The organism is Actinospica durhamensis, from assembly GCF_018139695.1.
GTDB lineage: Bacteria > Actinomycetota > Actinomycetes > Streptomycetales > Catenulisporaceae > Actinospica > Actinospica durhamensis.
In genome coordinates this window covers 1-56,521 of sequence record NZ_JAGSOG010000015.1, presented here as the reverse complement: position 1 = coordinate 56,521, position 56,521 = coordinate 1, and the positions used below count along the sequence as shown (strand labels likewise).

Annotated in this window: 50 protein-coding genes (1 of these 50 cut by a window edge); 20 read left to right on the top strand and 30 right to left on the bottom strand. The window is 72.6% G+C overall.

What is annotated here, in order from left to right:
* From asnB to KDL01_RS05610, 6 genes are all read right to left on the bottom strand, one after another.
* A protein-coding gene (gene asnB / locus KDL01_RS05635; protein ID WP_212527255.1) for an asparagine synthase (glutamine-hydrolyzing) crosses the window boundary here: on the bottom strand, positions 1-809 show its start. It extends 1,057 nt beyond the left edge of the window; the window shows 809 of its 1,866 coding nt (coding positions 1-809); its start codon is at positions 807-809; its stop codon lies off the left edge, out of view.
* Between the two features lie 25 nt (positions 810-834).
* Positions 835-1,494 carry a phosphoribosyltransferase family protein gene (locus tag KDL01_RS05630; protein ID WP_212527254.1) on the bottom strand — a complete coding sequence of 220 codons (660 nt, stop codon included), beginning with the start codon at positions 1,492-1,494 and terminating at the stop codon, positions 835-837.
* Between the two features lie 28 nt (positions 1,495-1,522).
* On the bottom strand, positions 1,523-2,050 hold the full coding sequence (locus tag KDL01_RS05625; RefSeq protein WP_212527253.1) for an NUDIX domain-containing protein: 528 nt from the start codon (positions 2,048-2,050) through the stop codon (positions 1,523-1,525).
* Between the two features lie 47 nt (positions 2,051-2,097).
* On the bottom strand, positions 2,098-3,018 hold the full coding sequence (locus KDL01_RS05620; protein WP_212527252.1) for a phosphatase PAP2 family protein: 921 nt from the start codon (positions 3,016-3,018) through the stop codon (positions 2,098-2,100).
* A 56-nt stretch (positions 3,019-3,074) separates the two neighbouring features.
* Positions 3,075-5,321, bottom strand: coding sequence for a sensor domain-containing protein (locus tag KDL01_RS05615; RefSeq protein ID WP_212527251.1), 2,247 nt, complete (start codon positions 5,319-5,321; stop codon positions 3,075-3,077).
* 87 nt (positions 5,322-5,408) lie between these two features.
* Complete coding sequence (locus KDL01_RS05610) at positions 5,409-7,019, bottom strand: FAD-dependent monooxygenase (protein ID WP_212527250.1); 1,611 nt, start codon at positions 7,017-7,019, stop codon at positions 5,409-5,411.
* Between the two features lie 175 nt (positions 7,020-7,194).
* Here KDL01_RS05610 and KDL01_RS05605 point away from each other — a divergent pair, with 175 nt between their 5' ends.
* Both KDL01_RS05605 and KDL01_RS05600 read left to right on the top strand, forming a co-directional pair.
* On the top strand, positions 7,195-7,743 hold the full coding sequence (locus tag KDL01_RS05605) for a hypothetical protein (RefSeq protein WP_212527249.1): 549 nt from the start codon (positions 7,195-7,197) through the stop codon (positions 7,741-7,743).
* A gap of 69 nt (positions 7,744-7,812) precedes the next feature.
* Positions 7,813-8,361, top strand: coding sequence for a hypothetical protein (locus tag KDL01_RS05600; protein ID WP_212527248.1), 549 nt, complete (start codon positions 7,813-7,815; stop codon positions 8,359-8,361).
* A 10-nt stretch (positions 8,362-8,371) separates the two neighbouring features.
* Here the strand turns inward: KDL01_RS05600 and KDL01_RS05595 are convergent, their stop codons facing one another.
* Entirely contained in the window at positions 8,372-9,700 is a 1,329-nt protein-coding gene (locus KDL01_RS05595) for an MFS transporter (protein WP_212527247.1), read from the bottom strand.
* A gap of 198 nt (positions 9,701-9,898) precedes the next feature.
* Positions 9,899-10,423 (bottom strand): TetR/AcrR family transcriptional regulator, encoded by a 525-nt coding sequence (locus tag KDL01_RS05590; protein WP_212527246.1) that lies wholly within the window; start codon positions 10,421-10,423, stop codon positions 9,899-9,901.
* Between the two features lie 91 nt (positions 10,424-10,514).
* Between KDL01_RS05590 and KDL01_RS05585 the strand changes: the two genes are divergently transcribed.
* Entirely contained in the window at positions 10,515-11,456 is a 942-nt protein-coding gene (locus tag KDL01_RS05585) for an LLM class flavin-dependent oxidoreductase (protein WP_212527245.1), read from the top strand.
* 37 nt (positions 11,457-11,493) lie between these two features.
* Positions 11,494-11,964 (top strand): nitroreductase/quinone reductase family protein, encoded by a 471-nt coding sequence (locus tag KDL01_RS05580; RefSeq protein ID WP_212527244.1) that lies wholly within the window; start codon positions 11,494-11,496, stop codon positions 11,962-11,964.
* Between the two features lie 25 nt (positions 11,965-11,989).
* On the opposite strand, the gene KDL01_RS05575 is transcribed toward KDL01_RS05580, so the two are convergent.
* The 5 genes from KDL01_RS05575 to KDL01_RS05555 all read right to left on the bottom strand — a co-directional run bounded on the left by KDL01_RS05575 (position 11,990) and on the right by KDL01_RS05555 (position 16,670).
* A complete protein-coding gene (locus KDL01_RS05575) occupies positions 11,990-12,502 on the bottom strand; it encodes an SRPBCC family protein (protein WP_212527243.1) in 513 nt (170 codons plus the stop codon).
* Positions 12,489-12,881 (bottom strand): ArsR/SmtB family transcription factor, encoded by a 393-nt coding sequence (locus KDL01_RS05570; RefSeq protein WP_212527242.1) that lies wholly within the window; start codon positions 12,879-12,881, stop codon positions 12,489-12,491. The genes KDL01_RS05575 and KDL01_RS05570 overlap by 14 nt, the downstream gene beginning before the upstream one ends.
* Before the next feature lie 88 nt (positions 12,882-12,969).
* Positions 12,970-14,373, bottom strand: a complete 1,404-nt coding sequence (locus KDL01_RS05565; RefSeq protein ID WP_212527241.1) for a class I adenylate-forming enzyme family protein — start codon at positions 14,371-14,373, stop codon at positions 12,970-12,972.
* A gap of 60 nt (positions 14,374-14,433) precedes the next feature.
* Positions 14,434-15,645, bottom strand: a complete 1,212-nt coding sequence (locus KDL01_RS05560; RefSeq protein WP_212527240.1) for an acyl-CoA dehydrogenase family protein — start codon at positions 15,643-15,645, stop codon at positions 14,434-14,436.
* 5 nt (positions 15,646-15,650) lie between these two features.
* A complete protein-coding gene (locus tag KDL01_RS05555) occupies positions 15,651-16,670 on the bottom strand; it encodes a phosphotransferase family protein (protein WP_212527239.1) in 1,020 nt (339 codons plus the stop codon).
* A 104-nt stretch (positions 16,671-16,774) separates the two neighbouring features.
* On the opposite strand from KDL01_RS05555, the gene KDL01_RS05550 reads away from it, so the two are divergent.
* On the top strand, positions 16,775-17,452 hold the full coding sequence (locus tag KDL01_RS05550) for a TetR/AcrR family transcriptional regulator (protein WP_212527238.1): 678 nt from the start codon (positions 16,775-16,777) through the stop codon (positions 17,450-17,452).
* Here the strand turns inward: KDL01_RS05550 and KDL01_RS05545 are convergent, their stop codons facing one another.
* On the bottom strand, positions 17,453-18,205 hold the full coding sequence (locus tag KDL01_RS05545) for an SDR family oxidoreductase (RefSeq protein WP_212527237.1): 753 nt from the start codon (positions 18,203-18,205) through the stop codon (positions 17,453-17,455).
* Between the two features lie 237 nt (positions 18,206-18,442).
* Between KDL01_RS05545 and KDL01_RS05540 the strand changes: the two genes are divergently transcribed.
* Positions 18,443-19,204 carry an SDR family oxidoreductase gene (locus KDL01_RS05540; RefSeq protein WP_212527236.1) on the top strand — a complete coding sequence of 254 codons (762 nt, stop codon included), beginning with the start codon at positions 18,443-18,445 and terminating at the stop codon, positions 19,202-19,204.
* A 21-nt stretch (positions 19,205-19,225) separates the two neighbouring features.
* Positions 19,226-19,678 (top strand): GNAT family N-acetyltransferase, encoded by a 453-nt coding sequence (locus KDL01_RS05535; RefSeq protein WP_212527235.1) that lies wholly within the window; start codon positions 19,226-19,228, stop codon positions 19,676-19,678.
* Here KDL01_RS05535 and KDL01_RS05530 read toward each other — a convergent pair.
* The 8 genes from KDL01_RS05530 to KDL01_RS05495 are packed head-to-tail and all read right to left on the bottom strand — an operon-like array spanning position 19,662 to position 27,388.
* Complete coding sequence (locus tag KDL01_RS05530; RefSeq protein ID WP_212527234.1) at positions 19,662-20,807, bottom strand: DUF2207 domain-containing protein; 1,146 nt, start codon at positions 20,805-20,807, stop codon at positions 19,662-19,664. The genes KDL01_RS05535 and KDL01_RS05530 overlap by 17 nt on opposite strands.
* A gap of 41 nt (positions 20,808-20,848) precedes the next feature.
* Positions 20,849-22,060 (bottom strand): 4-hydroxybenzoate 3-monooxygenase, encoded by a 1,212-nt coding sequence (locus tag KDL01_RS05525; protein ID WP_212527233.1) that lies wholly within the window; start codon positions 22,058-22,060, stop codon positions 20,849-20,851.
* Positions 22,057-23,277 (bottom strand): bifunctional 3-oxoadipate enol-lactonase/4-carboxymuconolactone decarboxylase PcaDC, encoded by a 1,221-nt coding sequence (gene pcaDC, locus KDL01_RS05520; RefSeq protein WP_212527232.1) that lies wholly within the window; start codon positions 23,275-23,277, stop codon positions 22,057-22,059. The genes KDL01_RS05525 and pcaDC overlap by 4 nt, the downstream gene beginning before the upstream one ends.
* Positions 23,270-24,676 (bottom strand): 3-carboxy-cis,cis-muconate cycloisomerase, encoded by a 1,407-nt coding sequence (pcaB, locus tag KDL01_RS05515; RefSeq protein ID WP_212527231.1) that lies wholly within the window; start codon positions 24,674-24,676, stop codon positions 23,270-23,272. The genes pcaDC and pcaB overlap by 8 nt, the downstream gene beginning before the upstream one ends.
* Entirely contained in the window at positions 24,663-25,232 is a 570-nt protein-coding gene (gene pcaG / locus KDL01_RS05510; protein WP_307846114.1) for a protocatechuate 3,4-dioxygenase subunit alpha, read from the bottom strand. Before pcaG ends, pcaB begins: the two co-directional genes overlap by 14 nt.
* Entirely contained in the window at positions 25,229-25,969 is a 741-nt protein-coding gene (pcaH, locus tag KDL01_RS05505; RefSeq protein ID WP_212527230.1) for a protocatechuate 3,4-dioxygenase subunit beta, read from the bottom strand. The genes pcaG and pcaH overlap by 4 nt, the downstream gene beginning before the upstream one ends.
* A gap of 10 nt (positions 25,970-25,979) precedes the next feature.
* Positions 25,980-26,609, bottom strand: a complete 630-nt coding sequence (locus KDL01_RS05500; protein WP_212527229.1) for a CoA transferase subunit B — start codon at positions 26,607-26,609, stop codon at positions 25,980-25,982.
* On the bottom strand, positions 26,609-27,388 hold the full coding sequence (locus KDL01_RS05495) for a CoA transferase subunit A (RefSeq protein ID WP_212527228.1): 780 nt from the start codon (positions 27,386-27,388) through the stop codon (positions 26,609-26,611). The genes KDL01_RS05500 and KDL01_RS05495 overlap by 1 nt, the downstream gene beginning before the upstream one ends.
* Positions 27,389-27,564: 176 nt before the next feature.
* On the opposite strand from KDL01_RS05495, the gene KDL01_RS05490 reads away from it, so the two are divergent.
* The gene (locus KDL01_RS05490) at positions 27,565-29,313 is read left to right on the top strand and encodes an IclR family transcriptional regulator domain-containing protein (protein WP_246576000.1); all 1,749 of its coding nucleotides are present in this window, start codon (positions 27,565-27,567) and stop codon (positions 29,311-29,313) included.
* Positions 29,314-29,319: 6 nt separating this feature from the next.
* Here KDL01_RS05490 and KDL01_RS05485 read toward each other — a convergent pair whose 3' ends face one another.
* A complete protein-coding gene (locus KDL01_RS05485; RefSeq protein ID WP_212527227.1) occupies positions 29,320-31,302 on the bottom strand; it encodes a discoidin domain-containing protein in 1,983 nt (660 codons plus the stop codon).
* 20 nt (positions 31,303-31,322) lie between these two features.
* Positions 31,323-33,719 (bottom strand): RICIN domain-containing protein, encoded by a 2,397-nt coding sequence (locus KDL01_RS05480; RefSeq protein ID WP_212527226.1) that lies wholly within the window; start codon positions 33,717-33,719, stop codon positions 31,323-31,325.
* Positions 33,720-33,902: 183 nt separating this feature from the next.
* On the opposite strand from KDL01_RS05480, the gene KDL01_RS05475 reads away from it, so the two are divergent.
* Positions 33,903-35,135, top strand: coding sequence for an ROK family transcriptional regulator (locus tag KDL01_RS05475; protein ID WP_212527225.1), 1,233 nt, complete (start codon positions 33,903-33,905; stop codon positions 35,133-35,135).
* Here the strand turns inward: KDL01_RS05475 and KDL01_RS05470 are convergent.
* A complete protein-coding gene (locus KDL01_RS05470; protein ID WP_212527224.1) occupies positions 35,098-36,525 on the bottom strand; it encodes a glycoside hydrolase family 30 protein in 1,428 nt (475 codons plus the stop codon). The two genes, KDL01_RS05475 and KDL01_RS05470, sit on opposite strands and share 38 nt — an antisense overlap.
* A 469-nt stretch (positions 36,526-36,994) precedes the next feature.
* Between KDL01_RS05470 and KDL01_RS05465 the strand changes: the two genes are divergently transcribed.
* The 7 genes from KDL01_RS05465 to KDL01_RS05435 all read left to right on the top strand — a co-directional run bounded on the left by KDL01_RS05465 (position 36,995) and on the right by KDL01_RS05435 (position 47,146).
* Entirely contained in the window at positions 36,995-38,128 is a 1,134-nt protein-coding gene (locus tag KDL01_RS05465; RefSeq protein WP_212527223.1) for a LacI family DNA-binding transcriptional regulator, read from the top strand.
* Positions 38,129-38,135: 7 nt separating this feature from the next.
* The gene (locus tag KDL01_RS05460) at positions 38,136-39,128 is read left to right on the top strand and encodes an ABC transporter permease (RefSeq protein ID WP_212527222.1); all 993 of its coding nucleotides are present in this window, start codon (positions 38,136-38,138) and stop codon (positions 39,126-39,128) included.
* A gap of 5 nt (positions 39,129-39,133) precedes the next feature.
* Positions 39,134-40,138 (top strand): ABC transporter permease, encoded by a 1,005-nt coding sequence (locus tag KDL01_RS05455; protein ID WP_212527221.1) that lies wholly within the window; start codon positions 39,134-39,136, stop codon positions 40,136-40,138.
* 20 nt (positions 40,139-40,158) lie between these two features.
* The gene (locus KDL01_RS05450; protein WP_212527263.1) at positions 40,159-41,301 is read left to right on the top strand and encodes an ABC transporter ATP-binding protein; all 1,143 of its coding nucleotides are present in this window, start codon (positions 40,159-40,161) and stop codon (positions 41,299-41,301) included.
* Positions 41,298-42,353 (top strand): ABC transporter ATP-binding protein, encoded by a 1,056-nt coding sequence (locus KDL01_RS05445; protein WP_212527220.1) that lies wholly within the window; start codon positions 41,298-41,300, stop codon positions 42,351-42,353. Before KDL01_RS05450 ends, KDL01_RS05445 begins: the two co-directional genes overlap by 4 nt.
* 357 nt (positions 42,354-42,710) lie before the next feature.
* Positions 42,711-44,429 carry an ABC transporter substrate-binding protein gene (locus KDL01_RS05440; RefSeq protein ID WP_212527219.1) on the top strand — a complete coding sequence of 573 codons (1,719 nt, stop codon included), beginning with the start codon at positions 42,711-42,713 and terminating at the stop codon, positions 44,427-44,429.
* A 134-nt stretch (positions 44,430-44,563) separates the two neighbouring features.
* Positions 44,564-47,146: a beta-glucosidase family protein gene (locus KDL01_RS05435; protein ID WP_212527218.1), complete on the top strand. Its 2,583-nt coding sequence runs from the start codon at positions 44,564-44,566 to the stop codon at positions 47,144-47,146.
* A gap of 121 nt (positions 47,147-47,267) precedes the next feature.
* Here the strand turns inward: KDL01_RS05435 and KDL01_RS05430 are convergent, their stop codons facing one another.
* Positions 47,268-48,065 (bottom strand): retropepsin-like aspartic protease, encoded by a 798-nt coding sequence (locus KDL01_RS05430; protein ID WP_212527217.1) that lies wholly within the window; start codon positions 48,063-48,065, stop codon positions 47,268-47,270.
* A gap of 66 nt (positions 48,066-48,131) precedes the next feature.
* Complete coding sequence (locus KDL01_RS05425) at positions 48,132-48,956, bottom strand: aminoglycoside phosphotransferase/kinase family protein (protein ID WP_212527216.1); 825 nt, start codon at positions 48,954-48,956, stop codon at positions 48,132-48,134.
* 76 nt (positions 48,957-49,032) lie between these two features.
* On the opposite strand from KDL01_RS05425, the gene KDL01_RS05420 reads away from it, so the two are divergent.
* The 4 genes from KDL01_RS05420 to fxlM all read left to right on the top strand — a co-directional run bounded on the left by KDL01_RS05420 (position 49,033) and on the right by fxlM (position 53,235).
* Positions 49,033-49,776 (top strand): alpha/beta fold hydrolase, encoded by a 744-nt coding sequence (locus KDL01_RS05420; protein ID WP_212527215.1) that lies wholly within the window; start codon positions 49,033-49,035, stop codon positions 49,774-49,776.
* Positions 49,777-49,852: 76 nt separating this feature from the next.
* Positions 49,853-50,902: an alpha/beta fold hydrolase gene (locus tag KDL01_RS05415; protein ID WP_212527214.1), complete on the top strand. Its 1,050-nt coding sequence runs from the start codon at positions 49,853-49,855 to the stop codon at positions 50,900-50,902.
* Positions 50,903-50,964: 62 nt separating this feature from the next.
* On the top strand, positions 50,965-51,828 hold the full coding sequence (locus tag KDL01_RS05410; protein WP_212527213.1) for a siderophore-interacting protein: 864 nt from the start codon (positions 50,965-50,967) through the stop codon (positions 51,826-51,828).
* Between the two features lie 84 nt (positions 51,829-51,912).
* Positions 51,913-53,235, top strand: a complete 1,323-nt coding sequence (fxlM, locus tag KDL01_RS05405) for a methyltransferase, FxLD system (RefSeq protein WP_212527212.1) — start codon at positions 51,913-51,915, stop codon at positions 53,233-53,235.
* 8 nt (positions 53,236-53,243) lie between these two features.
* Here fxlM and KDL01_RS05400 read toward each other — a convergent pair whose 3' ends face one another.
* From KDL01_RS05400 to KDL01_RS05390, 3 genes are read right to left on the bottom strand one after another with little or no spacing between them, the layout of a single operon-like run.
* On the bottom strand, positions 53,244-53,717 hold the full coding sequence (locus tag KDL01_RS05400; protein WP_212527211.1) for an AAA family ATPase: 474 nt from the start codon (positions 53,715-53,717) through the stop codon (positions 53,244-53,246).
* 23 nt (positions 53,718-53,740) lie between these two features.
* Positions 53,741-55,144 carry an MFS transporter gene (locus tag KDL01_RS05395; RefSeq protein ID WP_212527210.1) on the bottom strand — a complete coding sequence of 468 codons (1,404 nt, stop codon included), beginning with the start codon at positions 55,142-55,144 and terminating at the stop codon, positions 53,741-53,743.
* Positions 55,144-56,514 (bottom strand): GH1 family beta-glucosidase, encoded by a 1,371-nt coding sequence (locus KDL01_RS05390; protein ID WP_246575994.1) that lies wholly within the window; start codon positions 56,512-56,514, stop codon positions 55,144-55,146. The genes KDL01_RS05395 and KDL01_RS05390 overlap by 1 nt, the downstream gene beginning before the upstream one ends.
* Positions 56,515-56,521: the final 7 nt, after the last annotated feature.

The window sequence follows — 56,521 nt, the reverse complement described above, 5'->3', positions numbered from 1 at the left end:
TCGAGGCCGCCGGAGAGCAGCGTGCACAGCGGCACGTCGGCGATGAGCTGCCGCTCCACGATGTCCTCGAGCAGTTCCCGGACGTGCGCGACGGTGGCGGGCAGCTCGTCCCGGTGCTTGCGCGCCTCCAGCGTCCAGTACCGGCGCGTCACCGGGTGCTGATCCTCCCGCACCACCAGCGTGTGCCCGGGACGCAGCTCGTGCACGCCCCGGTAGCAGGTGCGGCCCGGCGTCCTGACGAAGGAGAGCAGTTCGGCCAGCCCCTCGGCGTCCACGGCGGCCTCGACCTCCGGGTAGGCCAGCAGGGCCTTGATCTCCGACCCGAACACCAGGCCGTCGATCGTCCGCGCGTAATACAGCGGCTTGACACCGAGCCGGTCCCGGGCGAGCAGGAGCAGCTCGCGCGAGCCGTCCCAGAGCGCGAGCGCGAACATGCCGCCGAGCCGCTCCACGAAGTCCTCGCCCCAGGCCAGATACGCCTGGAGCACGACCTCGGTGTCGCTTTCAGTGACGAAGACGCGGCCCTTGGCCTTCAGCTCGGTCCGCAGCTCGCGGTAGTTGTAGACCTCGCCGCTGTAGACGAGCACCACCTCGTCCACGGCGTTGTCGCAGCGGGCCCGCATGGGCTGGCGGCCGCCCTCGGGGTCGATCACGGCCAGCCGCCGGTGCCCGAGCGCCGCGTTGAGCCCCAGCCAGATCCCGGAGGCGTCCGGGCCGCGGCAGGCCAGGGTCTCGGACATCGCCTTGAGCAGGTCGGGGCGCTGCCTCGGCTCCGGAGGGAACCTGACCCAGCCGGTGATTCCGCACATGCGGACAATTCTGGACCTTGCGGGCCTAGGAGCCGGGGACGCTCGCCGGGACGGGCTCAGCCGACGGCGTAACGGACGACCCGTCAGCCGGGGCCTGCGCGGCGGGCAGTTCGCGCAGCGGCGCGGGCGCCGGCACGGCGAGCTGATCCTCCGGCAGTTCGGCGGCCTTGAGCACGGCGTGCACCGGCCCTATGGCCGCGCGCCGTTCCTCCGTGAGCTGATCCACCAGGACGCTGCACCCGGCCCAGATCGCGCCGCACTGCTCGACGATGTCGCGGACGGTGGCCGCCTGCGCGCCCGTCTGGAGCCAGTCGTCCACCAGCAGCACCCGGTCGCCCGCGCCGAGCATCTCGCGCTGGAGCCGGAGCGTGTGGCGCAGGCCCCGGTAGTCCGGCGTGGTCTGGCCGAAGGCCTTGTCTCCCGGCAGCATGCCGATGCCCTTGCGCACCGGCACGAACCCGACCCCGAGTTCCACCGCGACGGCCGCGCCGAGCAGGAACCCGCGCGACTCGATCCCGCACACGGCCGTGACGCCCTCGGCGCGGACGGGTTCGGCCAGCCCGGCCACGAGCGCGCGCAACGCCTGGGCGTCCCGGAACACGGCCCAGACGTCGGCGTGGCCGCCGACCCAACGGAAGTGCCGGAGCACGAGCTGCGCGGCGTGGGAGGCTGAGGACGCTGACATGGAGGCAGTGTGCCCGTCGGCCTGGGCCTCAGTCCAGTGGGTGACGCGGGTCCACGCCGTCCGGCGCCGCGGCGCGCGCGGCACCTGGGAGGTAACCGTTCTCCAGGTCGATCGGTCCTTCGCCCGAGGTCAGCCCCCGGTGTGCGAGACGCATCCGGCGCAGCAGCCGCCCGGTCAGATGCCGATCGAGTTGAGCTAATCCGACGTAGTGATACTCCGAGAGTTCCTCCGTCTGGAGCACAAGCGCCGCGTGCTGCGCCGCCGTCAGCCGCCCGCAGTCGAACACGTACATGATCGACGGACGCGGCCGCTCGGGCCGGGCCGGCATGAAGTCCACCACCAGCAGCCGACCGGGTTCGATCGCCAGCCCGAGCTCCTCGGCGAGTTCGCGCCGCAGCGTCTCGCGCGGATACTCCCCCGCGTCCATGGCGCCGCCCGGGATCTCCCAGCCGGGCTTGTAGGTCGGCTTGACCAGCAGCACGCGTCCGTCCTCGTCGGTGATCAGTGCGCCGGAACCGACGTAGGCCGCGGGGAGGGTGGAGAGGAAGTCGTTCATGCCCGCAAGCCTAGGAAGACCACGGGTTGTCGGGTGGGGGCCTGTATCTAGTCGCGGGACTCGGGCACGGTCAGGTCGAGCCGGGCCAGCAGCCAGAGCAGCGCGAGGGTGGCCAGACCGCTGCCGGCGAGGGCGATCAGGCAGCCGGTGTAGAACGCGGACTGGGAGGTCTCGTAGCCGGGCGCGTAGTGCACGCGGTGGTAGTAGGTCAGCGCGGCGTAGAGCATGGCGCCGCACACCGCGGTGGCCGTGCCGAGGGCGATCGGGCCGAGCGTGAGCAGGCCGCGCGGCGGGCGGCCCTCGAGCGGGCGCGCCGCGATGGGCCGGATGCGTCCGAAGGCGGCCAGCACGAGCACGGCGAGGCCGGCGTAGAACAGCACCACGAGGTCGGCGCCGAGGGTGTCGCTGGGGCGGTGCCAGCGTGCGACGATCGTCAGCGCGCCGATCTCGGTGGCGGTCGCGGCCGTGCAGAACGCGATCAGGCCCCTGAATCGGTACGGCGCCACCAGGATCAGCGCGAACATCACCGACATGGCCACGGTGGTGTGCCCGCTGGGGAAGCTGTTGCCCGCGCTGTCGGTCCAGCCGGGCACCAGGTTCGGCCTGATCAGCGTGCTCTTGAGGAACTCGGTGGTGGCCATCGAGGCGCCGACCACCGCCGCGCCGGCCAGGGCGAGCGCGACCTGACGGCGCAACAGGCCGATCCCGACCACCACGAGGACGGCCGCGATCACGCTCCAGGTGCCGATCAGGTCGAGGGCGCCGACCGCCTGGGCCGGGCGCTGCATCGCGGTCTGCCCGGAGCCGACCCACACCGCGTTCTCGAACCGCTGCCCCACCCCGCTGCGCACCGCGACCAGGTACACCACCCCCAGCAGTACGGCGCTCGCGGCCGCGACCGCGGCGGCCCTGCGCACGGTGACGGCGGTGGTGGCGACGGGAGCCGCGGTGGCGGTGGAGGTGGCCATCGGTGAGTTCCGACTTTCAGGTGGTGGAGCGGGGGGACGCCGGACGGCCGCGGGGGTCAGCGCACGGACGGCTCCGCCGGCAGCTCGATCCGGCCGCGCACCAGGTCCTCGAACTGTGCGACCCGCAGCGGCCGGGCGAACAGGTGGCCCTGCACGTAGTCGCAGCCGAGCTCGCGCAGCCGGTCGCGCTGCTGCCAGGACTCCACGCCCTCGGCCACGACGTGCATCCCGAGGGCGTGGGCCAGGGTGATGACCGCGACCACGATCGCGTCGTCGCCGCGGTGCCGGGTGAGCCCCTCGATGAACACACGGTCGATCTTAAGCGCGTTGACCGGGATCTCGCGCAGGTGGCCGAGCGAGGAGTAGCCGGTGCCGTAGTCGTCCAGCGCGATCTGCACCCCGATCCGGGAGAGCTCGGCCAGGGCCCAGCGGACCTCGCCCGAGGCCTCGTGCACGGCGGTCTCGGTGACCTCAAGGCAGATCTGCTCGGCGGCCACCCCGTGCTTCGCGATCGCCCCGGTGACCTCCGCGACCAGGGCCGGATCGTGCGCGAGCTGCCGGTTGGAGACGTTCACCGAGAGCATCAGCGGCCGGCCCCCGTCCAGTCCGGGCTGGGCGTTCCACTCCGCGAGCTGGCGGCAGGCCTCCTCGATCACCCAGCGCCCGATCGGGATGATCAGGTGGGTCTCCTCGGCCACGCCGATGAACTCGGACGGCGCCAGCAGCCCGCGCACCGGGTGGTGCCAGCGGATCAGCGCCTCGGCGCCCACGATCCGGCCGCCGGAGAGGCTGAGCACCGGCTGGTAGACGAGTTCGAACTCGCCCCGCTCCACGGCCAGGCGCAGATCGTGCTCGAGGTCGATCCGCGCCACCGCCAGCTCGTGCGCGGCCGGCTCGAAGAAGCGGTACCCGCCGGTCACCCCGCCGGCCGCCTTGACCTGGTACATCGCCGCGTCGGCGTCCCGCAGCAGGGCGTCCACGTCGGCCTCGTCGTCCTCGGCCATGGCGATGCCGATGCTCGAGCGCACGTGGATCGCCTTGCCCGCGCAGCTGAACGGGCGCACCAGGCAGCGGTTGATCCGCTCGGCGATCTCGGCCGCCTCGTGCCGCTCCACGTCCTCGCACAGGATCACGAACTCGTCCCCGCCGAACCGGGCCACCAGATCGCCCCGGCGCACCGCCTCGCGCAGCCGGTCGGCCACCGCGGCGAGCAGCTCGTCCCCGGCCGCGTGGCCGAGGCTGTCGTTGATCAGCTTGAACCGGTCGAGGTCGAGGAAGAGCACGGCGAGCCCGGCCCGCCGCGCGGTGCCGAGCTCGATCGCCTGCCGGATCCGGCTGACCAGCAGGGTGCGGTTGGCCAGGCCGGTCAGCGGGTCGCGCACCGCCTGCTCGGCCAGCGCCTCCTCGATCCGGCGCCGTTCGGTCAGGTCCCGGCTGACCGCGAGCACGCTCAGCACCTCGCCGTCGTCGTCGATCTCCGGGACGAACCGGGTGTGCAGGAAGCGGTAGGTGCCCGCGAGCATCACCCCGAACTCCCGCTCGGCGCTCTCGCCGGTGGCCAGCACGTGCCGCAGCGTGTCGTCCCAGCCCTGGACGAACTCCTCCGGCTCCTGGCCCATCTCCTCCAGGGTGCGTCCGAGCAGCTCCCGCCGCGCCATGCCGCTGATCTTGAGCGCGGCCGGGTTCGCGTAGGTGCAGCGCAGGTTCCGGTCGAACCGGGACATCGGGTCGGGGCTGGTGTCGATCAGCGTGCGCAGCTCCCGGCCGACCCGGTCGAGCTCCGCGGTGCGGGCGATCAGCTCGCGCTCGGCCATCTTGCGCGCGGTGATGTCGCGGCTTATCCCGAAGGTGCCGATGATCCGGCCGTCGAAGTCGCGCAGCGGCTGCTTGCTGGCGCTGAGCGTCTCCTCGTCGCCGGTGTGCGGCCGCAGGTGCGGCTCCTCGACGTCGTTGACCGCCACGCCGGTGCGCATGATCTGCTGCTCGGTCTCGAAGGCCGCGGAGACGTGCTCCGGGGTGAAGTAGTCGCGCACCGACTTGCCGAGCATGTCCTCCGGGCTGGCCGCCCCGGTGAACTCGGCGGCGCTGCGGCTGGCCTTGATGAACCGGGAGTCGCGGTCCTTGAAGTAGATCATGTCCGCGCAGGTGGACAGCAGGTTGTAGAGGCAGATCCGGTCGAGTTCGGCCGGGTCGAGGGCTCGCGCCCCACCTGGCGCCTGCTGCGGCGCCGCCTGGTCCGGCTCGCCGACCTCGGCGGGCGGGCCGTTGCCCGCGTCCGCCCCGTGCTCCGACGTACTCGTCATCGACGAACCTGCTCCCTTGCGTCCGGCTGGTGCGCTGCCGGGCGGCGGCACGGCCTCGCCCAGCGACTCCGGAGTGCGATCTCCATCTTATCCGAGCGTGATCTCCGGGCTCTCGCCCCCGTCGGCGCCCTCGCCGACACCTGTGTTCTCACCGGGTGTGATCCGAACCACATGTCCGTCCGGACGGATCAGCACCGCCTCGGCCCGGCCGCCCCAGCCGCCGCGCAGCGCCCAGTCCGGCCCGAGCACGCCGCGCGCCGCGAAGACCGCCGGCGCCTCGTCCTTCGCCTGCTCCACGGCGACGTCGGCGGCGTCGTCCGCCTCGTCCGACGCGCCGCCGAGCCGCAGCGACGCGAAGCGCCCGGCTCCGGCCTCGGCCAGCAGCTCGTAGAGCCGCTTGGGCTCACTCGGGCCGACCCCGTCCGCCACGTCCAGCAGCAGGTCGGGCACGCGCGTGCCGAGCCGCGGATCCTCGCCTTGCGCCGAGTAGCGCACCTCGAGGCCGGCCAGCCGCCGCGCGTACTGCAGGTTGACCTCGGGGTGCTCACCGAGCAGCGCCTCGAACCGGGCCCGCAGCGCCGAGCCGTCCGCGCCGGTCGCCGCGACCAGCGCCATCTGCGCCCGCACGTCCTCGAGCACATGCTCGCCGGCCGGGCGGCGCTCCGCCTCGTAGCCGTCGAGCAGGGCGTCGCCCGCGTCGGGCCGCTCGCGCTGCGCCCGGACCACGGCGGTCAGCCGCCAGGCCAGATTGTGTGCGTCCTGGATGCCCAGGTTCATGCCCTGGCCGCCCATCGGGAAGTGCACGTGCGCGGCGTCCCCGGCGAGCAGCACGCGGCCCTCGCGGTAGCGCTCGGCCTGCTTGGCCGAGTTGCCGAGCGTGGCCACCCGCTCGGTCGCGCGCATGCCGTAGTCGGTGCCGGTGATGCGGCGCACCGAGTCGCGCACCGCCTCGGCCGTCCACACCATGCCGACGTCGTTCATCACGGCGTGGTCGATCGTGGAGACGACGAAGCGGCCGTCGGGCAGCGCGATGACGAAGAAGGTGCCCTGCTCGTGGGTCTGGATGTAGTCCTGCGGCTTCGGCGGGTCGGCGAACTCGACCAGCGCGGACGGGGAGAGCATCGTGTCCGGGTTCCCGTGGAAGCCGATGCCCGCTACCTGCCGCACCGTGCTGCGGGCGCCGTCACAGCCCACGACGAAGCGCGCGGTCAGCTCGGACTCGCCCTCGCCGTCGCGCACCCGCACGCTGACCCGGTCCTGACCCTGCGTCAGCCCGACGGCCCGCCAGCCGCGCCGCACGGAACCGCCGCAGCGCTCGAGGTGCGCTTCGAGCAGCTCCTCGGTGCGCGCCTGCGGCTGGAGCACCAGGAACGGGAAGGCGGAGGGCAGCCGGGTGAAGTCCAGCCGCCGCGTACCCATCGCGTAGTGCCAGGTGGACAGCTGCCTGCCGGAGCCGAGCAGTGCAGTCACGGCGCCGCGCGAGTCGAGGATCTCGAGCGTCCGCGGATGCACGACGAACCCGCGCGACCAGGAAGCCCGCTCCTGCCGCGCCTCGAGCACGCACACCCGCACCCCGGCGGCGCACAGCTCGGCGGCCAGCCAGAGCCCGACCGGACCGGCGCCGACCACCAGGACCTCGGTGTCGAGGTCCGGCGCACCGCCGTCCGGCGGGGCCGACGCGTTCGGTTCAGCTGGCACGGCCATCCGGCTCCTTCGCTCGCCTTCCCTCGACACCTGCGAGTACGAACGATGATAGCGGGCGGGGCAAGTGAGCTCCCTGGGCCGGATGAGCCGTGACCTTCAAGCAAGGACCCGAGTATCGTCATCCGGTATTCGATCCGGGTTGTCGTTCCGTAAGAAGAGTGGGGACAGAGTGAGCGTGCGCTTGCGCGCCGTGGCCTTGGCCGCCACTGCCGTGCTGGGCAGCAGCCTGATATCCGGCTGCGGAGCCGGCCAGACCACTCCGGTGCTCCTGCGGAGCGGAACCACGCTCGGGCTGGCCTGGTACCTGTGGGCCTGGGAACAGAAGGGGAGCCTTTGCATGTCGACGGGCACCGCGGCCGGCCCCGACGGCGGCGACATCACGCCGCCCCCGAACGCGGTGGAGGGCGGGCAGTGCGAGTACACCGACAAATACCCCGCCGCCACGTACTACATGAGTGCCGAAGGCGGAACGGACGGGAAGGACGATTTCACCGTCTCGCTCGTCTTCGGACCGCTCCCCTCGGACGCCACCCATATCAAAGTGGCGACCCACCTGACCCTCACCACCCAGCCCTTCCCCAGTGGAAAGGGCCTGCCGACCGGCCGCTACTGGGTCTGGGTCGACACCTACGTGCCGCCGGCCTCGGTGGGCACCGTGCTCGACGTCCCACAACCGCTCGACAATCAAGGCAAGCCGGTGGCGTTCCAGATCTTCTGAGACGCACGGGTCACGCCGAGACCGTACTGCTCGTCCGCATCGTCGTTCCGTAAGAGAAGTGAGGGCAGATTGAGCATGCGCTTGCGCGCCGTGGCCATGGCCGCCGCAGCCGTGTTGGGCAGCGGCCTGATATCCGGCTGCGGCGATGGCGAGACCACTCCGGTGCTTCTGCGGAGCGGAACCACGCTCGGGGTGGCCTGGTACCTGTGGGCCTGGGAGCAGAAGGGCAGCCTGTGCATGTGGACGGGCACCCCGGCCGGCCCCGACGGCGGCGACATCACACCGCCCCCGAACGCGGTGACGGGCGGGCAGTGCGACTACACCGACACGTACCCGGCCGCCACGTACTACATGGGTGCCGAAGGCGGAACGGACGGGAAAGACGATTTCACCGTCTCGCTCGTCTTCGGACCGCTGCCCTCTGACGCCACCCATATCAAGGTGGCGACTCAACTGACCCTCACCACCCAGCCCTTCCCCAGCGGTAAGGGTCTGCCGACCGGTCGGTACTGGGTGTGGGTCGACTCGTACGTGCCACCGGCTTCGGTGGGCAGCGTGCTCGACGTCCCGCAACCGCTCGACGATCAGGGCAAGCCGGTGGCGTTCCAGATCTTCTGAGGCGTACGGGTCACGCCGAGGACCCGCGCGCCAGGCACGGCTCGTGCGCGCGGCGGGTCGGCGGGGCTGCGGTCGCGGCGGGCTGCGCGGCCGGCTCGACCGGACGGATGTGCTGGCCGCGCGGGACGAAGCGGCCGCCGAGCGCGATGGCCAGGCAGACCACGCCCGCGGTCAGCGCGTAGCCGAGGTGCATGGACGAGGCGGTGCTGACGAAGCCGATCGCCACCGGGCCGAGCAGCAGGCCGCTGTAGCCCATCGTGCTCGCCGCGGCGATGGCGCGCTCGGTCTGCGCACCTCCGGCCGCGCCCGCGAGGGACATGACCAGCGGCGTCACCGTGCAGACCGCCAGGCCCACGGCCGCGAAGCCGACCAGCCCGACCATCGGCACCGGGGCTGCGGCGACCAGGGCGAACGCGGCGGCGGAGGCCAGTCCGGCGGTGATGATCAGCCTTCGCGCGCCGAAGCGCAGGGTGAGCCGGTCGGCCCGCATCCGCCCGACGAACATGCAGGCCTCGAACATCGGGTAGCCGAGCGCCGCCACGACCTCGGTCGCGCCCAGCGTGTCGTGCAGGTAGACGCCGCTCCAGTCGGCCACGGCGCCCTCGGCCAGGTAGCTGCAGAACACCAGCGCGCCGAAGAGGAAGACGAGCATGGGCAGGCGAGGCTTCGGCGCGGCGCGGCGCGCGGCCTGGTGCCGGGCCGAGCCGGCCGGGTCGGCTGCGTCGGACGCGCCGTGTGAATCAGTAGGCGGATCAGCGGACGGACCAGTGGACGGATCGGCGCCGAGATACGTCGGCCCGACGGCCAGCACCGCGGGCAGCAGCAGCACCGCCACCACGCACAGCGCGGCGGTGAAGCCGAGTCCGATCCAGGCCGTGACCGCGCCGAGCAGACCGCCGGCGACGGCGCCGAGCGACCAGCCCGCGTGCATCCGGCCCATCAGCGGACGTCCGTAACGCCGCTCGACCGTGGACGCCTGGGTGTTCATCGCCACGTCGACCAGGCCGAAGCAGAGACCGAAGACGAGCCCGGCGGCGATGAGCAGCGCGTAGTTCGGGGCCAGCCCGACCAGCGCGAGGCTCACCGCGGTCGCGGGCAGCGCCGCGCGCAGCACCCGGCGGCTGCCGTGGCGGCCGAGGATCCGGCCGGCCAGCAGCATCGTGATCAGCGCGCCCACGCCCCAGCCCAGGACCTCAAGGCCCAGCTGTGCGTCGGACAGGCCGAGTTTGCTCTGCAGCGCGGGCATGCGCACGGTCCAGACCGCGCACAGCGCGCCGGCCAGCGCGAAGGTGGCGCGGGCGCCGAAGCTGGCTCGGGAGAGTCGGCGTTCGGGAGACACGGTTACCAAGCTCCTTGGGTGCGGCGCCGGGCGCCGCGGAAGTACAGCAGTGGATTGCCGGAGAAGTCGATTGCGGGGGAGACGAAGGCGGCGGCCGCGCACGGCGGACGCGGCCCGAGCGAGACGGAGGCCGAGGTCAGGACCCTGGGAAAACCGGGTCCGTGGAGACGAGAGCCGGGAGTCGAGAGCGAGGAGACGCTAGGAGACGAGCGCCAGCAGGCGTCGTCGCAGTGCCTCGAGCCGCTCGGGCCCGAGCAGAGCCTGGTCGAGTTCGGCCGCCTCCCAGACGCCGTCGGCGGCGAGCCGGGCGAGCTGCGCGAGCTCGGGATCGGGCTCCTCGTCGAGGCCCTGGGTCATCCAGCGCCGCTGCGCCGCGGTGAGCGGAACGCGCAGCGCCGGGTCGGTGGCCGAGGCCGAGAGCGCGGCCCAGCGGCGTCGCGCCAGTTCCGCGTCCTGGCCCGCAAGCACGGCGAAGGTGGCCTCGATGTACGCGCGGGTGTACCACCCGGGACGCTCGAGCCGGAAGGACTCGACCAGCTCGTCGAAGCCCGCGATCAGGCGTTCGATCATGGCCGTGATCAGGGCGTCCTTGCTGGCGTAGTGATAGAGCAGGCCGCCCTTGCTCACTCCCGCGCGCTGCGCCACGGCGGCCAGGGTCAGCCCCTGGGTGCCGCGCTCGCCGAGCACGGCCTCGGCGGAGTCGAGCAGGCGATCGCGGACCATGCTTCTACTGTACCGGCTGGACGGTACAGTCCGCCACCGGATATCCCGCGCCTGCGCCTGCCACCGTGCCCACCGCCCTAAGATGCGACCCATGAAGACCGGTATCGGCGCGCCCGTGTCCGGCGCGTGGGCCGGGCCGGAGTCGCTGTCGCACGTCTCCGGTCTGGCCGAGGAGCTCGGCTACCACGCGCTGTGGACCTTCAGCCGCCTGCTCATGCCCGCCGACCAGGGCGGCGAACGGGTCGGCGACCCGGTCTACCGCAGCGTTCTCGACCCGCTGGTGGCGCTCGGGTTCGCGGCGGCGCGCACCAGCCGGGTGCGGCTCGGGGTGGCGGTGGTGAACCTGCCGTTCCTCTCCCCCACCTACCTGGCCAAGCAGGCGTCCACGCTCGACGTGCTTTCCGGCGGGCGGTTCGACCTCGGGCTCGGCATCGGCTGGTCGCCGCTGGAGTTCACCGCGTCGGGCGCGTCCACGGCGCGGCGCGGGGCGCGTACGGCGGAGTACCTGGAGGTGCTGCGCACGCTCTGGTCGGACGAGGTCCCGGCCCGGTACGACGGCGAGTTCTACACGCTGCCGGAATCCCGGATGGACCCGAAGCCGGTGCAGCGCCCCGGGCCGCCGGTGCTGCTCGGCGGGATCACGCCGGTGGCGCTGCGGCGGGTCGGGCGGCTCGCGGACGGGTGGGTGAGCGCCAGCGCCACCCGGCTGGCCGGGATCGCCGGGCAGATCGGGCTCGTACGCGAAGCCGCCGAGCAGGCCGGGCGCGACCCGGCGGCGCTGCGCTTCGTCTGCCGCGGCGTGGTGCGCTTCGACCCGTCCGGTGCGGGCGCGACGGACGGGGCGGGCGAGCGGCTGCTGCTGTCCGGCTCGGCCGAGCGGATCCGCGAGGACACCGCCTGGCTGGGCACGCAGGGTGTGACCGAACTCTTCTATGATCTGAACTGGGATCCGCACATCGGCGATCCGGCGGCCGATCCGGCCGGCGCGGCCGACCGCGCGGAGGAGATCATCAGGGCACTGGCTCCGGTCTGATCCGGCCGGGCCGGGCCGGACCGAGGGGAGCTTGACCGTGCCCGAGGAAGAACCCGAAGAAGCCGCCGCCGTCGAAGCCCTGAGCGAGACCGCCCGGCGCCAGGTGCACAACCAGGCGGTGATCGACGATTTCCGGGCGGCCGACGGCGCCGTCGGCGGCTTCTACGCCGAGATTCCGCTGCTGCTGGTCCATCACGTCGGCGCCAGGTCCGGCACCCGCTACGTCACCCCGCTGGCCTACCTGACCGCGGGCGAGGCCTTCGTGCTGCTGGCCGCGAACGGCGGCCGCGACCGGAATCCGGGCTGGTACCACAACCTGGTGGCGCACCCGGAGACGGTGATCGAGGTCGGCGGCCGCACGGTGGAGGTCACCGCGCGCGAGGCCGCGGGTGCGGAGCGGGAGACGCTGGTCGAACGCGCGCGCACCGAGACGCAGCTGTTCGGCGGGTTCGAGGGCCGGACGCGGCGGCGCATCCCGATCCTCGTGCTCGATCCCGTACAGCCCTGAACCAGGGGCCTGGTACGCACCTGCCTCAGGCCTCTGGCTCGTCCTGGGCCACGCCCTCGAGCAGGTCGAGCGCGTCCTGCAGGCCGTCCTCCATGCCGGAGGCCAGGTGCGCGTCCCGGAACTCCTTGGTCCGGTGCGTCACCAGGATCTCCAGCACGGTGCGCCCGTCCTTCTCGGTGAAGGTGGCCGCGCTCAGCGACTCGGCCTGCGGGGCGCCGGAGTAGATCTCCGTGGACACCAGCCGCTCGTCCGGCACGATCTCGCGGTACTCGCCGTGGAAGGAGAACGCGAAGCCGCCGGCCGCGGTCATCGCGTAGCGCCAGGCGCCGCCGACGCGCAGGTCCACCTCGATGGACTCGATCGTGCCGCGGTTGGCGTGCCACCAGCGCCTGATCAGCTCGGGTTCGGTGTAGGCCCGGTAGAGCAGGTGCCGGGGCGCGTCGAACTCGCGGGTGATCAGGATCTGGGTGTCGCTCGGGGTGGTCACGACGGCGCGCCGGGCGCCACCGGGGTTCGTCGTCAGGTCATGGCTGGTCATGGTCGTCCTCCTGGGATGACTCGGGTGACTCGGGTTGCTGTCCGGGCCCGCGCTCGGCGCGCAGGTCCTCGAGGACCGTGTCGAGCAGGTCGAAGCGCTCGGACCAGAGCCGCTCGTACCCCTTGACCCAGTCGTACACGGCCCGCAGCGGACCGGCCTCGAGCCGGTATATCCGCGCCCGGCCCTCGTCGCGCACCCCGACCAGCCCGACCTCGCGCAGCACCCGCAGGTGCTTGGACACGACGGGTTGGGCCACGCCGAGGTGCTCGACCAGGTCGGTCACGCTGCGTTCCCCACCCGCGAGGGCGTCGAGGATCTCCCGCCGCCGGGGTTCGGCGACGGCGTTGAACGCGTCGGTGGTGGTCGCCGCTCTCGCCATGACCCCATCGTATGCCTATATCGGCATACGTCAAGCGGCGCGCCGCGCACCGCCCGCACCGAGCGCGCGGGCGGCGGCGAACGCGGTATCAGCGCAGGTCGCGCTTGAGCACCTTGCCGGAGGCGTTGCGCGGCAGCCGCTCGACCAGCCGGATCTCGCGCGGGCACTTGTACCCGGCCAGCGAGGCCCGGCAGAACGCGATGACCTCCTCGGCCTCCAGCTCCGCACCCGGCCGCGGCACCAGCACGGCCACGATCTCCTCGCCGAGCCGCTCGTCGGGCCGCCCGATCACCGCGGCCTCGAGCACGCCGGGGTGGCGGTAGAGCACCTCCTCGACCTCGCGCGGGTAGACGTTGAACCCGCCCCGGATCACCAGGTCCTTGATCCGGTCGACGATGAAGTAGAAGCCGTCCTCGTCCGCGTAGGCCACGTCGCCGGTGTGCAGCCAGCCGTCGGCCAGGGCCTCGGCGGTGGCCGACGGGTCCTCGTGGTAGCCGGTCATCACCACGTGGCCCTTGATCAGCAGCTCGCCGGCGTGCTCGGGCCCGGTGCCCTCGGCGCCCTCGATCTTCGCCTGCACGCCCCACAGCGGCTTGCCGATGGAGCCGACCCGGCGCGCGTCCGGCCGGTTGAGGAACCCGGCCGCGCCGGTCTCCGACATGCCGAAGCCCTCCAGCACGTCCACCCCGAAACGCGCTTCGAAGCCTTCGATCAGGGCTCTAGGCATGGGCGCGCCGCCGCAGGAGGCCACTCGGAACCGCTCGAGGCGACGCTCGCCGAGGTCGGCGGTGAGCAGCGCGTGGTACATGGTGGGCACCCCGAGCGTGATGGTGACGCCGTGCTGCTCCATCGCGTCGAGTACGGCCTCGACGTCGAACCTGCGCACCAGGCTCATCGTGGAGCCGTGCCGCACGACGCTGTTGACCGCGCAGGAGAGCCCGTATATGTGGAACAGCGGCAGCACCACCAGGGTGACGTCCTCGGGCACGGCCCCGAAGACCTCCGGGGGGATCGTGCAGCTCATGTAGAGCTGGAAGTGGCTGAGTTCGGCGCCCTTGGGCTTGCCGGTGGTGCCGCTGGTGTAGATGATCACGGCGGTGTCCTGCGGCTCGGTCGCCGCCACGTCGGCCACCCGGTCCGCCGCGTCGCACAGGGCCGCCACCTCCACCGGATCGGCGAAGTGCCGCAGGGCGCCCGAATGCGCGACCAGATACTCCGTCTCGGAGGCCGTGAGCAGCGGGTTGACCGGGACCATGACGAGGCCCGCTTTGAGGATCCCGTAGTAGGCCACCAGGAACTCGGGCACGTTCGGCAGCTGCACCGCGACCCGGTCGCCGCGGGTGAGCCCGGCGTCGATCAGCTTCGCGGCGAAGCGCCCGCTCTGCTCGTCCAGCTCACGGTAGGGGATGTCCCGGGTGGCGGTGCGGCAGACGAACTTTTCCGGCGTGGCCAGCGCGGACTCGTGCAGGGTGGTGGCCAGGTTGAAGGCCATGTCGGCTCCCTTGTCTCGGTCTCTCGTCCGTTCCGGCGGGTCGGTGTCCCGGTGTTCCGGTCAGCCCTCAGCGGCCCGGCGGCGCAGTTCGGCCTTGGCCAGCGAACGGCGGTGCACCTCGTCCGGGCCGTCGGCCAGCCGTAGGGTGCGCGCGCCGGCCCACAGCTCGGCCAGCGGGAAGTCCTGACTCACCCCGCCGCCGCCGTGCGCCTGGATCGCCTTGTCCAGCACCCATTCCGTCATCGAGGGTACCGCGATCTTGATCGCCTGGATCTCGGTGTGCGCGCCCTTGTTGCCGACGGTGTCCATCAGCCAGGCGGTCTTGAGCACCAGCAGCCTGGCCTGCTCGATCCGCACCCGCGACTCGGCGATCCACTCCCGGATCACGCCCTGCTCGGCCAGCGGGCGGCCGAAGGCGACCCGGTGCGCGACCCGGTCGCACATCAGCTCAAGGCCGCGTTCGGCCATGCCGATCAGCCGCATGCAGTGGTGGATGCGGCCGGGCCCGAGCCTGGCCTGGGAGATGGCGAAGCCCTCGCCCTCCCCCGCGATCAGGTTCGCGGCCGGCACCCGGGCGCCGTGGAAGCGCACCTCGGCGTGGCCGCCGTGCCACTCGTCCCGGTATCCGAACACGTGCATAGGCCGGACGATCTCCACCCCGGGGGTCTCCCGCGGCACCAGGATCATCGACTGCTGACGGTGGCGCGGGGCGTCCGGGTCGGTCTTGCCCATGACGATCAGGATGCGGGCGTTCGGGTTCATCGCGCCGGAGGCGTACCACTTGCGCCCGTCCAGCACGTAGTCCCCGCCCTCGCGCCGGATCCTGGTCTCGATGTTGGTCGCGTCGGAGGAGGCCACGTCGGGCTCGGTCATGCAGAACGCGCTGCGGATCTCGCCGTCCAGCAGGGGCCGCAGCCACTGCTCCTTCTGCTCCGGGGTGCCGAACTGGGCGAGCACCTCCATGTTGCCGGTGTCGGGCGCGGAGCAGTTGACCGCCTCGGGGGCCAGCCGCGGACTGCGGCCGGTGATCTCGGCCAGCGGGGCGTAGGAGAGGTTCGGCAGTTCGCGGAAGAAGTTCCACAGGCCGCGCTCGCGGGCGGCGGCCTTGAGCTCGCGCATCAGGGCCGAGGTGGCGAACGGGTCGTCAGCCGACGCGGCGGTCGCGGCGTCGGCCTCGGCCACCCGCCGCTCGGCCGGGTAGACGTGCGAGTCCATGAACGCCAGCAGCTCGCCGCGCAGCTTCTCGGTGGTGGCGTCGAAGGCGAAGTCCATCGGTGTCAGTGTCCTTCCGTGAGGATCGCGTGCCCGCGGGCGACGAGCACCGGCACGGCGGCGCCGAGCCGTTCGAAGCCCGCGCCGACGGTCTGGCCGGCCTGGAAGCGGTAGTGGATGCCCTCGGCGATGACCGCGAGCTTGAAGGTGGCGAAGGCCAGGTACCAGGGCAGGTGCTCGAGCCCGGCGCCGCCCTCGGCGAGGTAGGGCTCGAGCAGCGCCGAGGTGGCCGGGAACTCGGCGCCGGGCGGGACCTTCCCGAACAGGCCCTGGCCGGTGACCAGCAGCTCCCAGTACAGCAGCAGCGCGCCGATGTCGGTGAGCGGATCGCCGAGGGTGGCCATCTCCCAGTCGACCACGGCGGCGATCCGGTCGTCCGGGCCGAAGATCACGTTGTCCAGCCGGTAGTCCCCGTGCACGATCGCGGCCCGCGGGGTGGGCGGGAGCGCGGCGGCGAGCCGGTCGCGCAGTTCGTCGATCCCGGGCAGCTCGCGGCTGCGCGAGGCGTCGAGCTGCTTGCTCCACCGGCGCAGCTGCCGCTCCAGGTAGCCCTCGGGGTGGCCGAAGTCGGCCAGCCCCACCTGCGCCGGGTCGGTGGTGTGCAGCCGGGCTAGCACCCGGCCGAGCTCCCCGGCCAGGGTGGTCAGCCGGTCCAGGCCCAGCGCGGCGGCGGAGGCGGCCGAGCGGTAGACCTCGCCCTCGACGTAGCGCATGACGTAGAAGGGCGCGCCGAGTACGGACGGGTCCTGGCACAGCAGGTCCGGGCGCGGCACCGGCACCGAGGTGTCGGCCAGCGCGCTCAGCACGCGGTACTCTCGGGCCATGTCGTGCGCGGTGGCCAGCACGTGGCCGAGCGGCGGGCGGCGTACGATCCAGGATCCGCCCTGCCCGCGGACCAGGTAGGTCAGGTTGGACCGGCCGCCCGCGATGAGCTCGGCGGTGAGCGGCCCGTGGCCGAGGTGGGCCGAGAGGGCGCGCAGGTCGAGCCCGGGCGGGGAGCCGTCGGCGGCTGGTTCGTCGGTCATGGCGCGTCCTTCCGAGCTTCCGGGGTACCGGAGCTAAGCGATTGCTTACACTGGATCCCCTCGGCCGCATCGCCGAGGACGCCGCGCACCGCAGGAGGACGCCGATGCCCCAATCCGACGCAGGACTCGACCCGGCGCAGGAGCAGGGACTCGTCGAGGCGTGGGACCGGGCCGCGGCCCCCGCGGCGCGGCGGCTGATGATAGCGGCGGTGGAGGCGTTCGCCGCCCGCGGCTACCACGGCACCTCCACCCGCGACATCGCCGACCGGGCCGGGCTGAGCCCGGCGGGCGTGTACGTGCACTTCGCGTCCAAGGAAGAGCTCTTCTACCGGATCACCCTGGTGGGCCATCAGCAGACGCTGCGCAGCGCCCTCGAGGCCGAGGCGGCGTCCGGTCCTGCCGCGTCCGCGGCCGAGCGGCTGCGCGCGGTGGTCGCGGCGCAGACCGCGTTCGAGGCGCGCCACCACACCACCGCGCGGGTGATCGAGTACGACCTGCCCTGCCTGTCCCCGGAGCACTTCATCGAGGTCAATGCCCTGCGGCGGCAGATCACCGCGGTGGTGCGGGGCATCTTGGCCGACGGGGTGAAGTCGGGCGAGTTCGACGTGCCGGACGTGGACGGGACCGCGCTGGCGCTGCTGTCCATGGTCACCGACGTGGCCCGCTGGTTCCCGGCCAACAGCCGGCAGACCCCGGAGCAGCTCGGCCGGCTCTACGCCGACCTCGCGCTGCGGATGGCCGCGCCGCACGGGACCCGCGCGGCGGACGCCCCGGGGCACTGATCAGACCCCCGCCTTGAGCAGCAGGCCGCCGTCGACCACCAGGGTCTGCCCGGTGATCCAGCCCGCGTCGGCCGAGGCCAGGAAGGCGACGGCGCCGGCGACGTCCTCGGGTACGCCGAGCCGGCCGAGCGCGTAGCCGGCCGCCACCTTCTCCTCCCGGCCCTCGTAGAGCGCGGCGGCGAAGGAGGTCTTGACCACGGCCGGCGCGACCGCGTTGACCCGGACCAGGGGGCTGAGTTCGTCCGCGAGCTGCGCGGTGAGCTGGATCAGCGCGGCCTTGCTGGCGGCGTAGGCGCCGATGCCGGCGGCCGGGCCGAGGCCGGCCACCGAGGCCACGTTGACCACGCTGCCGCCGTGCTCGCCGAAGGAGGCCCGGTGCGCGGCGCGGACCCAGCCGAGGGTGCCGATCACGTTGACGTCGAAGACCTTGCGGAACGCGGCCGGGTCGAGCTCGAGCATCGGACCGTAGGCCGGGTTGATGCCGGCGTTGTTGACCAGGATCTCGAGCGAGCCGAACGCGGCGATCGCGGCGGCGACGGCCTCCTCCTGGTGCGCCGGGTCGTCCGCCTTGCCGGGCACGGCGATGGCGTGCTCGGGCCCGCCGAGCGAGGCCACGGCCGCCTCCAGCGCCTCCGGCTTGCGCGCGGTCAGGCACACCCGGGCGCCCTCGGCCACCAGCCGCTGCGCGATGCCGAGCCCGATGCCGCGGCTGGCCCCGGTGATCAACGCCGTCTTCCCCTGCAGGTCGCGCACCCTTGCTCCCGTTCACTCGATGGCCGCCGCGTGAGCGCCACGCGGAACTAAGCGTTTGCTTAGGATGCCTCGCCCGACCAGGCCTGTCAACGACCGACCTGGCTTGACAGGGCTGCGGCCGACGGTGATGCTAAGCGAACGCTTACCTCGGGAGCGGCCCGGGGCGAGACCAGGACACGCGGCGCGCGAACGCGGCGACCGCGGCACCGCGACACGCGGGCGAGACCGGGAGGACCGATGGAGCTGGACGGCGCGGGGGTTGTGGTCACCGGGGCCGCGGCCGGCATCGGCGAGGCGCTGGCGCGCCGGTTCGCCGCGGCCGGGGCGCGGGTGGTGGTGGCCGACCTGGACGGGCCCGGCGTCACCCGGGTGGCGGAGTCGATCGGCGCCCTGGCCGTGCCCGGCGACGCCGCGTCGGCCGAGGGCGTCGCGCACCTGGTCGCCGCCGCGCGGGCCCACCTCGGCGAGATCGACCTGTACTGCGCCAACGCGGGCGTCGGCGGCGCGTCGAGCCTGGACGACGAGGCCGGCTGGGACCTGGCCTGGCAGGTCAATGTCCTGGCTCACGTGCGGGCCGCCCGGGAACTGCTGCCGGCCTGGCTCGAGCGCGGCAGCGGCCGCTTCCTGGCCACGGTCTCGGCGGCCGGGCTGCTGACCATGCTCGGCGCGCCGGCCTACTCGGCGACCAAGCACGGGGCGCTGGCGTTCGCCGAGTGGCTCTCGGCCACCTACGCCGACCGCGGCGTGGTCGTGCAGGCGCTGTGCCCGCAGGGAGTGCGCACCGCGATGCTCGAGGCCTCGGGCAAGGCCGGGGAACTGCTGCTGGCCGAGACCGCGATCACCCCCGAGGCGGTGGCCGACGCGGTGATGGCGGGCCTGGACGGCGAATCCTTCCTGATCCTGCCGCATCCCGAGGTGGCCGCGTACTACGCCGGCCGGGCCGCCGACACCGACCGCTGGCTGGCCGGAATGCGCCGGGCGCAGCGTCTACTGGACTGACCTGACTACCATGTCGTTCTCATGAAAGAGATGGCGGGAACAGGCGGCTCGAGAGCGGCGACGAGCACGACGGTGACCTACGCCTGGCGCGGCGAGTTCGACAGCGCCGACGTGGAGGCCCTGCACGGCGAGGGCTTCGGCCACCGGCCGGTGGCCTACGACTGGTTCGCGCAGGTGAGTCGGCACAGCCTCGGCTGGGTCTGCGCGTACCGCGACGCGCGGCTGATCGGCTTCGTCAACGTGGCCTGGGACGGGGCGGGGCACGCCTTCATCCTGGACACCGTGGTCAGCGCGGACGAGCAGCACCGCGGCGTCGGCGCGCGGCTGGTCGCGCTGGCCACCCAGCACGCCAGGGACGCCGGGTGCGAGTGGCTGCACGTGGACTTCGAACCGCACCTGCGCGCGTTCTACCTCGAGTCCTGCGGGTTCACCGCGGCCGACGCCGGCCTCATCCGGCTCACCCCAGGCGCCTGATCCCGCGCAGCACCTGCCAGCGCGGGCTGTATCTGACTTCGACGAGGTCGCCGACCCCGAGCTTCTTGTACAGGTCGCGCGGCACGATGTAGCTCGCGGCCTCCTCGCCCCCGCCGTCCACGCTGCAGCAATGCAGGCTCTGATCCTCGGACTGGTCGTCTGGCTGTGTCCACTTCTTGACGAGCTGGCCGCGGTAGACCACGCGCCGCGCATAAGGCCGGCGGCTGAGATACGCCGGCAGCCAGAACAGCGTGCCGAGGACGAAGAGCGTGGCCGGAGCGAGGGCGACCAGGTCGCCGCGCACACCGTGCAGCCCCAGCAGGCCCACCGCCGTGCACGGGACGGTGATGATCAGGGTGCTGAAGAACGAGCCGAGCAGCCGGCGCGGCCGGCCGCGCGCGGGACGGGTGAAGGGCCCGACGGTCACCACCCGCCAGCGTCCGGTGAACGAGGACCAGGCCTGCCCGGCCGGAAGCGGCGTGCCGTCCTTCTCCAGCAGGGCCTGCGGCGCGCTCGGCGGCAGCGCCTGCGGCTCGGCCGCCTCGGTTCGGGCCCAGGCGGCGACCTCCCGGCCGTAGGGCGTGGGGAGCGCCGCGGTCAGGACGGCCGTGACCAGGAGCGCAAACAGGAAGGTGAGCAGCCCGGCGCCCATCGCCCCGCCCGCGCGGTTCGCCGTGTCGGCCGCGGCGCCGAGCACCCCGGCCGCGACCGCGGGCAGCAGGGCCAGCGGGTATCGCAGCACCTTGCGTATGCGGCGGCGGGTCAGCCCGGCGGCGACCGCCTCGGCGCTGAGCGCCTTGGCGAAGCCGCGCATCCAGTTGTGCCGGTCCTCGCCGAAGTCGAGCAGGACCGCGAGCGGCACCGTCGGCATGGCGCGGCTGCACGCCCGGACCCGGTCAAGCACCAGCACTTCCGAGCGCGGCAGCCGGTCGGTGCCCGGAGCCGGCAGCAGCCGCGCGGTCGAGCTCGCCGCGTCTCCCGGCGTGATCTCCAGCCACCCGCGCTCGGCCAGGGACACCAGCGTGCGCTCGAACGCGAGCCGCCGGCGGTCTACGTGGCCTGACATGTATGTCGCCAGCCCGGCCGGGATCCCCTCCGGGCCGGGCGAAACGTCCTGCGGACCCACCATGACTCTCCACGGTAGAGCCTGCCGGGCGTGTGCGTCGCGTACTAGAGCGCTGTTCCCACGTAGTTCAGCGCGAGTTCGGCGGCCGCGTGCGGGGACGCGGCGATCCGGTCGAGCTGGGAGATCTGCAGCCGGGTGTCGAAGGGGTTCTGGTCCGGCGCGACGTGCAGCGTCGTGGTCATGAAGTAAGAGAACTGCTCCGCCCGCCAGACCCGGCTCAGGCACTGGCGCGAGTAGGCGTCGAGGCCGTCGCTCGAGCCGGTGCGGTGCAGTTGCCCGAAGGCGCGGGCGAGCACCGTGACGTCGGCGGCGGCGAGGTTCAGGCCCTTGGCGCCGGTCGGCGGCACGATGTGGCCGGCGTCTCCGGCGAGGAAGATCCGGCCCCAGCGCAGCGGTTCGGTGACGCTGCTGCGCAGCGGCAGCACGGCGCGCTGGGTGATCGGGCCGCGCGCGAGCTTCCAGTCCCCGTCGACCGCGAAGCGCGCGTCGAGCTCGTCCCAGATCTCCTCGTCGCTCCAGGCCTGGGGGTCGGTGCCGTTGGGGACCTGGAGGTAGAGCCGGCTGACGGTGTGCGAGCGCATGCTCAGCAGTGCGAAGCCGCGCGGCGAGTGGGCGTAGACGAGCTCGTCGTTCGACGGCGGCACGTCGGCCAGGATGCCGAACCACGAGTACGGATAGACGCGCTCGTAGGTGGTGAGCTCGCCGTCCGGGATCGCGTCGCGCACCACGCCGTGGAAGCCGTCGCAGCCCACGACGTAGTCGCAGCGCAGGGTGCGCTCGGCGCCCGCGTGGGTGTAGTGGACGACCGGGCGGTCGGTGTCCGCGCCGGTGACCTCGGTGACCTGCGCCTCGAACAGAAGCGGGGCGCCGTCGGCGAGCTGGAGTTCGATCAGGTCCTTGACGACCTCGGTCTGCGCGTAGATCCAGACCTGCTTGCCCCCGGTCAGCCCGGGGAAGTCGATGCGGTGGCGGCGCCGGTCCCAGCTGAGCTCGATCCCGTCGTGCACGATGCCCTCGCGTTCGAGGCGTTCGCCCGCGCCGCTGGCGCGCAGCACGTCCACGGTGGACTGTTCGAGCACGCCCGCGCGCTGGCGCTGCTCCACGTAGGCGCGCTCGCGCGACTCCAGGACGACGCACTCGACGCCGGCCTGGTGCAGCAGCCGGGCCAGCAGCAGGCCGGCCGGTCCGCCGCCGACGATGCCGACGGTGGTGCTCTCGGGTATGACGGGGTTCTGGCTCACGGTGCGCTCGTTCATCGTTCCTCTTCGGCTTCCAACACCCGCCGGGCGACGGCGAAGGCGGAGTTCGCGGCGGGTACGCCGCAGTAGACGGCGCTCTGCAGCAGGACCTCGCCGATCTCGTCCGGGGTCAGGCCGTTGTTGCGCGCGGCCCGCACGTGCATGGCGAGTTCGTCCAGGTGGCCGTGCGCGACGAGCGCGGTCAGGGTGATGCAGCTGCGGGTGCGCCGGTCGAGACCCGGGCGGGTCCAGATCTCGCCCCAGGCGTAGCGCGTGATCAGGTCCTGGAAGGGCGCGGTGAACGCGGTCGTGTTCGCCACGGCCCGGTCCACGTGCGCGTCGCCGAGCACGGCCCGGCGCACGCTCATGCCCGCGGCGTGGCGGCGCGCGTCGTCGCCCGGCGCGGACTCGAAGTGCTCGAGCAGCGCGGCCGCGACGCGCTCGGGCGCCTCGGCCGGGGCGAGGTGGCCGACGCCCGCGAGCTCGAGCAGCGAACTGCCGACGATGCCGTCGGCCAGCTCCCGGGCGTGCACGGGCGGGGTGGCCGGGTCGAGCCGGCCGGCGATCACCAGCGTGGGGGCGGTGATCTCGGCCAGGTTCGCGGTGAGATCGAGGCCTGCGATTACGTCACAGCAGCCTGCGTAGGCGGTCGGATCCACGGTGGCGTGCGTGGCAACGAGGTCCCGGGCGACGGCCGAGTCGCGGATCTCGGCGCCGGCCGGGAACCAGCGGTTCAGGGCGCTGTCGGTGAGTTCGGCCATCGCGGCCTCGCGGCCGGAGCGCACCTTCTCGGCCCGCGCGTACCAGTTCGCCGGGTCGCCGAAGTGCGCGGAGGAGCACAGCACCGCGAGGGCGTGCACCCGCTCGGGGTGGTGCGCGGCGAGCCAGGTGCCGACCGCGCCGCCGAGCGAGTCGCCCGCATAGGCGAACCGGTCGAACCCGAGCCGGTCGGCCAGGTCCAGCACCAGGCGGCCGAGGTCGGCGATGCCGGTGGCGCCAGGCTCGGCCGCGGGGATCAGGTCCGCGGCGCTCCCGCCGTGTCCGGGCAGGTCCCAGCGCACCACCCGGCGGGTGCGCGCGAGCACCGGCGCGACCTGCGCCCACAGCGCGGTGGTGGTGCCGATGGAGGGGCCGAGCACGACCGGGACCGGCTCGGGCGCGGCGGCCGGGGGCGGCACGTCGGGGCCGTCCAGGACGTGGTGCACGGTGCGGGGAGCCGCGGTGGAATCAGACATCGCCTTCGTCTTTCTGCACGGCGCCGGCCGCCGCGCGGGTCAGCGCGCGGTCGGTGAGCTCGGCGGCCACGCCGAGGTATGCGGCCGGATCGGTCAGTTCGCCGAGCCGCTCGGGGGTGAGCGTCCCGGCATCGATCAGCCCGCTGATCTCAGGAAGCTGTCCGAGCGCCTCGGCGAGCGTGGTCCCGCCCTGCTCGGCGGCGCGGGCCGCGGCGGTGAGCACGGAGCGGGCGGCCTGGGCGCCGAGCAGTTCCTCGAGCACCTCGACCAGCCGCTCCGAGACGATCAGGCCCCGGGTGAGCTCCAGGTTGGCGGACATGCGCTCCGGGCGCGGCCGCAGCGTCTCGGCCAGGTGCGCGGCGAGCGCGGCCGCGGTGCCGGTCAGCCGCAGGGCCTCGCGCAGCGGCAGCCACTCGGCGTGCCAGGCGCCGGCCGGGCGTTCGTCCTCGGCGACCATCGAGCCGTAGAGCACGCTCGCCAGCGCGGGCAGCTGCCGGGCCGCCGCCGCGATGAGCGCGGCGTCGACCGGGTTCGCCTTGTGCGGCATGGCCGAGGAGCCGCCCGCGCCGTCGGTCTGGCGCACCTCGGCCAGCTCGGTCCGGCCGAGCACCAGCACGTCGGCGGCGAACTTGCCGAGCGCCCCGGCGGTGAGCGCGAGGGCCGCGCCGAGTTCGGCGATCGGGGTGCGCAGCACGTGCCAGGGCAGCGCCGGGGCGTCGAGTCCGGTCTCGGCGGCGAAGCGGTCGACGAGGGCGAACACGGTGTCCGGGCCGCCGGCCGAGGCGGTGAACGCGGCGAGCGTGCCGGCCGCGCCGCCGAGCTGGGCCGGCAGGTTCAGGGCACTGAGACGGTCGCGGGCGTCGAGCACCAGCGAGCGCCAGCCCGCGGCCTTGAGGCCGAAGGTGGTGGGGACGGCCTGCTGGGTCAGCGTGCGTCCGGCCATCGGGGTGGCCCGGTGCGCGGCGGCCAGCTCGGCCAGCGCCGCGGCGACCCGGTCGAGCTCGGCCAGGATCAGGGTCCTGACCCGCGTTGCCACCAGCATGGTCGCGGTGTCCATGATGTCCTGGCTGGTGGCGCCGCGGTGCACGGACCCGGCGTGCTCGGCGCCCACCGCCCGCCGCAGCTCGCCCACCAGCGGGATCACCGGGTTGCCGCCGCCCGACGCCAGGGCCAGGGCCCGCGCGTCGAAGCGCGGCGCCCGCGCGGCGGCGTCCACCGCGGCGGCCGCGGCCGGCGGCACCAGGCCGAGCCCGGCCTGGGCCCGGGTGAGCGCGGCCTCGGCGTCGAGCAGGGCCTTGAGATACGCGCCGTCGCCGGTCTCGGCCTCGACCCGCCCGCCCGGACGTCCCGGGGCGAGCAGGCCGACCTCGAGCGGCCCGGCGGGCTCAGCCGAAGTCAAGGAACACCGTCTCTTCGGCCTCCCCGCCCTGCAGGCGCACGTCGAAGCGCAAGACGCGGTCGGACTCGGGCCGGGCCAGCAGGGTGGCGCGCCGTTCGGGGCTGAGCCCTGCCAGCAGGGCGTCCTCGGGTGCGCCGGGGAAGTAGATCCGGGTGAACAGGTGGTGCAGCAGGCCTCGGGCGAAGACGCAGACCGCGAGGTACGGGGCGTCCGGCGCGGGGGCGAAGGTGCGCAGCGCCCAGTGCCCGTCCCCGTCGGTGCCGACCCGGCCGAAGCCGGTGAAGCGCACCCCGTCCCGGCCGAGCAGCCTGCCGTTGGAGGTGTCCACCCGCAGCGACCCGGGCGAACCGGCCCGCGAGCCGTCCGGCGCGGCCTGCCAGAAGTCCAGGATCGCGTCCGGGATCGGGTTGCCCTCGCCGTCGTAGACGAAGCCGTGCACGCTCACCGCGTCCGGGTGTCCGGCCGGAGCGACGTCGGAGCCGCCGGGGAACGGCAGGCCGTAGCCGAAGAACGGACCGACCGTCTGCGAGGGAGTGGGCTCCAGATTCTGGCTCACTGGTGGTCCTCCTCGAAGTAAGTGGCGCTCGGGCCGTCGAGCACGATGTCGAACCGGAAGCCGAGGGAGAAGTTCGAGACCGAGAGGCCGTGGTCGTAGGCCGCGATCAGCCGCTGCTGCGCGGCCGGGTCGGTCACCGACTGGAAGATCGGGTCGAAGGCGAAGAGCGGGTCGCCCGGGAAGTACATCTGGGTGACCAGGCGCTGGGTGAACGCGGTGCCGAAGACGGAGAAGTGGATGTGCGCAGGGCGCCAGGCGTTGACGTGGTTGCCCCACGGGTAGGGCCCGGGCTTGATCGTGGTGAAGGAGTAGTTGCCCTCCGCGTCGGTCAGGGCCCGGCCGGCGCCGGTGAAGTTGGGGTCGAGCGGGGCCGGGTGCTGCTCCTGCCGGTGCACGTACCGGCCGGCCGCGTTGGCCTGCCAGATCTCCACCAGCTGCCCGCGCACCGGACGTCCGGCGCGGTCGGTGACCCGGCCGGTGACGGTGATCCGCTCGCCGAGCGGCTCGCCGCTGTGCTGCCGGGTGAGGTCCGCGTCGAGCGCGGTGACATCGCCGGCGCCGAACACCGGGGTGTAGAGCTCGACCGCTTCCGGGTCGGTGACCACGGTCAGGGCCTGGCGCGGGTGGCGCAGGCCGCTGCTGCGGTAGGGCGGGTAGTCGCGCGAGGGGTGGCCGCCGGGAACGCGCACTCCGGCGTACTCGAGGATCTCCTCGTCGATCTCCTGCTGGGACGTCATCGTCTCCTCCTTAGTCCAGGATCGGCGCGGCCGTGGCGGCGCGCAGCTCGGCCGGGCTAACCCCGGGCGCGGTCTCCACCAGGCGCAGCCCGTCCGCGGTCACGTCGAGCACGCCGAGGTCGGTGATGATCCGGTGCACGCAGCGGCGCCCGGTCAGCGGCAGGGTGCACTCCGGCACGATCTTGGAGCTGCCGTCCTTGGCCCGGTGCTCCATCACCACGATCACCCGGCGGGCGCCGTGGACCAGGTCCATCGCGCCGCCCATGCCCTTGATCATCTTGCCCGGCACGGCCCAGTTGGCCAGGTCGCCGGCGGCCGAGACCTGCATCGCGCCGAGCACGGCGGCGTCCACATGGCCACCGCGGATCATGCCGAAAGACAGCGAGGAGTCGAAGAAGCTCGCCCCCGGCAGCACCGTGACGGTCTCCTTGCCGGCGTTGATCAGGTCCGCGTCGAGGTCCTCGGGGTACGGGTACGGCCCGACGCCGAGGATGCCGTTCTCGGACTGGAGCACCAGGTCCACGCCGGGCGGGAGCTGGTTGGGGATCAGGGTGGGCAGGCCGATACCGAGGTTGACGTACGAGCCGTCGGTCAGCTCGGCGGCCGCGCGGGCGGCCATCTGCTCGCGGTTCCAGGGCATCAGGCGCCTGCCTCTCCGGCCTCGCGCACGGTGACGGTGCGCTTCTCGATTCCCTTGGCCGCGGCCTGTTCCGGGGTCAGCGCGAGCACGCGCTTGACGAACACGCCGGGCAGGTGGACCGCGTCCGGCTCGATCTCGCCGGGCTCCACCAGCTGCTCGACCTCCGCGATCGCGACCCGCCCGGCCATCGCGGCCAGCGGGTTGAAGTTGCGCGAGGCGCGGCGGAAGACGAGGTTGCCGTGCCGGTCCCCCTTCCACGCGCGCACCAGGGCGAAGTCGGTGCGGATGCCGCGTTCGAGCACGTACTCCACGCCGTCGAACTCGCGCACCTCCTTGGCCGGGGAGGCCACCGCCACCGAGCCGTCGGCGGCGTAGCGCCAGGGCAGCCCGCCTTCGGCCACCTGGGTGCCGACGCCCGCCGGGGTGAAGAAGGCCGGGATGCCGGCGCCGCCGGCCCGCAGCCGCTCGGCCAAGGTGCCCTGGGGGGTGAGCTCGAGCTCGAGCTCACCGGACAGGTAGCGGCGGGCGAACTCCTTGTTCTCCCCCACGTAGCTGCCGGTGACGCGGGTGATCCGGCCGGCCGCGAGCAGGATGCCGAGGCCTCCGCCGTCCACGCCGCAGTTGTTCGACACCACGCTCAGTTCGCGCGCACCCTGGTCGAACAGTGCCTCGATGAGCACATCGGGTACGCCGCTGAGCCCGAAGCCGCCGACCGCGAGCGAGGCACCGTCTCCGATGTCCGCTACGGCCGCGGCGGCGGTGGCCACCGTCTTGTCCATGTCGTTCCTCGAGCTCGTTCGTCTGATGAACTAAAATTCACTAGCCTGAAGGCCGAGTCTGCTTCGCGGGACCGCGCTTGTCAACGGCTGTGGGCCGGGCGAGGGCGCGGCGCGAGGAGCGGGTGGGCACATAGAGTGCGAGGAAACGGACGGAGGCGAGGGTGGGCGTGACGGAGATGACAGTGCGCGGCGCGGCGGCCGGCAGGGCCGGGACCGCCGCGCCACTGCCGCATCCCGACGAGAGCGTCGGCCCGCTCGAGCGCGGCTTCGCGGTGCTGCGCGCGCTGGCCAACGCCCCCGGCGGCCGGCTGCGCGCGAGCGAGCTGACCCGGGGCACCGGCCTGGCCCGCTCCACCGTGGACCGGGTGGCCACCACCCTGGTCGAACTCGGCGCGCTGCGGGCCGAGGGCGACGGCCGGGACCTGGTGCTCGCCCCGGCCGCGGCCCGCCTCGGCGGCGCCTACCTGCGCGGCAGCGCGCTGCCCGGGACGCTCGGCCCGCTCGCCCGCGAGCTCGCCGCCCGCCTCGACGAGTCGGTCTCGCTGGCCGTGGCCGACCGGGACGCGGTGCGCTTCATCGTGCAGATCAAGCGTCGCAGGGCCCTGTCGGTCGCGTTCCGGGCCGGGGACGCGCTGCCGGCCGAGCGCTGCGCCCCTGGCGCCCTGTTCGCCGCGGACTGGGACGCGGCCGACTTCGAGGCCTGGCACGCCCGGCTGGCCGCCGACCCGTCCTGCGACGCGTTCGCGGCGCTGCCCCGTTCCGGCCGCGCCACCGAACCGCGCCCGCCGGAACCGGCCCAGGTGGAGGCCGCCTTCCGCGCCCGGATCGAGCGGGCCGCGCGGGACGGCTGGGCCGAGGACGACCAGCTGATCGAGCAGGGCCTGATCGCGGCCGCGGTGCCGGTGTACGACCCGGCGGGCGCGCAGGTGTGCGCGCTGAGCGTGGTCAGCCACACCAGCCGGCAGACGGTGCGTTCGCTGGCCGAGACCGTACTCCCGGCGATGCGCGCGTGCGCCGCGCGGATGACCGAGGCCCTGGCCGCGCGGCCGGGGCACGCGGCGAACGGCGCGCCGACGCCCACGGAGCCGGAGCCGCACGAGCCGAACCTGGATCCGACCGCCGCGGCGAAGGAGCAGCACGGCCCCGGCTATCTCCAGTCCCTGGCCCGTGGCATCAGTGTGCTCTCGGCGCTGGGCGGGGGCGGCCCGGCCGGGATGACCCTGTCCGAGGCCGCCGCGGCCACCGGCCTGCCCCGGGCCACCGCCCGGCGGGCGCTGCTGACCTCGGCCAGGCAGGGGTACGTGGCCACCGACGGCCACCGCTTCAAGGTACTGCCGCGTGTGCTCGAGCTCGGATACGCCCGGCTCTCCCAGCTGTCCCTGGGCGAACTGGCCCAGCCGCATCTGGCCGAGGTCGTCGCGGCAGTGCACGAGTCGGCCTCGATGGCGGTGCTCGACGGCGCGGACATCCGCTACGTCGCGCGCGCCGCGGCGGGCCGGATCATGAGCGTGGACATCATGGTCGGCACCAGGTTCCCGGCGTACGCGACCTCCATGGGCCGGGTGCTGCTGGCCGACCTGCCGGGCCCGGAGCGCCTCCGGCGGCTGGAGCAGACCGAACTCATCGCCCTGACACCGCACACGGTGACCGACCGCGCCGCGCTCGCCCGCGTACTCGACGCCGCCGCGGACGAGGGCTGCGCGCTGGTGGACCAGGAGCTCGAGGAGGGCCTGCGCTCGATCGCCGTCCCGGTCCGCGACCCCTCCGGCCGCGCCGTCGCCGCCGTGAACGTCTCCATGCACGCCGCCCGCACCAGTGCGGCCCAGGCCCGCGCCGTCGTGCTGCCCATCCTGCTCGCGGCCGCGTCCAGGATCAGCACCGATCTGGCGCTGGTCTCGGACGCGGCCGCGAGTATGGCGGGCTAGGGGCTATCAGCCCACGTAGGCGCGCACGTCGGCCACGCTCCACCAGTCGTTCGCGTCGGTGGCGGTGAGCGTGATGCGGACGTAGCGCACCGGGGCGCCGTCCAGATTCACCGTGGTGAACTGGCCGGTGCCGACGCCGGCGGCGACGGCGGTGGTCCAGTTCGTGCCGTCGGTGCTGGTCTGCACCGCGTAGCCGCGCGGATAGTCGCCGGTGGACGCTCCGGTGTCGAAGACGACCTGGCGGGCGCGGACCGGCTTGCCGAAGTCGACCTGCAGGTACTGGCCGGGGGCCTGGCCCTCGCCGGTGGAGTAGCGGGTGCTCGCGTCGGCGTCCACGGCGTCGGCGGCGACGTCACCGGTGCAGCAGGAGTTCGTCGGGGCCGGCGGGTTCGCGGTGGCGCTCCAACCGGTCGGGTCGACCTGGCGCAGCGGGTGCGCTCCGGCGAGGTCCGCGTTCCAGACGAACGTGGCCAGCGAGTCCCCGGGCAGGGTGTAGGTCAGGCGCCAGGCGCCTTCCTGCACGGCGAAGGTCTGCGGATCGTCGTTCTCGTTGTGCGCCACCAGCACGGTTTGGCCGTCCGGGTTGCGGAAGGCGACGTCCATGATGTCGCCGTTCCAGCCCGTCGTGCCGAACGAGGTGCTGCCGATGCGCACCGCGCCCGGCTGGACGAAGCGGGAGAGCTGGCCGAGCGCGTAGTACTCGGCGTTGTCGGTCACCGTGTCGCCGGGGCCGACCGTGACGACGCCGGTACAGGTGGCGCAGCCCCCGACGTGCGGGCCGTTGTCCTGATTCAGCGCCAGGTCCCAGTTCACGACGGTGCTCGACCAGTTGCGGGTCGAGCCGATCTCGAGGTTGCGCGCGTGCCACTTGAGCGTGTCGGAGAACGTGTCGGCCGGGTCGGCGGACTCACTGCCCGAGCACTCGGTCTCCTCGATCTTGAGCTTCGGGTACTGCTGGTGGAACGCGGTCATCGCGCTCGGGTCGCCGGAGTAGCAGTGGAACGCGATACCGGAGATCCACTGCGCGGCCGGGGTGTCGAGCAGCTGCTGCGGGTAGTCGTCGATGTCGCCCGTCTCGTCCGCGGGCGTGCCGGAGACGTCGCCGGAGGCCTCGGTCCAGTTGTGGTCGTAGCCGAAGATCTCCGTGTGCAGATGCGCGGCCTTGAGCATCGGACCGAGGTCCTCGATGACGGCGGCCTCCTGCCAGGACGGCATGTCGGTGCCCGGGTAGGTGTCGGAGTGCCGGTTCTGCGGCTCGTTCTGGATGGTGATCGCGTCCACGTTCACGCCCTGGGCGCGGTAGGCCTCGAGGAACTCGAGCAGGTAGAGCGCGTAGGCGTGGTAGATCTGCGGGCTGGCGATCAGCCGCCCGCTCAGCAGCGAGTCGCTGTCCTTCATCCACGCGGGCGGGCTCCACGGCGACGCCATGATCTGCAGGTTCGGGTTGAGGCGCTCGGCCTCGCGCAGCAGCGGCAGGATCTGCGCCTCGTCGTGCGCGACGCTGAAATGCGCCAACGCGTAGTCGGTCTGACCGGCCGGCAGGTCGTCGTAGGTGTAGGGGCCAGTGGCGGTGGAGACCATGTCGGTGCCGCCGATCGGCTGGCGCAGGTAGTCGAGGCCGTCCCCGCCGTAGGGCGAGAAGAGCGAGGCCATGACCTGCGCCCGCTGGGCCGCGGGCAGGGTGTAGAGCACGGAGGCCGAGGCGTCGGTGATGGACGCGCCGAATCCGGTCATCGTCTGGAAGGTCTGGGTCGGGTCGACCACGACGGTCTGCACACTCGTCGGCGCGGTCGTGAAGTCCACCGTGCCGAGGTCGCTGAGCTTGTCCGTGCCGTCCGCGGTGGTGACCCACACGTGCGCGGCGGGCGTGGCGCTCGACGCGGAGGCCGCGGCGGTGCCCGTGTCGGCCAGGGCCCCGGTGGCGGCCGAGGCGGCCGCTATCAGGAACCCGACGCCGAGGCGCAGGGGGCGGTTCCGGGATATACGCATACTGCGGTTGTCCTTCCGGATCAGCTCTGGACGAGGGAGAAGGTCTGGGCGGGGTCGGTGGACGAGCACGCCCACTGCTGCAGCTGCGCGCCCGCCGTGGTCGAGGTGTTCGTCACGTCCAGACACTCCGTCCCGCTGTTCTGCGCGGCGAACTCGTAGTTCCCGCTGGAGAGCGCGTTCGCGGCCCAGGTCTGGTTGGTGGAGCCGGTCGAGCTCCAGATCTGGATCGCCGTACCGTTCGAGGTCGCACTCGTGCCCCCGGTCACGTCCCACACCTCACTCGAGGCCGCGTCGTTCGCCACGTGGTACGCCCCGGAACCGTTCGACTGGAACTGCCACAACTGCGCCGCAGCACCCGTGCACGGCTCCTGCACCAACACCGTCCCGCTGGCCGTCGCCGCGCCCGAGGGCTGCACGCACTGGCCGCTGTTCGTGTTCTTCACCTCGTACCAGGCCGACGTGCTGATCGAAGTGCCGCCGGACGTGCCGGACTGGACGAGGGCGAAGGACTGCGCCGGGTCGGTGGACGAGCACGCCCACTGCTGCAACTGCGCACCCGCCGTCGTGGAGGTGTTCGTCACATCCAGACACTCGGTCCCGCTGTTCTGCGCGGCGAACTCGTAGTCGCCGTCAGATAGCTGATTCGCAGCCCAGGTCTGGTTCGTCGCGCCGCCGGAGCTCCAGATCTGGATCGCCGTACCGTTCGAGGTCGCACTCGTACCCCCGGTCACGTCCCACACCTCACTCGAGGCCGCGTCGTTCGCCACGTGGTACGCCCCGGAACCGTTCGACTGGAACTGCCACAACTGCGCCGCAGCACCCGTGCACGGCTCCTGCACCAACACCGTCCCGTTCGCCGTCGCCCCACCGGAGGGCTGCACGCACAGACCGCTGTTCGTGTTCTTCACCTCGTACCAGGCCGAGGAGTTGATCGATGAGCCGCCGGTGGACGTGCCGGTCGGCGCGGTGGGCCAGGTGAAGGTGGCGACGGCGCCGGCCGGGAGGGTGTAGCTGAAGGACTGGCCGTTCTCCGTCACGCCGAAGGTGTGGGCGTTGGCGGTGTCGGAGTTGAGCACGACCAGCGCGGTGGAGCCGTCGGGGTTCTGGAAGGCGACGTCCTGGACGCTGCCGGAGCCGAAGGTGTTCGAGCCGATCCGGACCGCGCCGGGCTTCACGAACTTGCTCACCTGGCCGAGGCTGTAATACTCCGCGTTGTACGCGGCGGTGCCGGCCGAGTTGTTCACCGTCACCAGCGCGGTGCAGGTGGTGCAGTTCATGCTCGGGCCGCCGCTCGGGTTCAGCGCCATGTTCCAGGTCACCACCGACTTCGCCTCGTCCCTGATGCCGTCGACGACGAGGTTGGTCAGCTCCCAGTCGAGCGTGTCGGAGAAGGTGTTCGCGGTGTTCGCGGACTGGCTGCCGGAGCACTCGGTCTCGTACGCGCCGTAGGACGGGTAGGCCGTCTCAACCATGACCTGCGCGCTCGGGTCGCCGGAGTAGCAGTGCCAGGCGACGCCGCTGACGTACTGCGCCGAGGCCGAGTTGCCCAGGATGGTCTCGGGGAAGCTCGGGTCGTTCCAGTTGTGGTCGTAGGCCAGGATCCCGGTGCTCAGCCCGGCCGCCTTGAGCGCGGGGCCGAGGTTGTTCGCGATGAAGGCCTCCTCCTGCGCCGCGGTGAAGGTGGAGCCGGGGTAGTTCGAGGGCGAGTACTCCGGCTCGTTCTGCGCCGTGATGAAGGAGATCGGCACGCCCGCCGCCTGGTACGCCTGGATGAACTTCACCAGGTAGTTCGCGAAGTACTGGTAGTCGGCGGAGTTGAGGGTGCCGCCGATCATCGAGCCGCTGCTCTTCATCCAGCCCGGCGGGCTCCACGGCGTGGCCATCACCGTGGTCTGCGGGTTGAGCGAGAGGGCCTGCTGCAGGATCGGGATGATGTAGGCGTCGTCGTGCGCGATGGAGAAGTCGGCGAGCGTCGGGTCGGTCTGCCCGGCGGCCAGGTCGTCGTAGCTGTAGAGCGACTGGGAGAAGTCCGAGGCACCGATCGGCTGGCGCAGGAAGTCGAGCCCGATGCCCGAGTTCGGGTCGAACAGCTTGGTCATGATCTGGTTGCGCAGCGGCGAGTTGTAGACCAGCCAGGCCGAGGAGTCGGTGAACGAGGCGCCGAATCCGGTCATGGTCTGGTAGGTGCTGGTCGGGTCGACCGTGATGACCTGGCTCTGCGAGCTCGCGCCGGAGGTGAACGCGGTGCCGGTCTGCTGGGCGAGCAGCTTGCTCTGGTCGGTGGTGGTCTCCCACACCGAGACGGCGGGTGAGGCCGCCTGCGCGGGGGACGCGGCCAGTGCGGCGCCGAGGCAGCCGCCGAGGGCGAGCGCGACGGCCGTGGCCGCCGCCCTGACGCGTGGTACGGGTCTACGCATCGTGACTCCCTTGTCGAGGCATGGCGCGGCCGGCGGGTACGGCCGCGTCCGGCAGGGAACTTATTGCGTGCCCTTATTGCCGTCAAGAGTTCGAATGAGCACTCGATTTCGCCGTTGAACGGCGTAATAGCGGGATCGGGGGCCCCGTGCCGTTCCCGGCCCCCGCGGGGTACCTTGCTCACCATGAGCGCAGCAGTTCCGGAACCCGCGGCCGTCTCGGCCCGGCGCCGCCGCACCCGCGAGCAGCTGCTCGCCGTGCTCGCCCGGCACGACGCGCTCAGCCGCGCCGAGCTGGCCCGGCTGACCGGGCTCTCCCGCAGCGCGGTGGGCGCGTGCGTCAGCGATCTGGTCGAGCAGGGGCTGGTCGGCGAGGGTCCGGCGACGGCGGCGCCGGCGGGACCGGGGCGCCCGGCCGCGGTGGTGCGGCTGCGCCGGGGTGCCGGGATCGTGCTCGGGCTGGACTTCGGGCACACCCACGTGACCGCGGCGGTGGCCGACACCGAGGGCCGGATTCTGGCCGAACGCGGCGAAATCCTGGATGTGGACGGCCGGCCGCAGCAGGCCCTGGACGCCGGCGCGCGCCTGGCCCACGCGGCGCTGGCGGCCTGCGGGGCCACCATGGACGAGGTGGTCGGCGCCGCGGCCGGCATACCCGGGCCGATCGACGTGCGCACCAGCGTGGTGCGCGAACCGACCATCCTCGCCTCCTGGATCGGCCTCGACCCGGAGGCGGAGCTCGGCGCGCGGCTGCGCCGGCCGGTGACGGTGGCCAACGACGCGGACATGGGCGCGCGGGCCGAGCACCTGTACGGCGCGGGGCGCGGCATCGACGATCTCGTCTACGTGAAGGCCTCGCACGGCATCGGCGCCGGGCTCATCCTCGGCGGACGCCCGTACCGCGGGGCCACCGGCATCGCCGGGGAGATCGGGCACACCCAGCTGCCGGGCGCGATCAACTGGTGCCGCTGCGGCAACCAGGGCTGCCTGGAGACGGTGGTCTCGGTCGGCGCGGTACGCCGCAGGCTCGAGCACGTCCTCGGCGGCGCCGCGCCCGACCGGCTGCCGCCGATGGCCGAGCTCGCCGCGTCCCCGGCCGCGGCCAGGGTCCTGACGGACGCCGGGCGCACCGTCGGCCGGGTGCTGGCCGACCTCGTCAACTGCCTGAATCCGGCCGCGGTGATACTCGGCGGAGAGCTCGGCGCGGCCGGGGAACCGCTGGTGGCCGGGGTGCGCGAGTCGATCGACCGGCACGCCGGGCAGGGCGGGGCCGGGGCGGTGCGGGTGCTGGGCGGGCGGCTCGGCGAACGCGCCGAACTGCTCGGCGCGGTGGCCGCGGCGATCCAGTCGAGCTCCGCGGCCGGCCCGGCCGTCACCGCCGTCACGCGTCCGGCGGCTCCGGCGGCAGTGTCACGGTGACCAGGGCGCCCGGCGGCAGTTCCAGCCGCACCGAGCGCACCTCGACCGGGTGCCGGCGCTCGCCCTGGTTGTGCAGCAGCACCGCCAGTTCGCCGCCCGGGTTGCGGAACGCGACGCTCGGCACGTCCGCGCTCCCCTCCCCCGTCGCCTCGCTGGGCAGGCACAGCGCGCCGGGCCGGACGAACCGGGACAGGTGCGCGAGCGCGTAGTACTCGGCGTTCGGGGTGATCCGGCCGTCGTCCTCGACGGTCACCAAGCCGGAGAAGTCGGTGTAGCCGTTGGCGTGCGGGCCGCCGCTCGGGTCCAGCGCCAGGTTCCAGGTCACCACGGTCCTGGCCCAGTTGCGGGTCGCGCCGATCACGACGTGGCGGGCGTGCCAGCGCAGGGTGTCGGAGAAGGCCTTGGCGTCGGAGTCGGCCGCGCCGCGCGAACCGGAGCACTCGGTGAAGTAGATGTCCTTGTCCGGGAACCGGTCCCGCAGCACGCTCTGCGCGCCCGCGTCGCCGTAGTAGCAGTGGAACGCCGTGCCCGCGAGCCACCGCGCCGTCGCCGGGTCGGACAACAGCGCGGCCGGGTAGTCCAGCTCGGTCGGCTCGCCCGGCGGCACGGCGGCGAGGTCGTTCGGGTGCACCGCCCAGTTGTGGTCGTAGCCGAGCAGGCGCACGTCCAAGCCGCGCTCGCGCAGCAGCGGACCGAGCACCTGAATCAGCGCCCTGGCCTGCGCGACGCCCAGATGCATGCCCGGCACGTCCGGATTCCGGTTCTGCGGCTCGTTCTGCAGCGTCAGCGCGTACACCGGCACCCCGGCCGCCGCGTACGCCTCGACGAAGGCGGCGAGATAGCGGGCGTAGACCTCGTAGTAGCGCGGCGCGTCGATCAGCTCGCCGCCGACGAGCGAGCCGTTGGTCTTCATCCAGGCCGGCGCGCTCCACGGCGTGGCGATCACCCGCAGCTCGGGGTTGAGCTCCCGGGCCCGGCGCAGCAGCGGCAGGATCTCGGCCTCGTCGTGCGCCACCCCGAAGTGTTCGAGGGCGAAGTCGGTCTGCCCGGACGGGACGTCGTCGCAGGTGTAGTACCGGGTCCCGGCCACGAACGCGCTCGAGCCGATCGGCTGGCGCAGCACGCTGAGCCCGATTCCGGCGGTGGGTGAGAAGAAGCGGACCAGCGCGGCGTCGCGGGCGGGCGCGGGCAGCCGGGCCAGCAGCGCGGCGCAGGACTCGGTCAGCGAGGCGCCGGCGCCGAGGAAGCGCTGGCGGCCGCGTCCGGGCCCGGTGGCGATCAGAACCGAAACGCCGCGGAAACCGTTGCCGGGTCCCGATCTTTCCGAAATCTCACACGGCCCGAGCAGGGCCGCGGCGTCCGGAGTGGTGATCCATGCGGCGCGCTCCATCTCCGCCTGCCTCCTTCAGGTGGGCAGCGCCAGTCTCCCGGGCCGCGGCGGGCCTGTAAAGGGCGCGGCCGGCCCGGGCCGGCCAGGCCCGGGACGAGGGCGAAGTCCCGGTGGCCGCGATTGCCCCGGTTTTCTGAGTTTCATGGGCCCGGTGGACGGGTTCGACCATCAGTGCCCAGATTTCCGCACCTCGGAACCGGTACCGGCATTACGGCGAGATAACATTCGCCGACCTCCGTCCATCCGGTCTTGCGTAAGCGTTTACCCGGCGATACGGTTCAGCACGCTGCACAGGGAAGCGCTTACGGAAACGCTTCCCCGCTCAGATTCGCACCCCAATGATCCATTTGTTCCGACGTTGACGCCCGTACGCGGGCACCGACGATGTCTGCGAGACCGTGGAAACATTCAGAACTTGCCGCTCCTGCGTGGAGACGGCGGCGAAGCAGGGGATGGGAGGTGCAGGGCCGTGACCGATGAGGAGATCCATCTGCCGCACGTGCGCAAGCCCGTGCCCTCGTTGACCATCTACGACGTCGCACGTACGGCCGGAGTGTCCATCGCCTCCGTCTCGCGTGTGCTCAACGGACACTCCACCCCGCGGCCGGAGACCCGGGACCGGGTGCTGCGCGCGGTGCAGGAGCTCGGCTTCGTGCCGGACGGCGCCGCCCGCGCCCTGTCCAGCCGGCTCAAGGAGGTCGTGTCGGTGGTCTTCCGCCGGCCGCGCGCCGAGACGCAGGCCGCCGACGCCGAGGAGTTCGACGACGAGGCCGACAGCCTCTTCTTCATGGACGTGCTCAACCGCGGTATCGAGGTCGCGGCCCAGCTCGAGGGTTTCGACCTGCTGCTGAGCTCGGTCGACGTGCACGAACACAGCCCCGGCGGCAAGGTCGCCAAGCTGGCGGGCAAGAGCGACGGCATCATCCTGCACGACCGGGTGCTCACCCCCAACGGGGTGATCCGCCTGGCCGACCGGATACCGGTGGTCACCCTGGCCGGCACACCCACCCGGGCCAGCGTGAACATCGTCGGCGACAACGTCGCGGGCATGCGCGACCTGGCCAAGCACGTGCTCGGCGACCACGGCTACGACTCGATCGCCTACCTGTCCGGACACGGCGACAGCCCCGACAACCTGATCCGCGGCAAGGCCGTGCGCGAGGTCGCCGAGGAGTTCGGCCTGCCGTTCGAGGACGGCCCGAACTGGTCCGGCGAGTACTCCGCGGCCGGCGGCGCCCGCGTCATCAGGAGGCTGATCGAGGAGGGCCGGCCGATCCCGCGGGTGATCTGCTGCGCCAACGACCAGTCCGCCCTCGGCGTCATCAACGAACTGCACCGCCGCGGATACCGGGTTCCGGACGACGTCGCGGTCACCGGCTTCGACGACATCTCGGTGGCCCGGCACGTGAGCCCCTCCCTGACCACCGTGCGCCAGCCGATCGAACGCCTCGGCGCGCTGGCCTTCGAAACTCTCTACACCATGATCAGCGGGGAACGGCCGGCCGAACGCCAGATCGTACTGCCCGTCCAGGTCGTGCAACGCTCCAGCTGCGGCTGCCGCCCCGAAACCGCGCCCGCCGTCGGCGCCCCGTCCGTGAGGTGAATCCAGGATGCCCCTGCTGATACGAAGGATCGGCTTCTATCTGATCGCCGCGTATGCCGCGATCACATTGGACTTCTTCATCCCACGCATGCTGCCGGGCAACGCGCTCAGCGCGATCCTGACGCAGATGCGCGGCGTGGTCACACCAGCGCAGCTGGCCTCGATGGCGGCCGAGTACGGCGCCGACGACAAGCAGAGCCTGCTCTCGCAGTACTTCACCTATGTGGGCCACACCCTCAGCGGGAACTTCGGGCTCTCGCTCTCGCACCAGGAGACCCCCGTCTCCACCGTGCTCGGCGGCGACCTGCCCTGGACCATCGGCCTGATCGGCTCGGCCACGGTGGTGGCGTTCCTGCTCGGCACCCTGATCGGCATCATGGCCGGCTGGCGGCGCGGCGGGCTGCTCGACGCGATCGTCCCGGTCTCCACCTTCTTCCAGGCCATCCCGTACTTCGTGCTCGGCCTGCTGCTGCTGATCATCTTCGGCTCGGACCTGGCCTGGTTCCCGATCGGCGGCGGTTACGACACCACCAACCGGTATGTCACCTACGTGCAGGGCTGGAACTGGCCGTACATGTCCAGCGTGCTCCAGCACCTGGTGCTGCCCGGCACCACCGTCGTGCTCGCCTCCATCGCGGGCTGGATCGTGGGCATGCGCAACATGATGATCACCACCATGGACGAGGACTACGTCCTGGTGGCCGCGGCCAAGGGCCTTTCCCGGTTCCGCGTGATCGGCATCGCCGCGCGCAACGCGATCCTGCCGACGATCTCGAACTTCACCCTCTCGATCAGCCTCGTGGTCACCGGCGCGGTGCTGGTGGAGGTCGTCTTCGACTACCCGGGCATCGGCAACGAGATGTTCAACGCGATCACGGCCGCGGACTACCCGCTGCTGCAGGGCATCCTGCTGGTCGTCACGTTCGCGGTGCTCATCGCCAACTTCCTGGCCGACCTGGCCTACGTCGTCCTCGACCCCCGCTCGCGCAGAGAGGCCTGATCCCGATGACCTCGACTCTTCCGACCGAGACGATGACCGGGGGAAGCCCGGCGACGCCGGCCGCGCCGGCCCGCCGCAGGCGCCGGCACTACCCGATCAAGGTGCAGGTGGGCGCGGGCATCACCCTGTTCTTCATCCTCATCGCGATCTTCGGGCCCGAACTCGCCCCGCACTCCGCGGCCTGGGTGGCCAACACCACCAACGGCACGCCGCAGCCGCCGTCCGGATCGAACTGGCTCGGCACCGACAACACCCAGCACGACCTGTACTCGGCGCTGCTGCTCGGCGCTCGCAGCACCCTGCTGATCTCCTTCGTGGCCGGCGCCTTCGCCACGGTCCTGTCCGTCGCGATGGGCGTGACCTCCGGGTACGTGGGCGGGGTGACCGACGAGGTGATGTCGATCATCACCAACATCTTCCTGGCCCTGCCCGGACTGCTGATCCTGATGGTGATCCTCAAGCCGCTGCCGCCCGGCGACCAGAACAACTCGCTGGTGATCGGCTTCGTGGTGGCCCTGAGCTCCTGGGCCTACGGCGCCCGCGCCCTGCGGGCCCAGACGCTGACCCTGCGCGACCAGGACTACGTGGTCTCGGCCCGGGTGATCGGTGAGCGCAAGCGACGCATCGTCATCTACGAGATCCTGCCGAACCTGCTGCCGATCGTGGCCGCCTCGTTCATCTTCACCGTCATCTACGGCATGGGCGTGTACGTGGCGCTGTGCTACCTCGGCGTGGTCAGCCCGGCCTCCGGCTCCTGGGGCACGCTGCTGCAGACCGCGCAGGCCAGCGGCGCCATCGAGGCCAACCAGTGGTGGTGGTACCTGCCGCCGGCCCTGTGCATCGCGCTGGTCGGCATCGGCCTGGCCCTGCTCAACTTCGGCATCGACGAGATCATCAACCCGCGTATCCGCTCGAGCCGGTCCAAGCGCCGGGACGTGAAGTTCCAGCTGGGCCTGACCCCGGTCGTGCGTCCGGCCACGAGCACCGTGGTGGAAGGAGAGCAGCTGTGACCGCCGTTCAGGCCGGCCCCGTGCTCGGCGAGCCCGTACTCGAAGTCAGCAAGCTCTGTATCGACTACGGCCTGCCCGAGGACGGCGGCGTGCGCGCCGTCACCGACGTGACCTTCACCCTGCGCCGCGGCGAGGTGCTCGGCCTGGCCGGCGAGTCCGGCTCGGGCAAGTCCACCCTGGCCTACGCGATCCCCCGGCTGCTGCGCGCCCCCGGCGTGATCACCGGCGGAGACGTGATCTTCCACCAGCGCCCGGTCGGCGGCGGACCGTCGCAGGCCGTGGACATGCTGACCGCGGACGCCGAGACGCTGGCGAACATCCGCTGGGTGGACCTGTCCATGGTCTTCCAGAGCGCGATGCACGCGCTCAACCCGGTGGCCCGGATCGAGGGCCAGCTGACCGACGTGCTCCGGCGCCACCGTCCGGGCTGGAGCCCGGCGCAGCGCAAGGAGCGCGCGGTCGAGCTGCTGCAGATGGTCGGCATCAGCGCGGACCGGCTGCGGGCCTTCCCGCACGAGCTGTCCGGCGGCATGCGCCAGCGCGTGATGATCGCCATGGCCCTGGCCCTCGAGCCGGCCCTGGTCATCATGGACGAGCCGACCACCGCGCTGGACGTGGTGACCCAGCGGGAGATCATCGAGGAGCTGATGGAGCTGCGCGAGCGGCTCGGCTTCGCGGTCATCTTCATCACGCACGACCTGTCCCTGCTGCTCGAGCTGGCCGACACGATCGCGATCATGTACGCCGGCCGGCTGGTGGAGATGGCCACGGCCACCGAGCTGGTGCGCGCCCCGCGCCACCCGTACAGCCAGGGCCTGCTCAACTCCTTCCCGGCCCTGCACGGCGCGAAGAAGCGGATGGTCGGCATCCCCGGCGCGCCGCCCTCGCTGCGGGCGATGCCCGCGGGCTGCAAGTTCCACCCGCGCTGCGTGCACGCCGGCGAGTCCTGCCTGAGCGTGGAACCGAGGCTGGCCCGGCCGAACGGCTCCTTCAGCGCGCGCACCGTCGCCTGCACCCTGCAGGACGGTTCGCGCCCGACCCCGGCCGAACTGGCGCTGCCGGACCCGGCCGAGACGGCCCCGTCCCGGTTCCGCACGCCCGCCGCGGCCGTCCCCGCCCCGTCCGACCCCAACCAGAACCTCACGGTGGGAGACCTGTCATGACCGACTCCGTCACGCCTCCGGCCGGGACCGCGCCGACCGTGGTGCACGGGCCGAAGCGCGAGGGCACCCCCGCCCTCGAGGCACGCGGTCTGACCAAGCACTTCCCGGTGGGACGCGGCAAGGTCGTGCACGCGGTCGAGGAGATCTCGATCGCGCTGCCCGAGGCCACCGTCACCGCCGTGGTGGGCGAGTCCGGCTCGGGCAAGTCCACCCTGGCCCGCCTGCTGACCGGCCTGATCAAGCCGACCTCCGGCGAGCTGCTGCTCGACGGCAAGCCGGTGGGCACCAGCGCCAAGGCGCTGCGCGCCTACACCAGCGACGTGCACCTGGTGCTGCAGGACCCGTTCTCCTCGCTCAACTCGGCGCACAGCGTCGGCTACCACATCGAGCGGCCGCTGAAGCTGCACAGCGATGTGCGCGGAGCCGAGCTCGACGCGAAGGTGGTGGAGCTGCTCGACCGGGTCTCGCTCAGCCCCGGCGCCGAGTTCGCGGCGAAGTACCCGCACGAGCTGTCCGGCGGCCAGCGCCAGCGTGTGGCGATCGCCCGCGGCCTCGCGGTGCGCCCGCGGGTGCTGCTGGCCGACGAGCCGGTGTCCATGCTCGACGTCTCCATCCGGCTCGGCGTGCTCAACCTGTTCGACGGGCTGCGCGAGGACGAGCGGCTGGCGATCCTCTACGTCACCCACGACATCGCCTCGGCCCGCTACCTGGCCGACACGATCGTGGTGATGTACGCCGGCCAGGTGGTCGAGTCCGGCCCGGCCGAGCAGATCACCGACGCGCCGCAGCACCCCTACACGCAGCTGCTGCTCAGCGCCGCCCCCGACCCGGCCCGCGACCAGGCGCCCGAGCTGCGCGGCAGCGGCTCCCCGCCGAGCCTGGTCAACCCGCCCAGCGGCTGCCGATTCCACCCGCGCTGCCCGTTCGCGATGGCGGTGTGCAAGGAGCAGGCCCCGCCGTCGCTGCCGGTCGGCACCGACCAGGTCGCCGCCTGCTGGCTGCACAGCCCGGAGCACAAGGCCGAGGCCGACGCGGTCTCCGCGCAGATCTGAGCGCACGACGTACCTCGCACTACCCGCACCACCCGCACCACCCGCACCACCCGGCACGACCGCACCACGGCACTACGTCAAGGAAGACCGAATCGACCGAAGGAGAGCGGCGTGAAAGCCCTATCTTTCCGGCCCGGGACGCCCAGGACCGTGCGTTCCGGTGTCGTCCGCCCCCCACCGGAGGGCGGACGACCGGCCGCGACGCGGGGAACATCCCCGCCACCGGCCGAGCACCGACCACGGAGCGGACCGATGGCAGTCGAAACCGCCCCGTTCAACTCCATACAGCACAGCAATAGCAGTGGTTGCTCAGGACTGGCCGGCACTGGAGCCGGTCGGATAAAGGGAGCGTACATAATGACACGCAGGACAACCACCACGGGGATCGCGCTCGCAGCAGCGGCGTGCCTCGCCTTGGCGGCTTGCTCTTCGAGCGGCAACCCGACAGGGACCAGCAGCGGGGGTGGCGGCGCGCAGACCGCCCTCGTGATCGAGGACGCGACCGCCTCGACCGCCTACACGAACAACTTCAACCCGTTCGACGCCGGCGACTTCGTGCTGAGCGAGAACACCGTCTCGTTCATGTACGAGCCGCTGATGATGGTCAACTCGCTCAAGTCGAGCGAGCCGTCGATTCCGTGGCTGGCTCAGTCCATCGCCTGGTCCGACAACGGCAAGACCGCCACGATCACGCTCAACCCGAGCGCGAAGTGGTCCGACGGCACCGCGCTGACCTCGGCGGACGTGGCCTACACGTACCAGCTGGTGACCGGCAACGCGGCGCTGAACCTGCAGGGCATCCCGGCGGCGAGCTCGATCACCGAGCCCAGCCCGACCCAGGTCGTGCTGAACTTCGCCACCTCCGAGGCGGCCAACTACGTCGCGATCGACAACCAGGTCATCGTCCAGAAGAAGCAGTGGTCGACGATCTCCAACCCGGCCACCTACGTGCTCTCGGGCTCGCAGGCCGTCGGTTCCGGCCCGTACGAGCTGGACAGCTTCAGCGGCCAGGACGTGAAGTACAAGGCCAACCCGAACTACTGGCAGGGCGCTCCGAAGGTCAAGGAGCTCTCGATCCCGCTCTACACCAGCAACGACGCCGCCGCCCTGGCCCTGGCCAACGGCGACATCGACCTTGCCGGTAACGACATCAACAACGTGCTCAGCACGTTCGTGAACAAGGACCCGCAGCACAACCACCTGTTCCAGTCGTCGGCTCCGTACTTCCCGGCGTCCAACACGGTGACCCTGCTGCTCAACAACCAGTCGAGCCAGGCGCCGGCCCTGGGCGACGCGAACGTCCGCAAGGCGATCAGCGCCGCTCTCGACCGCCAGTCGATGGCCACGCAGTGTGAGACCAACTACGAGGCTCCGGCCAGCTCGTCCGGCGGCCTCATCGCCTCCTCGACCGACCAGTCCTCGGTCAACCCGGCCACGTCCAACGACATCAAGGCCAGCCCCGACCAGGCCACGGTCGCGGCGGACATGAAGACCGCGGGCTACACCGAGACCGGCGGCAAGTGGGTCAAGGGCGGGAAGCAGATCACCTTCTCGATCATCGACCCGAACTCCTTCAGCGACTACTGGTGCGACGCCAAGGCCATGGCGACCGAGCTGAACACGGCCGGCTTCAACGTGACCGCCTCCGGCAACTACACCTACGACACCTGGACGCAGGCCATCACCACGGGTAACTTCACCGCGGCGCTGCACTGGGGCCAGGGTTCGACCGCGTTCCAGCGTGACCAGTTCATCCTGGACGCCACCCAGACCGCGAAGGAAGGCTCCACCGCGGCGGGCGACTACGACCGCTACACCAGCGCCGCTGCGACCAAGGCGGTCACCGACTACGAGTCGGCGACCACCACGCAGGACCAGCAGACCGCGCTGAACGAGATCCAGCAGGTCTACTCGGACGACATGCCGGCCATCCCGGTGCTCTACGGCGCCGCGTGGTACGAGTACAACGACTCGCACTTCACCGGCTGGCCGACTTCGGCGAACCCGTTCATCAACCCCTCGCCGCAGTACGAGTCCTACGAGTACCTGGTCTGGAACCTCAAGCCGGTCTCGTAACCCGCTAACCGAGTCCGCCCCGGATCCGCGCAGCCGCACTCTGCGCGGATCCGGGGCTCCTCTTGCCATCCGCAAGCCCTCAGGAGCAAGGAGGCCCGGTGGAGCACGGGCAGATTGATCAGAAAGCGACGGCCGTGCCGCGCGCAGAGCAGCGTTCCGCCTCGCCGCAGGAACTCGAGTCCGCGGTAGCCGCGCTGACCCTGGAACAGAAGATCGCGCTGCTGACCGGCGTGGACAACTTCACCATGCCGGGCGAGCCGGAGATCGGGCTGCGCGGCCTGGTCTTCTCGGACGGCCCGGCCGGCGTGCGCGGGCCGGTACTCGATCCGCAGGACCGGTCCTCCGGCCTGCCCGCGCCCATCGCGCTGGCCGCGCTGTGGGACCCGGAGCTGGTCGAGCGGGTCGGCGTCGAGCTGGGCGTGGAGGCGAAGGCGAAGGGCGTGGACGCGTTGCTCGCGCCGACCCTGAACCTGGCCCGCAGCCCCTACGGCGGCCGCGGGTTCGAGTCCTACGGCGAGGACCCGGTGCTGGCCGCCGCGACCGGCGCCGCGTTCGTGCGCGGCGTGCAGTCGGCGGGCGTGGCCATGGTGGCCAAGCACTACGTCGGCAACGACGCGGAGGTCGACCGCTGGACCGTGGACGTCCAGATGGACGAGGCCACCCTGCGCGAGGTCTACCTGGTGCCGTTCGAGGCCGCCGTGACCGAGGCCGACTGCGCCGCGGTGATGGCCGGGTACAACCTCGTCAACGGCACCACCATGACCGAGCACGACCACCTCCTGAACGAGGTGCTCAAGCGCGAGTGGGGCTTCGCCGGCGCGGTGGTCTCCGACTGGTTCGCGGCGCGGTCCACCGAGGCCACCGCCAAGGCCGGGCTCGACATCTGCATGCCGGGACCGGACAGCCCGTGGGGCGACGCGCTGGTCGCGGCGGTCGAGCGCGGGGACGTGAGCGAGCGGGAGATCGACGACAAGGTGCTGCGGCTGCTCCGGGTGGGCGCGCTCACCGGTGCCTTCCGCGGCCCCGAGCCCACGCCCAAGCCCGGCCCGCACGCCAGCCGCGCGGTGCTGCGCAAGGCCGCGGCCAACGCGTTCACCCTGCTGCGCAACATCGGCCCGCTGCTGCCGCTGGGCAGCCCGGGCGGGCGCGGCGCGCTCTCCGGTCCGGGCGCGCGTCCCGGTTCGGTCGCGCTGATCGGGCCGAACGTGCTCGAGCCGCAGTACATGGGCCGCGGCAGCGCCGAGGTCGGGATGGCGCTGGGCGTCTCCCCGGTCGACGGGCTGCGCACCGCGCTCAGCGCCGCGCTGGCCTCGGGCCGGGGACCGTCCGAGGACGCCTCGCCGGACTCGCTGCTGCGCGTGGCGCAGGGCTGCCGGACCTGGACCTCCACTCCGCTGCCGGCGCCCGCCGCGCTGCGCGAGCCGGAGAGCGGCGGTCCCGGGGTGCGCCTCGAGGTCTACACGACCGACGGGGAGCTGCGCTACACCGGCGTGCGCCCGACCAGCGAGGTGACCTGGTGGGATCCGGATCCCCTGGTCACCGGTCCGGGCATCGGCCGGATCGTGCTGCGCTCGACCTTCACCGCGACCGGTTCCGGCCGGTACCGGGTGGCGGTCGGCGGCATCGGCGGCCTCGAACTCGAGGTGAAGGTCTGCGGCGCCACCAGCACGGACAGCGGGGAAGCGTTTACTCTCAGCGGTGACGCTCCGCATCCGGCGGACTCGATGGTCTCGCACGCGGGCCCGTACGAGTTCGGCCGGGAGATCGAGCTGACGGAGGACGAGCTCGTCGAGTTCACCGCCGTCTGCGTGCCCGACGGCTACCAGCACGACCTGATCCGGTTCAAGGTGGGGATCGCCACCGTGGCCTCGGACGAGGCGCTGCTGGCCGAGGCGGTGGCGGCCGCTCGGGAGAGCGAGGTCGCCGTGGTCGTGGTCGGCTCGACCGGGACCACCGAGTCGGAGGGCTACGACCGCACCACGCTGGCGCTGCCGGGCCGTCAGGACGACCTGATCGCGGCCGTGGCCGCGGCCAACCCGCGCACGGTCGTGGTGGTCAACAGCGGCATGCCGGTCCTGATGCCCTGGGCCGACCAGGTCGGGGCGATCATCCAGGCCTGGCTGCCGGGCCAGGAGTTCGGCCACGCGCTGGCCGACATCCTTTGGGGCGAGCGGGAGCCGGGCGGCCGGCTGCCGGTCACCATGCCGCGCACGGAGGCCGATCTGCCGATCGGCAAGGCCGTGCCGGTGGACGGCGCGCTGGTCTACCGCGAGGGCCTGCTGGTCGGGTACCGCGGGTACGACAAGGCCTCGATCGAGCCGCGCTTCCCGTTCGGCCACGGCCTCGGCTACACCGACTGGTCCTACGAGCGGCTCGAGGTCCCCCACGGCCAGACCCGCGCCGGGGCCGACGTGGAGATCACGGTGGCGGTGACCAACATCGGCCGCCGCGCCGGATCGCTGGTGGTCCAGGCGTACCTGTCCGGTCCGGCCGGCGAGGCCGCCCCCGGACGCCCGGTGCGTGTCCTGGCCGGATTCACCCGCGCGCACGCGGGCCCCGGGGAGACCGAGATCGTGCGGATCCACATGCCCAGCCGAGCCTTCGCGCGCTGGGACGAGACCGCGGGCGGCTGGACCCACCCGCGCGGCAGTTTCCGGATCGAGGTCGGCTCCTCGTCCCGGGACCTGCGTCTGCGGTCTGACATCGAGATCGGCTGATCGGGGAGATTCCAGACGGTCACCCACACTCCGGGGCCCGTGCACGCCGCGCATCGCGGCGAGCACGGGCCTCCGAGCTTCTCCGGGCGGCTCGTCTCGTGCCGACTCGGTCAGTTCGGCGCTACGCGACCGAGTGACTGAGTGACCAGCGGCGGGCGGGGAAGTCGAAGAGCCAGCTTGCCTGACGGATGGTCGGGTAGCCGAGGATGAGGTCCATGGGCAGCTCGAGGGTCGCGTTCACGGGCGCGAGGTCGATCGCGGCGACCGTGTGGGCGGTGAACCGTGTGCCGCCGATCACCGGTCCTGTCATCAGGAATAGCGGCGTCTCGAAGGAAGCGCCGGTGGCGTCGGTCCCGGTCGAGGTTCCGGCGGGCTCGAACAGTCGGGGGTGTTTGTCGACGAACGCCTGGTCGACGATGGTCAGTCCGGCTCCGGTGTCGAAGCATGCCTGGGCTCGGGCGTCGGTCCAGTCGAGTTCGACGTAGCAGTGCCTGCGTTCGTCCATGACCAGTGGCAGCCCGGCGTCCGGGTGGGGGGAAGCCTCGATACGCAGCTGCTGATGGGCGAGGTCGAAGCGGCAGCAGGCGCCGGCGAGAACGTCCATGCCGAGCAGGTCGCGGACCCCGGGCTGCTCCGCGGCTACCCGGACCACCTCGAGGTCTTGGGCGTGCAGCGGGCCTACGGCCAGTTCCGAGATGCAGACCAGTTCGTTGCTGGTTTCGGCGACCGCGCCGTAGGAGGCCTCGGTGCTCACCGTCGCCAGGCCCGCGGTGTGTGGGTCGGTGAGCAGTTGGCTGCGTGCCGCGCCGGTGTCCAGGAGGAATCTGCGCGGGTGCCCGTCCACGGTGCCGTCGATGAGGACTTCCGCGGCCTCGGGCTCGTCCGGGTCGGGCGTGATGATCAGTGGGATGTCCCGCACTCGGCGAGCCTATCGCCGCGGAATCCGGTGTGTCGTTTCGGCCGGTGTGGTTGCCGCAGGGCTCGCTCAGGCCGCGGTCAGGGCCGCCTCGATCGCGGGGCCGTGGCGCTCGAGCCACTGCTCGCGGCGGGTGATGATCTCGCCCACGCCCTCGTCCCACATCCGCCGCCAGCCGCCGCCGTCCACCTCGGCGCGGTGGCGCATCAGGTGCCAGGTGCGGCGGGTGCGCAGCACGGCGACCTCCACCAGGCGCAGCCGGTCCGCCTCGGTCATGCCGTAGGCGTCGGCCAGGATGCGGCACCGGCGCGGCGCGTCCAGGCCGCGCAGGCCCGGGTCCACGTCGTCCGGCTCGTTCAGCGGCGCCCAGTAGAGCATGGCGTTGTAGAGCTCGTCGACGCGGGCCGCCGGGCGCAGCAGGTCGAAGTCGATCAGCGCGTACGCGGCGCCGTCGCGGAAGACGAGGTTCTCCGGCGTGATGTCGACATGCCCGATCACCTCGGTCTCGAGCTCCGGCTCCGGCGGCAGGCCGGCCGGATGGGTGGGCCGCTCGTAGCCGACACCCGGGGGCGGGGTGAAGCCCACGGTGGCGTCGTCGTAGCGACGCAGCAGTCTGCCGACGGAGGCGAGCCTGGCCTCGTCCGCGATCCAGTCCGGGTACGGCCGTACGGCCACGTCGCCGTGCACGTAGGTGAGCGTCTCGCGCCCGGCCGCGTCCACGCCGAGGTAGCGCGGCGCGCCGTCGAAGCCGACCGCCTCGAGGTGCTCGAGCAGCGCGTGCACGTACGCGGCGTTGCGCCCCATCGGCCGACGCACGGTCTCCCCCACCCGCACCAGGCCCTCGGTGACGTCACCGCCGAGCAGCGGGATCTCAGGCTCCGAAGATTCGATCATCGGGCCACTGTAACGCAGGGTCCGGGCCCGGGCCCGGTGCCCGGTTTCGATGTCCGGACTCGGATAAGGTGGCGCCGTGACGTTCGAGCCCGTAGACCGGTCCGTGCAGGTCGGCGGGCTCGCGCTGCACTACCGCGAGACCGGGCCGGCCGCGGGTCTGCCCGTGGTGGCGCTGCACGGGCATCCCGGCAGCGCGGCCACGTGGGACGGGGTGGCCGCGGGCGTCTGCGCGGCCGGGGACTACCGCGTACTGGCCCTGACGCAGCGCGGCTACGGGCGCAGCGGACGGGTCGGGCCGTACACGCTGCCCACCTATGCCGAGGACTTGCTCGGCTTCGTCGCGGCGCTCGGACTCGAGCGGTTCGTGCTGCTCGGGCACAGCATGGGCGGCACGGTCGCGGCGCTGGCGGCCGAGCGCCTGGCCGCCGAGCGCGGCCCGGCCGGACTGCTCGGGCTGGTGCTGGAGGACAGCGTGATACCGCGCGAGGGCGTGCACCTGCCCGTGCCGGAGCGGCCGCAGCAGCCCGAGTCCGTGCCCTACGACTGGGAGTTGGTACCGCAGATCTACGCGCAGCTCGAGGCGCCGGACCCGGCCTGGTGGAGCGGGCTGGCTCGGATCGAGGTGCCGACGCTGGTGATCGCGGGCGGCCCCACCAGCCACGTGCCGCAGGACGTGCTCGCCGACGCGGCGGCGCTGATGCCGCGGGCGCGCCTGGTGACGCTCGAGGGCGCCGGTCACTCGGTGCACCGCGACGCCCTCGGCCCCTTCCTCAGCGAACTGACGGGTTTTCTGCGCACCGTCCGGCCGGCCTCCGGCTGAGCGGCCCCGCGTCCTGCGTCGCGCGATCGCCCTACCGGTGATCCCGCCCGCGGGCGCTGCGCATACGATGCGGGTCATGTCACGGTTCCGCAGCAGCCTGCTGCGCCTGGTGCGGCAGTGCGTGGTGGCCTTCGCGGTGATGGCGCTCAGCTTCACCTGCTTCGGCTTCGTCTACAACCTCGCCACCGAGGGCGCGGTGCCCGCCCCGGCCGGGCTGACCTACGTCCAGACCGGCGACATCAGCACGCGCTATCGCGAGTGGGGCGCCTCGGGTTCCCCGGTGCTGCTGCTGCACGGCTTCGTGGAGTCCGCGGACACCTGGCAGGACACCGCGGCGCTGCTCGCGCGCGACCACCGGGTGTACGCGATCGACCTGGACGGCTTCGGCTACTCCTCGCGGGTCGCGCCGTACACGACCGCGCACCTGACCGCGCAGGTGGAGGAGTTCATCGCGGCGATGCACCTGGTGCGGCCGCTGCTGGTCGGGCACTCGAGCGGCGCGGCGGTGGCGGCCGCGGTGGCGCTGGCCGAGCCGTCGAACGTGGGCGGGGTGCTGTTCCTGGACGGCGACGGGCTGCCGCTGTCCGGCACGGCCGACGAGGGCCGGTCCACCGGCGGGTTCGGCATCTCGCTGCCGCAGCCCTACCGCACCACCCTGCTGCGCCTGGTGCTGCGCTCGGACTCGGCGATCCGGCTCATCTACGCCGAGACCTGCGGCCCGCGCTGCCCGGCGCTGAGCGAGGCGGGGATAGACCAGTGGCGCCGCCCGTTCCAGGTGGCCGGGGCCGAACCGGCCGCGTTCGACGTGCTGAACGCGGGCATCCCCTCGCTGCCGGTGGCGAGTCTGGCCCGGCTGGCCGAGCTGCCGTTCCCGAAGGCCGTGGTCTACGGCGCCGACGACCCCGAGTACGCGCCCGGCTCGGCCGCCGAGACCGCCGCCCGGATCGGCGCGCCCGCCCCGACCCTGATCCCGGACGCCCGCCACCTGACCCTGATCAGCGATCCGGCCGTGGTCGCGGCCGCGGTGGAACGCCTCGCCGCCCGGGCCGAGGCCCTCGCCGCGCCGTCCACCGGGGCCGCGTCCACGCCGTCCCCGACGGCCTCGGCGACTGTCTCGACACCTTAAAGACTGTCGTTAGCACTATCGGAGATATACCTGGGACATACCTCTTCGGCTATGATCCCGCTATGACTACCCAGGAATCCCCCACCCCCGCCGGACGAGGCGGCCGCGAACGGGGCGGGCCAGCCCACCGGGGCGAAGTGCTGCGGGTCGAGCAGCTCACCCCGCACATGGTGCGCGTCGTGCTCGGCGGCGAAGGACTCGCCCAGTTCGCCACCCGCGGCCAGACCGACCACTACGTCAAGCTGCTCTTCCCGGCGCCCGGTGTCACCTACCCGGAGCCCTTCGACGTGCGCACGATCCGCGAGCAGTTCCCGCGTGAGCAGTGGCCCAGCACCCGCACCTACACCGTGCGCACCTGGGACGAGCAGACCCGCGAGCTCGCCCTCGACTTCGTCGTGCACGGCGACGAGGGCATCGCCGGACCGTGGGCCGTGGCGGCCAGGCCCGGCGACGTGCTGCACTTCTCCGGCCCGGGCGGCGGCTACGCGCCGGACCCCGAGGCGGACTGGCACCTGCTGGCCGGCGACGAGACCGCGCTGCCCGCCATCGCCGCCGCCCTCGAGGCGCTGCCGGCCGACGCCCGCGGCCAGGTCTTCGTCGAGGTCGCCGACGCGGCCGAGGAGCAGAAGCTGACCGTCCCGGACGGCGTGCGGGTCAGCTGGCTGCACCGCGGCGCGGACCCCGTGGGCGCTCAGCTGGTCGAGGCCGTCACCGCGTTCGCCTTCCCCGAGGGCACCCCGCAGGTGTTCGTGCACGGCGAGGCCGGCTTCGTCAAGGCCCTGCGAGGCCTGCTGAAGAACGACCGGGCGGTGCCGCGCGAGACGCTGTCCATCTCCGGGTACTGGCGCCTGGGCCACGACGAGGACGGGTGGCAGTCCTCCAAGCGCGAGTGGAACCGCCAGGTCGAGGCGGAGCAGGGCGAGTAGGCGAGCGCTCCGGCGATCCCCCGCGCCGCGCCGCCGCCCGCGCGCCCTACGCCGCGGGCGCGCCCCGGCCGGTTAGCATGCCGCGTGGACACGCCGAGCGAACCCAGCGCCGACGCGCTGCGCGCCGCGATGACGACCCGGCTGCGGGACGAGGGCACCATCCGCGGCGCGGCCGTGGCCGCGGCGTTCCGGGACACCCCGAGGCACCTGTTCCTGCCCGGCATCGGGCTGCATCAGGCCTATGCGGACTCGGTGGTGCCGACCAAGTTCGACGCGTACGGCAAGTCCATCTCGGCGGCGTCGCAGCCCACGATCGTCGCGCTCATGCTGGAACAGCTCGACGTGCGGCGCGGCCAGAGCGTGCTCGAGGTGGGCGCGGGCACCGGCTACAACGCGGCGCTGCTCGGGCACCTGGTCGGCCGGTCCGGGCGGGTGGTGACCGTGGACGTGGACCGCGACCTGGTGGAGGGCGCCGCCGCGCATCTGCGCACGGCCGGCGCGGACAACGTCGAGGCCGTACTCGGCGACGGCGCGCTCGGCCACCCGGCCGGGGCGCCGTACGACCGGATCTCGGTCACCGTGGGCGCCGGCGACATCCCGCCGGCCTGGGCCGAGCAGCTCGCCCCGCGCGGCCGGCTGGTGGTGCCGCTGCGGCTGCGCGGCGACGTGACGCTCTCGCTGGCGCTGGATCTGGCCCCGGGCGGCCTGCTCTACTCCCGCTCGGCGCAGGGGTGCACCTTCATGCCGCTGCGCGGGATCGCCGACGACGCCGACCACGTGATCGACCTGACCCCGGACGGCTCGGTCAGCGTGCACCTGCACCACGAGCACGAGCTCGAACACGCCGCCGACCCCGCGGAACTCGCCCGCGCCCTCGACCACCCCACCGGCGAGATCGCCACCGGCGTCCTGCTCGAGGAGGGCGACTCCTTCGCCCCGCTCGACCTCTACCTCACCTGCGCCCTGCCCGGCGGCCTGTGCCGGCTCACCGCCTCGCCCAGCGCCGACCCGGGCCTGTTCGGCGGCGGCATGGCCGCGGTCTCCGGCGGCTCGCTCGCGTGCGTGACGGTGTTCCCGAATCAGGACCCGGATGCCGACGCGGAGCCCGAGGCGGACCTGGACGCGGACCCGGGCCTTGACCCTGGCCTGGTGCGGGATCCTGGCGCCTACCTCCCGCCCGGCCCGCGGCCGCGCCTCGCCCGCGGCTGGGAGATCGGCGTGACCGCGTTCGGCCCGCACGGCGCCAAGCTCGCCGAGACCGTCGCCGGCTACGTCCAGGCCTGGAACCGCGAGGCGCGCGGCGCCCAGCCCCGCTTCACCGTGGCCCAGGGCTCCGCCCGCGCCGACCTCACCGGCCGCTTCGTCGTGGACAAGCGCTACAGCCGGATCGTGGTGGACTGGCACTAAGACCTGTCCTACCGATCGGGCGGGACGTGCGCCAGGACGGCATCGGCGACCCGACGCACGGGAACGGTGGTGACCACCTCAAGCGTGGCGGATGCGCGCAGCAAGGGTTCGACCGTCTGTACGTACCGGAGGGTCTCGGCGAGTTCGGCCGGGTCCTTGCCGTAGGGGTTCGTGGTGCGGGTCGCGAGCCGTTCGATCAGCACTTCGGCGGGGGCGCTCAGGAGCACGATGTGCTGGAACCAGGGATAGAACGCGCCCTGGTTACGTGTGGTGCCCTGCACGAACAAGACCTGTCCGCCGCCGGCGGGGACTGTGCGCAGCAGTGCTTCGATCCGGTCGGTTCGCCACAGCGGCTCCCCGTCGACCAGTTCGTGGTAGTCGCCGTAGTCGGTGTCGACGATCTGGTATCCCCGCGCGGCGAGCTCGTCGAGCAGAGTGGACTTGCCGGTTCCCGACATGCCCGTGATCAGCACGCGCGTCATGGACTGGCAGCGTACACAGGGCTCTACTCCACCGACTTGATCCGGCGCACGAACACGGTCCCGGCGATGGTGACCACGGCGACGGCGAGGTAGAGCACGGAGTAGCCGCCGAGGTAGGTGACGATCGGGGCGGCGATGGCCGGGCCGAGCACCTGCGGGGCGGAGTTGGCGATGTTGATGATGCCGAGGTCCTTCGCCCGGTCCTCGTCCGTCGGCAGCACCTGGGTGATCAGGGCCTGGTCGACCGAGAGGTAGACGCCGTTGCCCAGGCCCAGGATCGCGGCGGCCACCAGTGTGCCGGTCCAGGTGGGCCAGGCGGCCAGCAGCAGCGCGGCGGCGGCCATGACGTAGCCCGCGACGATGACCGCGGGCTTGCGCTTGCCGGTGCGGTCCGAGACCACGCCCCCGATGACGACCGTGGCGACCGTGGTGACGGTGTAGAGCACGATGACGATCAGCAGCCCGTCCGAGGCGCTCTGCCCGTGGAACCGATCCTGGTACCTGACCTTGTCGCGCAGGAAGTAGAGCAGGTAGAGCGTGGCGAGCGCGTTGCCGAGCTGCACCAGGAACCGGGTGCCCCAGGCCCAGGCGAAGTCCGGGTTCCGGCGCGGGCTGACCCGGAACGCGCGCAGCAGGACCCTGAGGTCGAACGCGGGCCGCTGCTCCGGCGGGGGCAGCGGGTCCGGGGAGCGCAGCACGATCGGCAGCGCGCACAGCACGACCAGGACGCCGAGCGTGGTGTACCCGCTCACCCGCCCGGTGACGACCACGGAGACCAGTACGACCGCGACGACCACCCCGAGCGACTGGGTCAGCCCCACCCAGCCGGAAACCGCGCCGCGCTGGCGCACCGGCACCCGGTCAGGGACCAGTGCGCTGATTCCGGCCTGCAGCGTGTTGAGCCCGGCCTGGGCGACGCACCACAGCAGCGTCACCGTCAGGATGCTGTGTTGCCCGGAGAGCGCGGCCAGTCCGGCACATCCGAACAGCGCGCCGCCCAGGATCCACGGACGGCGCCGGCCGAAGCGCGAGCCGGTGGCGTCCGACAGCGCCCCGGCCATGGGCCCGGCCACCAGTGCGACCAGGGCCCCGAAGCCGGTGACGACGCCGAGCATGAGGGATTTGTCGTGCGGCGCGATGTCCTGGACCTGGTCCGGCAGCAGCACCTGGAGCGGGCCGAAGTAGCCGAGCCACAGGCCCAGGTTGGCCAGCGCGAGCGCGGTGGTCCAGCCGCGCCCGACCCCGGCCCGCGGATCGACGGTCTCCGGCAGGCCCGCGGCGGGTCCGAGCGGCTCGCCCGACTCGCCCGGCCCGGTCGTCGGCTCGCCGGGTCCGAACGGCTCGCCGGGTCCGAACGGCTCGCCGGGTCCGAACGGCTCGCCGGGTCCGAACGGCTCGCCGCCGAGGCTGCCGGAGACCGCGGACATCAGTCGGCCGACCCGGTGCGGTGCTCCGCGATCAGCGCGCGCAGCCAGTGGAAGGAGTCCTTCGGCGTGCGGGCGAAGGTGTCGAAGTCGACCCGCACGATCCCGAAGCGCTGCTGGTAGCCCTGGTCCCACTCGAAGTTGTCGAGCAGCGTCCAGACCACGTAGCCGGCCACGTCCACCCCGGCCTCGACCGCCTCGTGCAGGGCCCTGATGTGCCCGTCGAGGAACGCGATCCTGGCCTCGTCGTGCACGACGCCGTCCGGGTCCGGCGCGTCCACGGTGGAGCAGCCGTTCTCGGTGACCAGGATCGGCGGCAGCGCGTCGCCGTAGCGGTCCTTGAGCGTGACCAGGATCTCGCGCAGGCCGTCCGGCACGATCGGCCAGCCGAACGCGGTCACCTCCGCGCCCTCGACCCCGCGCAGCTCGAACGGCAGGCCGAAGGAGAGCGGCGAGTTCGAGGAGGCCAGCGGGTCGAGCCCGGCGGCCGTGGTCGGGTTGTAGTAGTTCACCCCGAGCTCGTCCGGGCGCCCGGCCGCGATGATGCCGAGGTCCTCCGGGTGGACGTACTCCGGGGCGTCGTCGAGCCCGAAGAAGGACAGGTCGGCGTACCGGCCGAGCAGCAGCGGGTCGGTCAGCACCCGGTTGTGCAGCACGTCGTAGGCGTGCGCGGCGGCGATGTCGGCCGGGGCCGAGCTCGCGGCGCGCACCGGGGTGTAGTTGTGGGCGAGCCCGACCCGCAGCCCGCGGGCGCGCAGCTCGGCGGCGGCCAGGCCGTGCCCGAGCAGCTGGTGGTGGGCGCCCGGCAGCGCCTCGAAGCCGAGGGTGCGCCCGGGGGCGTGGGTGCCGAGCGCGTAGCCGAGGGCGAGGTGGATGAACGGCTCGTTGAGCGTGTGCACGGTCTCGACCCGCCCGGCGAAGAAGTCCGCCATGATCGCGGCGTACTCGGCGAAGCGGTACGCGGTCTCCCGCGACAGCCAGCCGCCCTGGTCCTCGAGCGCCTGCGGCAGGTCCCAGTGGTAGAGCGTGGGCACCGCGGCTATCCCGCGCTCGGCGAGGCCGTCGAGCAGCCGGTCGTAGTAGTCGAGGCCCGCCTTGACCGCGGGTCCGGTGCCCTCGGGCTGGATCCGGGGCCAGGCCACCGAGAACCGGTAGACGTCCACGCCGAGTTCGGCGAGCAGCCGCACGTCCTCGGCGTAGCGGTGGTAGCTGTCGCAGGCCTCGTCACCGGTGGAGGCGTCGAGGATGGTGCCCTCGGTGTGGGCGAAGCGGTCCCAGACCGACTCGCCGCGCCCACCCTCGTGCACGCCTCCCTCGACCTGGTAGCTGGAGGTGCCCGCGCCCCAGCGGAACGCGGCGGGGAAGCGGGGCAGCGGGGGC

Excerpts from the sequence above, each read along its gene's own strand:
- KDL01_RS05630 (WP_212527254.1), bottom strand. The coding sequence starts at position 1,494 with ATGTCAGCGTCCTCAGCCTCCCACGCCGCGCAGCTCGTGCTCCGGCAC.
- KDL01_RS05625 (WP_212527253.1), bottom strand. The coding sequence starts at position 2,050 with ATGAACGACTTCCTCTCCACCCTCCCCGCGGCCTACGTCGGTTCCGGC.
- KDL01_RS05620 (WP_212527252.1), bottom strand. The coding sequence starts at position 3,018 with ATGGCCACCTCCACCGCCACCGCGGCTCCCGTCGCCACCACCGCCGTC.
- KDL01_RS05615 (WP_212527251.1), bottom strand. The coding sequence starts at position 5,321 with ATGACGAGTACGTCGGAGCACGGGGCGGACGCGGGCAACGGCCCGCCC.
- KDL01_RS05590 (WP_212527246.1), bottom strand. The coding sequence starts at position 10,423 with ATGGTCCGCGATCGCCTGCTCGACTCCGCCGAGGCCGTGCTCGGCGAG.
- KDL01_RS05585 (WP_212527245.1), top strand. The coding sequence starts at position 10,515 with ATGAAGACCGGTATCGGCGCGCCCGTGTCCGGCGCGTGGGCCGGGCCG.
- KDL01_RS05575 (WP_212527243.1), bottom strand. The coding sequence starts at position 12,502 with ATGACCAGCCATGACCTGACGACGAACCCCGGTGGCGCCCGGCGCGCC.
- KDL01_RS05570 (WP_212527242.1), bottom strand. The coding sequence starts at position 12,881 with ATGGCGAGAGCGGCGACCACCACCGACGCGTTCAACGCCGTCGCCGAA.
- KDL01_RS05565 (WP_212527241.1), bottom strand. The coding sequence starts at position 14,373 with ATGGCCTTCAACCTGGCCACCACCCTGCACGAGTCCGCGCTGGCCACG.
- KDL01_RS05560 (WP_212527240.1), bottom strand. The coding sequence starts at position 15,645 with ATGGACTTCGCCTTCGACGCCACCACCGAGAAGCTGCGCGGCGAGCTG.
- KDL01_RS05555 (WP_212527239.1), bottom strand. The coding sequence starts at position 16,670 with ATGACCGACGAACCAGCCGCCGACGGCTCCCCGCCCGGGCTCGACCTG.
- KDL01_RS05550 (WP_212527238.1), top strand. The coding sequence starts at position 16,775 with ATGCCCCAATCCGACGCAGGACTCGACCCGGCGCAGGAGCAGGGACTC.
- KDL01_RS05540 (WP_212527236.1), top strand. The coding sequence starts at position 18,443 with ATGGAGCTGGACGGCGCGGGGGTTGTGGTCACCGGGGCCGCGGCCGGC.
- KDL01_RS05535 (WP_212527235.1), top strand. The coding sequence starts at position 19,226 with ATGAAAGAGATGGCGGGAACAGGCGGCTCGAGAGCGGCGACGAGCACG.
- KDL01_RS05530 (WP_212527234.1), bottom strand. The coding sequence starts at position 20,807 with ATGGTGGGTCCGCAGGACGTTTCGCCCGGCCCGGAGGGGATCCCGGCC.
- KDL01_RS05525 (WP_212527233.1), bottom strand. The coding sequence starts at position 22,060 with ATGAACGAGCGCACCGTGAGCCAGAACCCCGTCATACCCGAGAGCACC.
- pcaDC (WP_212527232.1), bottom strand. The coding sequence starts at position 23,277 with ATGTCTGATTCCACCGCGGCTCCCCGCACCGTGCACCACGTCCTGGAC.
- pcaH (WP_212527230.1), bottom strand. The coding sequence starts at position 25,969 with ATGACGTCCCAGCAGGAGATCGACGAGGAGATCCTCGAGTACGCCGGA.
- KDL01_RS05500 (WP_212527229.1), bottom strand. The coding sequence starts at position 26,609 with ATGCCCTGGAACCGCGAGCAGATGGCCGCCCGCGCGGCCGCCGAGCTG.
- KDL01_RS05495 (WP_212527228.1), bottom strand. The coding sequence starts at position 27,388 with ATGGACAAGACGGTGGCCACCGCCGCCGCGGCCGTAGCGGACATCGGA.
- KDL01_RS05490 (WP_246576000.1), top strand. The coding sequence starts at position 27,565 with ATGACAGTGCGCGGCGCGGCGGCCGGCAGGGCCGGGACCGCCGCGCCA.
- KDL01_RS05485 (WP_212527227.1), bottom strand. The coding sequence starts at position 31,302 with ATGCGTATATCCCGGAACCGCCCCCTGCGCCTCGGCGTCGGGTTCCTG.
- KDL01_RS05480 (WP_212527226.1), bottom strand. The coding sequence starts at position 33,719 with ATGCGTAGACCCGTACCACGCGTCAGGGCGGCGGCCACGGCCGTCGCG.
- KDL01_RS05475 (WP_212527225.1), top strand. The coding sequence starts at position 33,903 with ATGAGCGCAGCAGTTCCGGAACCCGCGGCCGTCTCGGCCCGGCGCCGC.
- KDL01_RS05470 (WP_212527224.1), bottom strand. The coding sequence starts at position 36,525 with ATGGAGCGCGCCGCATGGATCACCACTCCGGACGCCGCGGCCCTGCTC.
- KDL01_RS05460 (WP_212527222.1), top strand. The coding sequence starts at position 38,136 with ATGCCCCTGCTGATACGAAGGATCGGCTTCTATCTGATCGCCGCGTAT.
- KDL01_RS05455 (WP_212527221.1), top strand. The coding sequence starts at position 39,134 with ATGACCTCGACTCTTCCGACCGAGACGATGACCGGGGGAAGCCCGGCG.
- KDL01_RS05445 (WP_212527220.1), top strand. The coding sequence starts at position 41,298 with ATGACCGACTCCGTCACGCCTCCGGCCGGGACCGCGCCGACCGTGGTG.
- KDL01_RS05440 (WP_212527219.1), top strand. The coding sequence starts at position 42,711 with ATGACACGCAGGACAACCACCACGGGGATCGCGCTCGCAGCAGCGGCG.
- KDL01_RS05425 (WP_212527216.1), bottom strand. The coding sequence starts at position 48,956 with ATGATCGAATCTTCGGAGCCTGAGATCCCGCTGCTCGGCGGTGACGTC.
- KDL01_RS05415 (WP_212527214.1), top strand. The coding sequence starts at position 49,853 with ATGTCACGGTTCCGCAGCAGCCTGCTGCGCCTGGTGCGGCAGTGCGTG.
- KDL01_RS05410 (WP_212527213.1), top strand. The coding sequence starts at position 50,965 with ATGACTACCCAGGAATCCCCCACCCCCGCCGGACGAGGCGGCCGCGAA.
- KDL01_RS05400 (WP_212527211.1), bottom strand. The coding sequence starts at position 53,717 with ATGACGCGCGTGCTGATCACGGGCATGTCGGGAACCGGCAAGTCCACT.
- KDL01_RS05395 (WP_212527210.1), bottom strand. The coding sequence starts at position 55,144 with ATGTCCGCGGTCTCCGGCAGCCTCGGCGGCGAGCCGTTCGGACCCGGC.